The following is a 57,671-nucleotide window of genomic DNA, read 5'->3' as shown; positions in this document are numbered from 1 at the left end:
GGGAGGCTTTGATCCAGACGGCCCGGCTCCTCGTGTACGTGGCGCTTGGGGTTCTGCTCGTCTTCCAGGGCGGCTGGAGAGGCGTGGTTGCCGCCCTCTTCATGGCCGTCTTCGCCACCGCGGCGGAGTGGGCCCTCCTCTCCACCGCGCTCGGGTTCGCCAGCATCCCCGATCCTTCGGGCTACGAGCGGCGCTTCGCCGGATTCACCCGTCCTCCTTACGAGCGGTGGGCGCTCTGGGACATCCTCTCCGTCGGAGGAGCCGCCGCTTTCTCCTGGCTGCTCATCAGGATAGCCCACTTCGATCCCACGGGGCCTCGGGACGGATGACCTCTATCTCCTCGTCCTCGTCGAAGTCGAGCAGGAAGACCTCCCCGAGGGCGTTGAAGTCGTAGCGCGAGCGGGGCAGGACGCCCTCCTCCGAATCCTCCACCTCGACGTCGGTGACCAGAACCCCGTGTCCTCTGCAGCGCCGGCACGGGATCGGACGCCAGGAAGCCCCGTCGTCCCCCAGGCCGCCGCAGTTGGGGCACTCACGGAACCCGGTGTAGCGGATCGTGATCTTCCTCACAGGAAAACACCCTCCGAAGAGCCTTCTGGCAGACGTGAGTCTAACGCAGGAGGCGCTGAAGTTGCATAATCTCCCGCGTGAAGCTCACGCGAAAGAAGTTCATCGGGGCGCTGGTCGGTGCGGGGGTGCTAGCCGGCGGCGGGGTCTGGACCCTGCAGCAGACCGCGAAGGGCACGCGAATAGAGAACGTCTCCCGGACCATACCCGAAGGGAACGTGCTGAGCTTCCGTTCGCGCCCGGACCTGAAGCCCCCCGCCGTCGAGATCGAGAAGAGACCGAGGGGCATCTTCGCCCGAAAGGGCGACTGCGTCTTCCTCGCCCCGCAACCCAAGACCCCCGGCAGCTCCGGGGCCATGATCCTCGACAGCGAGGGCCATCTCGTGTGGTTCCACCAGCCGGAGGAACGAAGGTTGGACAACTTCCGGGTACAGCATTACCGCGATGAGCCGGTCCTGACGTGGTGGGAAGGCCGGGTCACGAACGGACACGGTTCCGGCGAATACGTCCTCCTCGACCGCTCCTACCGGGAGATAAAGCGGGTTCGTGCCGGTAACGGGTACAAAGGCGACCTGCACGAGTTCCTCCTCACCCCGCAGGGGACAGCCCTCTTCACCGCCTACCACCCCGTGCGCCACGATCTCACCCCGGCCGGGGGGAGCAAAGACGCCCTGGTCTACGACGGCATCGCCCAGGAAGTCGACGTCGAGAGCGGGAAGGTGCTCTTCGAGTGGCACAGCCTGGATCACGTCCCCGTCGAGCTGTCCTACGGCAGGCCACCGAAGAACCCCGACGATCCCTTCGACTACTTCCACATAAACTCCATAGACGTAGACCACGACGGGAACCTGCTCATCTCCTCCCGCAACACCTGGGCTGTCTACAAAGTGGACCGGGCGAGTGGTCGGGTGCTCTGGCGCCTGGGCGGCAAGGAGAGTGACTTCGAGATGGGCCCCGGGACCAGGACAGCCTACCAGCACGACGCCAGACGCCACCCGGACGGCACGATCACGATCTTCGACAACGGCGGCAACCCGCCGGTGCACCGCCAGTCGCGGGGCGTGGTCCTCCGCCTGGACATGCAGAAGATGCGGGCGACGCTGGTACGCGAGTACGTCCACCCCGGCAGGAGGATCCTGGCCGGGGCCGAAGGCAACGTGCAGATGCTCCCTACCGGAGAAGCCTTTATCGGGTGGGGCTACGAGCCGTTCTTCTCGGGCTTCACCGGCAGTGGTGACCTCGTCTTCGATGCCCGTCTACCCGGTCAGGGACGCTCGTACCGCACCTACTGGCATCCCTGGGAGGGTCACCCGGAAGGGAGGCCCGCCGTGGTGGCGAAGAAGCACGCCGACGGCGGGATCACCATCTACGCAAGCTGGAACGGGTCTACGGCCGTCAAAAGATGGAGGGTGCTCTCTGGACGCGTCCCTTCCGATCTGAGAGAGGCCGGGGATGCACCGAAGCGGGGTTTCGAAACGGCCGTCACATTGCGCGGCGGAGGTCCGTACTTTGCGATTCAGGCCGTAGACGAATCAGGCAACGTGCTCGCCACCTCCGGGACGACCAGAGCCCGCTGAGGTCTACAGGAAGGCCCCGTTAGGGAGATAGGGGGCCAGCGGACCGAGTTCACCTCGGATGCAGATGGGCCCGGCGGGCTCCAGCACGAGCCCGGCTGCGAGCGCCACCCTCACGGCCCACTGCTGCTCCGCCGTGATCCAGGAGATCTCGACCTCCCTCTGAGGGTCGGAGTTCGCCAGCACCTCCCACAACAGGGCTGTCGACGCCTTCTCACCCCTGGCGGCCAAAACCAGCGGCCGTCCCTTGTACGTGAGGGCGTAGCCCCTCTCCCCCTCCGCCTCGTAGACGAACATGCGGGCCCCAGAGTCGAGCAGGAATTCGAGATCCGGGCCGTGCGGCGCGCCCCGGACGAACCTGTCCACCTCCGCCGCCAGCCGGAGGTCGTTCTCCCCTCCTCCCTCGCGCACCCCCAGCCTCCCGGGCAGGCTCCTGCGATCCACGTATCCCCGGGCAGTGAGGGTAGGACACAACGTGAAGCCGGCCAGCGCATAACTCCTCATCGCCGCCGGATGTGTGGAAGAGGCGATCATGCCACCCCTGCACCCCTCGGCGTAGCCCATCGCCCTCTGCAAAAGCTTCTTCCCCACGCCCTGGCCCCTGTAGCTCTCGTCCACGGCGAGGAGGGAGAGTATCCAGATCTCTCCCCTCCTGAGGGCGATGGAGACACCGGCGAGACGCCCTTCTCCGTCTTCGGCGAGCCAGGCGCCGGCAGGGTCCGTGCTCAGGAAGTGCCGGTAGCGGTCTTTGCGGTGGGCCACTTCTCCCGGGGTACGCCTGAGTATCTCCTCCCGGTCTCTCGCGAAGGCATGGGAGACCAGCTCGTATGCGGCGTCCACATCGTCCGTGGTCATCGGGCGAAAGCTCAGGATGTCTTCCAACTCTATGCGCTACCTCCAGCTCCTCTGGTAGGCGATCTGCTCCTCCGTGAGCCTCTCCGGCTCGACGCCGAGCGTCGAGAGTTTGGTACGGGCGACGTACTCGTCTATCTCCGGGGGTATGGGACGCAGCCCCGGTTCGAGCCTGGAAGCAGCCCCGGCCAGATAGTGGGCACACATCGCCTGCACCGAGAAGGTGAGGTCCATGATCTCGACGGGATGCCCATCCCCGGCGGCGATGTTGACCAGCCTGCCGCGGGCGAGGACGTGCAACCTCCTGCCGTCGGGAAGCTCGTACTCGGTCACGTTCCTGCGGACCTCGCGCTCGGACACGGACATCTCCTTGAGCGCGGCCAGGTCGAACTCGTGGTCGTAGTGTCCGGCGTTGGCGAGTATCGCACCGTCCTTCATCCGCTCGAAGTGCTCGGCGCGCAGCACCTTCAGGTTGCCGGTGCCGGTGAGGAAGACGTCCCCTTCCTCCGCAGCCCGGAGGGAGTTCATCACCTCGTGGCCCTCGGCGTGGGCCTCGAGCAGCTTCACCGGGTCGGCCTCGCAGACGACGACCCGGGCCCCGAGGCCGTGCGCGTAGCGGGCGAGCCCGCGTCCCACCCACCCGAAGCCCATCACCACCACCGTCTTGCCCGAGATGAAGAGGTTCGTGGCGGCGAGCAGGCTCACGAGCGCCGAGTGCCCGGTCCCGTAGCGGTTGTCGAAGAGATGCTTGCACCGGGCATCGTTCGCCGCGAGGACCGGGAAGGGGAGCGCCCCCTCCGCGGTCATCGCGCGCAGCTTGATGATCCCGGTCGTCGTCTCCTCCGAGGCGCCCGCGACGCCGTCGACGAGGTCCGGGCGCATCCGCACCAGGCGGCTCACGAGCTCGGCCCCGTCGTCGACGATTATCTCGGGGGCCGTCTCTATCGTGCGCAGCAGGTACCCCTCGAACTCCTCCTCGGTCGGGTCGTGGGTGGCGTAGACCCGAACCCCGCGGGCGGCGAGCGCGGCACACACGTCGTCCTGCGTGGAGAGCGGGTTGCTCCCGGCCACCGTCACGTCTGCCCCGGCCCGGGCGAAGAGCAGCGCGAGGTAGGCGGTCTTCGCCTCGAGGTGGATCGCCATCGCGATCCTGCGTCCCTGCAGAGTACCGTCGGAAAGGTAATGTTCGTAGACGGCGTTCATCACCGGCGCGTGCTGCGCCACCCAACCTATCTTGCGCTCCCCCTCGGGAGCGAGAGCAGGATCAGCGATGATCGAATCCTGGCTCAATCCTCACCCGTCCTTTCGTGAGATCTCTGCCGCAACACCCCGGCGAGCACGCCGGGATGGTCGGTCATGATCACGTCGACCCCCATGTCGAGCAGGGACCGCATCTCCTCCGCCCCGTTTATCGTCCAGACGTCCACCCTGAGCCCCATCCCATGAGCCGCCCGTACGAAGCGCGGGGTCACGACCCGCACTCCCCTGTAGACCGAGGGCACCTGCAACGCCCCGTACCCCGGCCTGAGAACCCGCTGCAGCCCGGCCCCGGCGAGCAGGTAGAACGCCCGGATCTCCGGCCCCGAGGCGGCAGTTGGGATCCGACCCCCGACCAGCCGCCGGAACCGCCGCATCACCCTCAGGTGGCGAGAGGCGACGATGACACGCCCACCGGCGCTCGCCGCCTCTATCACCGAGAGGACGGTCCTCTCCACCCCGGGGATGGGATCCTTTATGTCCGCGTTGACCGGTACGTCGGGGAAGGCGTTCAGCACCTCCTCGAAGGTCGGCACCGTTATCCCTTTACCCCGGAAAGGGTACGTGCATCCGCCGTCGGTCGTGAAGCGGTAGCCGGCATCCAGCCGACGGAGCCGCTCGAGCGTCATGCCGCGTACCGGACCGGAACCATCCGTCGTACGGTCGACGGTCGCGTCGTGCATGACCACCACGCACCCATCCGAGGTAAGACGCAGGTCGAGCTCAAGACCGCCCGCGCCATCTTCGAGGCCGGCCTGGAAGGCCTCCAGCGTATTCTCGGGCGCCCTGGCCGATGCCCCGCGGTGGGCAAGGTTCACCGGCCACTCCTCCCCGAAGAGCCTCCGGGACGGTTGCTTCTCCACCGGCATAGAAGACAACATTAGCACACCTCACGCGGGGACTGCTGCGGAAACACACCGGATATTTGAATACCGCGGGTATCTCTCGTATACTCTCCGCACACGGCCATGTCGGAGTGGCGGAATAGGTAGACGCGCTAGCTTGAGGGGCTAGTGTCCGATACAAGGACGTGGGGGTTCGAGTCCCCCCTCCGACACAGTGGGGCGCATGCAATCCGATCCCGCGTGCGTCCCTCCCTCAGGTCAGCAGGGGTCAGTGCGGCCGGTCGCCGGTTCTGTAATCGTCCACAGGCTGGAAAACGCCTTTCGTTGTATAATGGGTCTCAGGAGTCGCCTGTTCTCCCCATCCTCCCCGGGCGGCTCCTCTTTCTTCTTGCGTCAGCCGAAGTAGATCAGGAGCGCCGTCGTTATCAGGAACAGCACGATGACGACCCCGGTGAGCTTGTTGAGGTTCTTCTCCATTATCGTGGTTCCCGAGAAAGTGCTCCCGATGCCGCCGCCGAAGGTGGTGGAGAGCCCACCGCCCTTTCCGGAGTGCAGCAGGATGAGGACGACCAGCGCGATGCAGAACATTATGTGGAAGAACGCGAGCACGTAGATCATGCAGCGTACTCTACCACAAACTCTCCCGTCCCGGACGTCTTTTCTCCAGCGCCTCCGGGCGAACGGTCCACCCTACCCGGCGGCCTCGATCAACCTCGCGAAAGACTCGACCTCGAGGCTCGCCCCGCCGACGAGCCCGCCGTCGACGTCCTTCTGGGCTACGATCTGTGCCACGTTCTCCGGTTTTATCGAACCGCCGTAGAGGATGCGCACCTCCGAGGCGAAATCCTCCCCCCTGAGCTCCCCGAGGAGCTCCCGGATCCTGCCGATGGCATCCTGTGCATCCTCCGGGGTGGCCGTATCCCCGGTGCCGATGGCCCAGATCGGCTCGTAGGCGAAGACTATGGAGCCGCCTCCCGCCTCACCGCCCAGCACCTCGACGACGCTCTTGACCTGCCCGGAGACCTTCTCCCACATCCCACCGGCGTCGCGTTCCTCCTTGGTCTCCCCCACGCAGACGACCGGGAGCAGGCCCGACGAGACGGCCTTCGCCGCCTTGCGCGCGACCATCTCGTCGGTCTCGCCGAAGATCTCGCGCCGCTCGGAGTGCCCGATTATGACCGCCTCCACGCCGAGGTCAAGGAGCATGGGAGCGGAGATCTCGCCGGTGTATGCCCCGGAATCCTCGTAGAAGAAGTTCTGGGCGCCGGGGATGATCGGGGTACCCTCGGCCATCCGGGCGACTTCGGAGAGGCAGGTGAACGGGGCGAAGACGGCCACGTCCACCCCTTCGGCGTCGCTGGCGTAGGGGATCAGGGCGGCCATGTAGTCCTGCGCCTCGCGCACGGTCTTGTTCATCTTCCAGTTCGCCGCCATCATCGGTCTTCTCGCCATACGTTGCTACCCCTCCTTCTCCGGGAGCACCGCGACGCCGGGCAGCTCCCTGCCCTCCACGTACTCGAGCGAGGCCCCGCCGCCGGTAGAGATGTGGCTCATCTCATCCTCGAGCCCGAGCTTGCGCACCGCGGCGACAGAGTCCCCGCCGCCGACGACGCTCGTCGCCCCGCTCTCGGCGACCGCCTTCGCCACACCCTCGGTGCCCTTCGCGAACGCTTCGATCTCGAAGACGCCCATAGGGCCGTTCCAGAAGATCGTGCGCGCGGAGGAGATGTGCCGCCCGAAGAGCTCGACCGTCTTGGGGCCTATGTCGAGGCCCATCCAGCCCTCCGGGATACCGTCCGCCGGCACCGTCCTGCTCTCGGCGCCCTCCTCCATCTCGCGTGCGACGACCACGTCGACGGGCAGGACGAGGCGCTCCCCGGCGCTCTCCATCAGCTCTTTCGCCTGCTCGACGTAATCGTCCTCGACGAGGGAGCTCCCCACCTCGTAGCCCCTGGCCTTGAAGAACGTGAAGCACATCGCCCCGCCGACGAGCAGGGTGTCCGCCCGCTCCAGGAGGCTCTTTATCACCCCGAGCTTGTCCGAGACTTTCGCCCCGCCGAGGATCGCGACGAACGGGCGCTCCGGGGACTCGAGCACGGCGTCGAGGTAGTCGAGCTCCTCTTCCAGCAGAAAACCCGCAGCGGACGGCAAGAGCTCGGCGACCCCGACGGTCGTGGCGTGCGCCCGGTGCGCCGCACCGAAGGCGTCGTTCACGTAGAGGTCGGCGAGCGCGGCGAGCTGTCTCGCGAACTCGGGGTCGTTCTTCGTCTCGCCGGGGTAGAAGCGGGAGTTCTCCAGCAACACCACCCCCTGCCCGTCCCACTCCGCGAGCGCCCGCTCGACCTCGGGACCTACGGCCTCATCCAGCTTGAGTACCTGCCGGTCGAGGAGTTCGCCGAGGCGCCGGGCGACCGGGTCCATCCTGTACTTCGGGTCGGGCTCGCCCTTGGGGCGCCCGAGGTGCGAGATCAGGATCGGCCGCGCCCCCTCGGAGAGCAGGTAGCGGATCGTCGGCAGCGCCCGCCTTATCCGGGTGTCGTCGGTGACCCGCCCGTCTTTTATCGGTACGTTGAAATCGACCCGCACGAGCACCCGCTTGCCCCGCACATCGAGGTCCCTCACGCTCCTCTTGTTCATATCACCTCCTCACCGCGGGCGGCCCGGAGGGTAGCGCTCCGGGCCGCCCGGCGGAAGATAGCCGCAGAGAACGCCAGCTAGAGCTTGCTGCCGATGTAGGCCGTGATGTCGCAGGTGCGGTTGGAGTAGCCCCACTCGTTGTCGTACCAGCCCAAGACCTTGACGGTCCTGCCGGTGGACATGGTGAGCGGGGAGTCGAAGACGCACGAGGCCGGGTTGCCGATGATGTCGGTCGAGACTATCGGGGCTTCGGAGTATTCGAGGATGCCGGCGAGCTCCCCCTCGGCGGCCTGCCTGAAGGCAGCGTTCACCTCTTCGGTGGTGACCTCGCGGCTGACCTGCGCGACGAAGTCGGTTATCGAACCATCCTTTACGGGCACGCGCATCGCCATCCCGTCGATCTTGCCCTGCAACTCCGGGTAGATCACGCCGGCCGTACGCGCGGCCCCCGTGGAGGTGGGGACGATGTTGTTCGGGGCGCTGCGGGCCCTGCGGGGGTCCTTGTGCGCCGCGTCCAAGAGGCTCTGGTCGTTGGTGTAGGCGTGGACCGTGGTCATGTAGCCGGACTCTATCCCGAAGCTGTCCTGCAGGACCTTGACCATCGGGATGATGCAGTTGGTCGTGCAGCTGGCGTTGGAGACGACGTGGTGGTTCTCCGGGTCGTAGGTCTCGTGGTTGACCTTGTAGACGAAGGTGGCGTCCGCACCCTTGGCCGGCGCGCTTATCACGACCTTCTTCGCCCCGCCCTCGAGGTGACCGGCCGCCGCGTCACGGTTGGTGAAGACCCCGCTCGACTCGATGACGATGTCCACCCCGAGATCCCCCCAGGGGATGTTCTTCGGCTCGCGCTCGGAGAAGGTCTTTATCTCGCGCCCCCCGACGCGCAGGATGCTCCCGTCGAACTCTACGTCCTCCTCCCAGATGCCGTGGGTCGAATCACGCTTGAACAGGAGCGCCAGGCTCTCGAACGGCATCAGGTCGTTCGCCGCCACGACCTCCAGATCTCCCCGCTTCATCGCGGCCTTGGCGACCATCATCCCGATCCGGCCGAAGCCGTTTATCCCTATTCGTACGGCCATCCTTCCTCCGTTTCTCGCGTTCGCTTCCAGTCGTATTTTGCCCGAATCGCCTCCCGATTAACAGCGCCCTCACCCTTCGTCGGCCATGGCGAGCAGCCTCCTCAAGCGGTGGTTGGCGGCGCTCTTGGAGATCCCGCCGAGACGTGCCAGCTCGGAGAGCGAAGCGTCAGGGTGCGCGAGCCGGAGCTCGCGCATCTCACGCAGAGCCGGGGGCAACCTCTCCGGGTCGAGCCCGGAGATGGCCTTCTGCTGTCGCGCCGCAGCGAGGGCGACCCGGGTGGCGTTGGCCGCGTCGAAGTTGGTCACCCGGTTGGCATTCGCCTTGGCCTCGCCCAGCACGGCCCGCGTCTCGTAGTCTAACACCGCCCCGTGCAACCCTATCTGCGAGAGCACCGTCGTCACCCCCTCGGCGCTCTTGGTGTACGCGACCCATCTTCCCCGCCGCCGGGTGACCTTGAGAGGGGCCCTGGAGATCCCGGCGACCCGCCGGACGAAGGACTCCTCGCGGTGGACGAACTCCAGGTGGTGTCCCCTCGCATACCCGGGACGCACCACGTATCCGGCCCCCTGGAAGGCCCCGCGCAGATAAGCGTTGTGCTCCGCCGCCGAGCGCCCCAGCCGGGAGACGCGCAGCTCCTCGGCCGCCTGCAGCACCCGGTTGCCCGCGGCACGCACGGGATAGCTGGACCGGCCGAAGCTCCCCCGGGCCTTCCCCCCGGCCTCGAGGTGCGCCGCAACCCCGAACTCCGAGCGCCAGAGGCGCATCACCCTGCGGGCGACCGCCGCGCTCGGGGTACGGACGGTGACCCCTTCTTCGTCCCAGTTTCCGGCCGCGTCGACCAGCCCGGCCAGCTCGGCCCGTCGCTCGCGGGGGGAGTCCCCCGTGTGGGCAGCCAGCTCCCGGCGCAGCTCAGAGGCGTACGAGGGCAGCGGCGAGCACCTCCCGCGCGAGCTTCTGCGGGTCGTGGCGCACGCCGGCTCCGAAATCGTCCGCCAGAAGCTCTCCTTCGTGTACGCGCACCTCCATCGCCTCGACCTCTTCCCGGTCGAGCTCGACCGGATGCGCCCCCTCGGCCTCGTAGCGGGCGAGGACGTCCGGCGGCAGCTTCCCGGAGTGGACCAGTACGTCGGTCACGACAGGCCCGGTATGTTCGGCTATGGCCCGCAGGTGGTCGGAGACGGTGAACCCGGACGTCTCTCCGGGCTGGGTCATGACGTTCGCCACGTAGATCACGGGGCCGCCGAAGCCCGCGAGCGCCTCCCGCACCCCCGTGCCGAGCAGCGCGGGGATCGTGCTGGTGAAGAGGCTGCCGGCGCTGAGGACCACCACGTCGGCCTGAGAGACGGCCTCGATGGCGCCCTCCGGGGCCGGGGCCTCCGGCTCGACCCACACGCGCGAGATGCGCTTGCCGACCTCGCGCACCACGGATTCGCCGCGCACCACGGAGCCATCCTCGTAACGGACGAAGAGGGTGAGCGGCAGGGCCGCCGCCGGGTAGACCCGTCCCTTCGCCCGCAGGAAGTGGGCCGCCTGCTCGACCCCTTCGCAGAAGCCCCCGGCCATGTCTGTGAGGGCGGCGATGATGATGTTGCCCACGCTGTGGTCCCGGAGATCCCGGCCGCCCTCGAAGCGGTAGTTGAAGACCTCCGCGAGCCACCTGCGCTCGGCGAGCGCGACCAGGCAGTTGCGCACGTCCCCCGGAGGAGCCACGCCGAGCTCATCCCGGATCCTGCCGCTTGAGCCCCCGTCGTCGGCGACCGTGACGACGGCCGTGAGATCGCCTACCAGATCCTTGAGACCGCGCAGCAGCACGGGAAGCCCTGTCCCGCCGCCGAAGGCGACCACCCTGAGATCAGCCGTTCTCTCCACACCACCAGTATACCCGCCAGCGCTAGCCTCTCCCGTGCGGCTCGTCGTAGTCGATGATCGGGCCCTTCGGGACGATGCGGGTGGGGTTTACGTGCGGGTGGCTCGTGTAGTAGTGCTCTTTTATGTGGTCGAGGTGGCAGGTCTCCCTGACGCCGGGGTGCTGGTAGATGTCCCGGGTGTAGCCCCAGAGGTTCGGGTAGTCCCGCAAGCGCCTGAGGTTGCACTTGAAGTGGTAGTGGTAGACCGGGTCGAAGCGGTAGAGGGTCGTGAACATGCAGATGTCCGCCTCGGTGAGGCGATCTCCACACAGGTAGCGCCGCCCGGAGAGGACCTCCTCCCAGTGATCCAGAGCCTCGAAGAGCTCCGTGACCGCCTCCTCGTAGGCCTCTTGGGTCGCGGCGAAACCGGCCCGGTAGACGCCGTTGCTTATCGGTTCGTAGATGGCGTCTATGGTCGCGTCTATCTCCTCGCGCAGCTCCTTGGGGCAGAAGTCGACGTCGTTCTTCGCGAACTCCCCGAACTCGGTGTCGAGCATGCGCAGGATCTCGCGCGACTCGTTGTTGACTATCGTGCGCCGCTCCTTGTCCCACAGGACGGGCGTGGAGCATCGCCCGGTGTAGTACGGGTCGGCGAGGGCGTAGATCTCGTGCAGGTAGCGGACGCCGTTGACGGTGTCGGGGATGCGGCCCGGTCCCTCGGTGAACTCCCAGCCCATCTCGCCCATGTACGGGTCGACGACGGAGATGGAGATCGCATCCTCGAGCCCCTTGAGGGAGCGGATGATCGCCGTGCGGTGCGCCCAGGGGCAGGCCCAGGAGATGTAGAGGTGGTAACGTCCGCTCTCGGCGGGGAAGCCGCTCGAACCGTCAGCGGTGATCCTGCCGCGAAAGCTCGTCTCGGGCCGGATGAAGCGGCCCCCCTCGTCCTGCTCCTGTCTCTCGGTCTTCCAGACCCCCTCTACCATCATGCCCGGTGCCAACGGTGCCTCCTTCCAGCGTATCTCCCGGCCAGCCGATTCTAACCGTCAGACCGCGGGAGGTCCCGATGCCGGACGAAGAGGTCGACGCGGGGACACGAGGAGAGCCGGCGGGCGAGCTCCTCGACGATCGCCACGGAGCGGTGCCGCCCCCCGGTGCAACCCACCCCGAGCGTGAAGTAGGCCTTGCCCTCCGCCAGGTAGCGCGGTACGAGGAAGGAGAGCAACCCTTCGGTCCGCTCCAGAAACTCCCGGGCATCCCCGGATGAGAGCACCGCATCCCTCACCGGCTCGTCGTGACCGGTGAGGGGCCTCAGGGCGGGGTCGTAGTAGGGATTGGGCAGGAACCTCACGTCGAGCAGCATGTCCACGTCCAGGGGTGCTCCGTTCTTGAAGCCGAACGAGACGAGGCTCACCGCCAGCCGACCGGCATGGGATCGGGCCAGCGCGTCGAAACGCCCGCGCAACTCGGCCGGAGAGAGCGAAGAGGTGTCCACCACGACGTCGGCGAGCTCCCGCAAGGGGGCGAGGTCGCGGCGTTCGGCCCGGATCGCCGACGGGACGTCCCCGTCCCGCGCGACGGGGTGAGGCCGGCGGCTCTCCTTGTAGCGCCGGACGATGGTCGGCTCGTCGGCCTCGACGAAGATGAGCCGGCTCTCCCACCTCTTCCGGACGCGAAGCTCGTTCAACACCCCTTCAAGCCCGCCGCCGAAATACCGGCGGCCGCGGATGTCCGCGACCACCGCGAGCTTCTCCGGTCCCTCCTCACGCCCCTCGACGGCATCGACGAACGCAGAGATCAAGGCGGGAGGCAGGTTGTCCACGCAGAAGTATCCCGCGTCCTCGAAGGCCTTCAGGGCCCCGGTCTTCCCCGCCCCGGAGAGGCCGGTGATGACGACGACCCGGCGCTCTCGATCGGGCGAGGTCTCCTCTGCTTCTCCTCCTGCGGCGTACACTCCGCGCACCTTACCTTCCGGGCGACCGGCCACCTCGCAGAGGTTAGCACCGCCACCACGGTCCCTCAACGGTGGAGCCGGGCGTGTATCTCCCGGGCCACCCGGCCGGGGATGCCGGGGACCGACTCCAGTTCCTCCAGGGAGGCGTCCATGAAGGCCTCGGGGGTTCCGAAGTACTCGAGCAGCCTCTTCTTGCGCGCCGGGCCTACGCCGGGGAGCTCGTCGAGGATAGAGGCGGTCATCCGCCTCCCGCGCAGGCGGCGGTGGTAGGCGTTGGCGAAGCGGTGGGCCTCGTCGCGTACCCGCTGCAGAAGGTGGAGCTCGGGGGAATCACGCCCCAGCAGAACCGGAGCCGGCCTTCCGGGCTCGAAGACCTCCTCCTCCCGCTTGGCGAGCGAGCGCAACGGGATGTCCGGCAGCTCGTCCCCAACGCCCATCTCCTCCAGGACCGGAACCACCGCCGAGAGCTGCCCCTTGCCACCGTCGAGGAGCATCAGATCCGGCGCCGGGGAGAACTTCTCGTCCCCCTCCCTCAGGCGGGCGAGCCGTCGCCTTATCACCTCGGCCATGCTCGCGAAGTCGTCTGATCCCTCGACGGTCTTTATCCTGAACCGGCGGTACTGGTCCTTCGCCGGGCGACCGCCCTGGAAGACGACCATCGAGGCGACCGAGTCGGTGCCCATCGTATTGGAGATGTCGTAGCACTCGATGCGCACGGGGAGCTTCGGGAGGGCGAGCTCCTCCTGCAACCGCTCGAGGGTGGAGGCGATGCGGCTGCGGCGCGCCTCCTCGAGCGCGCGCTCGTGCTCGAGTCCGGCCTCGGCGTTCTTCATCGCGAGCTCGAGCACCCGCCGTTTGTCTCCGCGCCGGGGACGGTGCACGTCGACCCGGCCGCCCCGCAGGGAGGAGAGGTGCTCCGCGAGCGGCTCCAGCCCGGCGTCCGCCGGGACGAGCACCTCGCGGGGGACGGCGGCGTTCTCGTAGTACTGGGGGACGAACTGCAGGACGATCGATTCTTCTCCCACCTCGCCGTAGTTGTCCAGCAGGAAGGAATCCCGGTTCACGATCTGCCCGCCGCGCACGGCGAAGACCTGCACGCAGGCCGACTCTCCCCCGGCATGGACTCCGAAGGCGTCGAAGGAGTCCTCCGAGGCGAGCGTCGCCTGCTGCCGGTCGCGCACGTGACGGAGCGCGGAGAGCTCGTCGCGCAGCTTCGCCGCCCGCTCGAAGTCCATCCGGGAAGCAGCCTCGCACATCGCCTCCTCCCGATCGCGGATCAGACCATCCACCCGCCCTTCGAGGAAGGCGATCACCTCGTCTATGATGCGGGCGTACTCCTCCTTCGAGATCGCCCCTATACAGGGGGCGGACGAGCGACCGATGTGGTAGTTCAGGCAGGGCACGCCGCTTTTGCGCCCGGGCTTAGCGCCGCGGCACTTGCGGAACGGGAAGGTCTTGTTCAGGACGTCGAGGGTGGCGTGGACGCTCCCCGCGCTCGGGAACGGGCCGAAGTAGCGGTGGCGCGGGTCGTGGGCCGAGCGGGTGGCGAAGACGCGCGGGTACTCGTCGCCGGTGGTGACGACGATGTACGGGTAGCTCTTGTCGTCGCGCAAGGAGGCGTTGAAGCGCGGCCGGTGGCGCTTTATCAGGTTCGACTCCAGCACGAGCGCCTCGGTCTCACCGCGGGTCGTGATGAAGTCTATCCGCCGCACGCGGGAGCGCAGCTCGGCCACCTTGGGCCTGCCGTCTCCCGAGCGGGTGAAGTAGTTCGCCACCCGGCTGCGGATGTTCCTGGCTTTCCCGACGTAGAGGATCCTCCCTTCGGCATCCCTGAAGATGTAGACACCGGGTGTGGTGGGAAGATGCGAGCGGTCGGGGAATACCTCGTCCTCTGGCATACGAAAGAGATTATACCGCCGGGCCGGGCGTCACCCTGGCGAGGGCGCCTCCCTGCCCCCGGCCCGGGCGTAGCCGTAGCCCATCACCCACCCGGCCAGGGCGCAGGAGATGGTGGAGACCGCGAGCCCGGCGACGGCGAGGGTCCCAGGGGCGAGGGCGAGGCTCGCGAGGCCCGGCAGGACGGTCAAGAGAGCCGCGGCCCGGAGCACCCGGCCACGCCCACAGGCCCCGGCGCGGGAAAAAACGGCGGCGAGGAGCAGCGCGATGGAGATCAGGGATAGGCCCATAAAAACGTAGAGCAGGGCTCCCGCGTGCAACCCGACGAAGACGACGCTGGAGGAGAGCTCCCGCCGCTCCTGCAGGCCCATCGCGTTCATGACCCAGGCTATGAGAAGAAAGGAAGCCCACCCGAGCACGGCTCCGCCCGCCGCCCCGGCCCTCCCGGCGGCCCGGGCGTCGGTCTTCTGCGTGCGCGCGCCCACCGCCGCGGCCAGGAAGGTGCCCGGCACGATGAGCACGAAGCCGTAGAGGTCCACGATCGAGAGGACGACCCGGTATACCTCCCGCTCACCGGCGTAGCGGAAGGGCACGGAGAGCAGGAAGGCGGCCGCGAGCAGCACGAGTGTGGCGGTGTAGAACCAGCTCACGCAACCGAAGGCCCGCCGGTGGGGGGAGCGCAGGCCCGCCTCCTCGCCGCGTTTTCCGGAGGCCAGCCGCTCCTCAGACGGCATACCTCTCCCTGTGGCCCTCGAAGTGCGAGATCACCGCCGGGACGACCCCGGTGATCCGCCGGGGGGCGGAGATCCCGCTCGCCAGCACGAAGACGCTCGAATCGGAGGCGTGCAGCGAGCCGTGATCGCTCGCGTCGTGGAAGCTGCGGGCCACCTCGCCGAAGGTGTACCCCGGGGCCGCAGAGAGGACCACGTCCCCGCAACGGGGCGAGCGGAGCGCTCCCCAGAGCCTCTCCAGGGCGTCGGGGTAGTCGCCGTAAGAGATCGTCACCTCGCCGGCCTCGATGTCGAGCACGCCGGGCTCCCCCTCCAGCCTCCAGCAGCCTCCGTAGGGGTCGAGCAGGCCCCCGCCGGGCCTGAACTTCAGGTCTCCTCCCGGCTTGCGCACCCGCACCCACCCGTCTTCCATCCATGCGGCGAGGTCCACGCCGCAGCGCCCCATGAGCGCATCGGCAACCCGCTCCGCCGGGATGCCCTCCCGCAGGTACAGCATCGCCGAGCGCCCTCCCGGCACCGCGACTACATCGCGTCTAGGCGTCAGCCTGGCCCGCGTCCCTATCGAGACCCTGTATCCCGGTATCCAGCGCAGGTCTACGTAGCGGCTCTCGGGCAGGAGGGGGTCGTGTCCGTGGTCGGAGAGGGCGAGGATGGCGTACTCATCGAGCAACCGCTCCAGCCCGCCCCCGGCCTCGAAGACGCGCCCGACGTATCCGTCGAGCTGCGCGACGTAGCGTCGCTGCGCGGCGAGCCCCTTGTGGTGAGCGATCTTGTCCCCCCGGAAGAAGTAGAGCAGCGTGAAAGGCGTGGCCCGCTCCCGGATCAGCATCGCCCCCACCTCGGAGGCGTACTCGTCGTTTATCCCGACCGAGCGCAGGAGGCCGCCGCTCCCCCTGCGGCCGTTGGCCTTCGTCTGGCGGGTGTAGAAGAGATCGCCGAGGTAGTACTCCTTGGGCCCGCGCACGGCCTGCCCCAGGTAACGCCCACCCCGGCTCGCGTACCCGTCGATGACCTTCGAGCGCACCGGGTGCTCGTGCGGGCCGCGTCGGATCGGGAAGTTCACGCACGAGCCGTCTATACCGCGCTCGTGCAGCCGCTCGAAGATCGTCGGCACGAGCAGATCGTCCCGGTTCAGGCGGTAGACGTTGTTGTGGAAGACCTTTATCGGGCCGCTGCGGATGACCGTCTCGGTCATCGCCCCGTAGACGATGAGCCTCCCCTCACGACGGTCGTACCAGGCGTGGCCGAGGATGCCGCTCTGCGCCGGCGGACACCCGGTCGCTATGGCCGCGGTCGCCGCCGGGGTGATGCTGGGGAACACAGAGACCCCGTCCCAGACGGCCTCCCCGGCCTGCGCGAGCGCACCGAGGGCGGGAGCCTCCCCCTCCCCGACGGCATCCCGCAGCACGTCCGGCCGGATACCATCGAGGACCAGCAGCAACACGGGCTTGGGCCTGAATCTGTCGTTCGGATAACCCAATTCTCATCTATTTTAGCCGCTTCTGAGAAGCGCGGGCGCCCCCGCCCCACCCGCAGGGGATGTTGCGAACACGGATATCGGATCCTAAAATGGATACATTATTTAATTCGCGCAGGCAGGGAGAAAGGGGATACACAGGTGGCATCCTCGCAGAGCAGGGAGTGGGAGGCCTCAGACAGGAAACTCCGGAGAGAACTGGGAGTACAACAGCTATTCTTCATCTCTTTCGGCAGCATCATAGGCAGCGGATGGCTGTTCGCTACCCTGAACGGGGCGGCGATAGCCGGCCCGGCGGCGACAATCTCCTGGATCATCGGTGGCATACTGGTCTGTTTTATTGCGCTCAACTACGCGGAGGTCTCGTGCATGCTACCGCGCAGTGGTGCGGTGGTGCGCTACCCGCACCTGTCACACGGGGGTTTTCTAGGCTTCATCATGGCCTGGGCGTTCCTTCTGGCCACGGTATCGGTGACCGGGGTAGAGGCCGAGGCGGCCGTACAGTACGCGGCCTCCTACGCGACGAACCTGAACCTGACGACGACCTCCAACGGTGTGACCGTGCTCACCGGCCTCGGCCTGCTCTTCGCCGTCCTGCTGATGGGAGTCTTCTTCCTGATCAACTTCCTCGGGGTCAAGTTCTTCGGGGAATTCAACCGCTGGGTGACGTGGTGGAAGTTTGCCATACCCGTCATCACCTTCGTCCTGCTGTTCTTCGCGTTCAAAAGTTCCAACTTCTCCTCGGCCGGCGGCTTCGCCCCACTTGGCGGGGGTGAGGTCTTCAACGCGGTCGCCACGGCGGGCATCGTATTCTCGTACTTCGGGTTCCGGCAGGGCCTGGACTTCGGCGGGGAGGCGAGAAACCCCCAGCGTGACATCCCGCTGGCCACCATCGGCTCGGTGGTGGTCGCGGCAGCGATCTACATCCTCCTGCAGGTCGCTTTCCTCGGCGCGCTGAACTGGAACGCTGCCGGGGTGCATCCCGGGGACTGGGCGGGGCTCGCGACCAGCAAGTGGGCCGACGGCCCGCTCTACCACGCCCTGAACGCCGCCGGGATAGCGCTCCTGGCGTACTTCGCGTACGTGCTTCTGGCCGACGCGATCATCTCGCCCTCTGGGACCGGGCTCATCTACATGGGGGCCTCCACCCGGGTGTTCTACGGGATGGGCATGCACCGCGACCTGCCGGGAGGCCTGACGAGGGTGAGCGAGCGCTACCGGATACCATGGGTCGCCCTCATCGCCTCGCTGATAGTCGGCTGCTTCTTTCTCATCCCCTACTCCGGCTGGGCGCTGCTCGTCGGGTTCATCACAGACGCGACAGTGCTGACGTTCGTCATGGGTAGCCTGCACCTGCAGGTGATGCGCCGGACCGCGCCCAACCTCGAGCGACCCTTCTATCTCAAGGGAGCCTCAATCCTCTCGCCGCTAGGCTTCCTTGCCGGCAGCATGATCTTCTACTGGGCCGGTTTCGACAACCTCAGGGGTGTTATCGCATCCGTGCTCGTCGGACTGTGTCTGTACACCTTCATCCAGGGACCCGTGCGCGGGCGCTTTAGCCGCAACGTCGGGCTCGCGATAGGCGTACCGTACCTGATAATCTTCGCGGCGACCCAGTACTTCGGGCCGCTCTTCAGCAACAGCCTGCCGTTCTTGCTCTACTGGGCGCTGACCGCGGCAGAGGTTCTCGCGTTCGCCGGTCTCGTCTGGCGCTTCACCAACCAAAAGCGCGAGGTACACGCGGCCTGGTGGGTGTTGTTCATGATGTTCGCCACCTACCTGCTCTCCTACTATGGATCATACGGGCCCCTGAAGACCCCGCTGGTCCCGTTCCCGTGGGACAACCTGATAGCCGTCGTGATCGGTCTGATCTCGTACTACTGGGGCGTCGCCGCTGGATATCAGACGGAGGAGATGAAGGAGATAGCCGAGTCCGGAACCGGTCTGGTCACCCCAGAGGAAGAGGAGATGGAGCGCAGGCTCGGCTAGGCCGTCTGAGCACTCCGGCGTAAGACGGAGAGGCTCCGGAACCTTCTGGTTCCGGAGCCTCTTTAAGAAAAGAGCTTTATCCCCGCTCTGCTACTGGTTACCGCCGGCGACCGCCCCCGCAGGAACAGCCCGCTGCACGGCCCCCTGACCGCCCGGAGCAGCCTGCTGCTGGGAGGGAACCTGTCCCCCGGAGGGGGCGGACTGCTGGTTGCCGCCCGAGGGTTGCTGCGCTCCACCAGCAGGGGCGGACTGCTGGTTGCCACCCGAGGGTTGCTGCACCCCGCCAGCGGGTGCGGACTGCTGATTGCCCCCTGAGGGCTGCGCGGCGTTGTTCTGCGAGCCGTTGGCCGGGGCACTCTGCACGTTGGAGGGTGTCCCTCCAGAAGGCGCAGCAGAGCTCGGGTTCCGCTGGACGGCGGGAGCGCTGCTCGTTCCGCTGCTCGTCACGGGTCCACTGTTCGTGGCCTTCGCGCCGCCGCCGAAGATCGAAAGTCCCGTGCTCGTCGCCTTCTCGGTGGCACCGTTCGCCGTGGTCACCACCGGGCAGTTGCCCCAGATCTTGCAGGAGAGGCTCTTACCGAACGAAGCTTCGGTCGCGGTTATGATCGCGAGGCCCACGACGAAAGTGAGCGCGGCGGCGAGCAGGACACGGACCAGGATCGCCTTCCTGCGGTAGCCGGGCATCAAAGAGAACCACCTGAGGGCCTCTCCGAGGCTGGCCAGATTCCGCAGTGGATTGAAGCCTCCCTTCTTCAGGTTCCGCGTCTGAAGTCCGCTACCGAGCTGCCGCACCTTCGATTGCGCGGTCTCAAGGTGGGCCTTGACTATCGAAGAGACGGCGATGACTATCATGGAGGTGATAGCCGCCCCACCGATGGTTCCTCCCACCCCGAACTTCGAGGTGATGGCCGCCGCGGTTGCCGAGGCTATCCCTCCCGCGAGAACGGCGCTCCCGCTTACGAGCTGTGAGTTACGTCTGCTCTCGCTCATCTCACCTACAAAATAGCAGCCACCCGGAGACCTTTCAAAGCCGGGGAGCCAGTTTTCGGTAACGGTTTCGTAACAGCTTGTGCCGAAGCTCAGCTGGCCGCCGCGACGTCCGGCAACAGCTCACGCAGGAAACGCCCGGTGTGCGAGGCCTCCACGCGGGCCACCTCCTCGGGGGTACCCACGGCGACCACCTCTCCTCCCTCGTCGCCGCCCTCGGGACCGAGGTCTATGAGGTAGTCAGCGCAGCGGATCACGTCGAGGTTGTGCTCGATGACGATGACGGTGTTTCCGGCGTCCACGAGCCGGTGCAGGACGTCGAGCAGACGCTCGACGTCGGCGAAGTGAAGCCCCGTCGTCGGCTCGTCGAGGATGTAAAGTGTCCTTCCGGTGGCTTTCTTCCCGAGCTCGCTCGCGAGCTTGACCCGCTGGGCCTCGCCGCCGGAGAGCGTGGTGGCGGGCTGGCCGAGCCGGATGTACCCGAGCCCGACGTCGCGCAGGGTCTGCAGCCGGCGCGAGATCGCGGGCACCGCGTCGAAGAACTCGCACGCCTCGTCCACGGTCATCTCGAGCACGTCGGCGATGGAGCGTCCCTTGTAGGTGACGCGCAGGGTCTCGGCATTGTAGCGGCGGCCCTTGCACACCTCGCACGGGACGTAGACGTCGGGGAGGAAGTGCATCTCGATGCGGATCTGACCGTCCCCCCGGCACGCCTCGCACCGCCCTCCCTTGACGTTGAAGCTGAACCGCCCGGGCTTGTAGCCACGGATCTTCGCCTCCGGCGTGGCGGCGAAGAGCTGTCGGATGTGGTCGAAGACCTTGGTGTAGGTCGCGGGGTTAGAGCGCGGTGTGCGGCCGATGGGGCTCTGATCTATGTCTATTACCTTGTCTATGTGTTCGACTCCCTCGAGGCCCGCGTGTCGCCCGGGGCGTTGCTTGCCACGGTTGACCTGGTTGGCGAGGGTCTTGTAGAGGATCTCGTTCACCAGCGTGCTCTTGCCGGAGCCCGAGACGCCCGTCACGCACGTGAGGACGCCGAGCGGGAAATCCACGTCTATCCCTTTGAGGTTGAACTCCCTCGCCCCGAGCAGCGTGATGTAACCCTTCGGCTTTCTCCTCTCCCCGGGCGGCTCTATCCGGCGCCTTCCGGCGAGGTAGTCGCCGGTGATCGAACGCGGCTCGGCGACGATGTCCTCGACCTTCCCCTGCGCGACGATCTCCCCACCGTGCACCCCGGCCCCAGGCCCGACGTCGACGATGTGGTCCGCGGTCCTTATGGTCTCCTCGTCGTGCTCGACCACGATCAGGGTGTTGCCGAGGTCGCGCAGGCGCTCGAGGGTGGCGAGCAGCCTGCGGTTGTCGCGCTGGTGCAGCCCGATGGAGGGCTCGTCGAGCACGTAGAGCACCCCGACGAGACCGCTCCCGACCTGCGAGGCGAGCCGTATCCTCTGCGCCTCACCACCCGAGAGCGTCCCGGCCGAGCGGGAGAGCGTCAGGTACCCGAGCCCGACGTCGACCATGAACCCGAGCCGCTCCTTTATCTCCCTGACGACCCGCTCGGCGATCATCCACTCCCGCGGGGTGAACTCGACCCCGTCGAGGAATTCGAGCGCCTCGGTCACGCTCATCCGGGTCAGCTCGTAGATGTTCTTGCCCCCGACGGTCACGGCGAGCGCCTCGGGCCTGAGGCGCGCCCCCTTGCACTTCGGGCAGGGGACGTGGCTCATGTACTCCTCTATCCTCTCCCTGCGGTACTCGGACTCGGTCTCCGCGTAGCGGCGCTCCAGGTTGCCTATGACCCCTTCGAACCGGGTCGTATACTGGCGTCTTCTGCCGTAGCGGTTGGTGTAGGAGACGTGGATGCGCCCGTCCCCGGTCCCGTAGAGGACGAGCCTCCTGTGCTCCTCGGGCAGCTCGCGCCAGGGCCTTCCGAGATCCACCCCGTATTCCTCGGAGAGGCCGGAGAGGACGCTCGCGTAGTACTCGCTCGAGGAGTTGGCCCAGGGGGCTATCGCACCCTCTTCGATGCTCAGGTCCTCGTTCGGGACCACCAGTTCCGGGTCTATCTCGAGCCGGCTCCCGAGCCCGTCGCAGCGGTCGCAGGCCCCGTGCGGGCTGTTGAACGAGAAGGTGCGCGGCTGTATCTCGGCGATCGAAGCCCCGCAGTTGGTGCAGGTGAAGCTCTCCGAGAAGAGCATCCTCTCCCCCACCGAACCGTCACGCTCGACGGTCTCTATCTGCACCAGCCCATCCGCGAGCCCGAGCGCGGTCTCTATCGAGTCGGTCAGGCGCCGTTCGATCCCCTCGCGCACCACCAGCCGGTCCACGACAACCTCGATGTCGTGCCGGCGGTTCCTGTCCAGCTCCAGCTCGACCGGAAGCTCGTGGAGCTCGCCGTCCACCCGCACCCGGGCGTATCCGTCCTCCGCGAGCTCCCTGAAGAGCCTGCCGTACTCCCCCTTGCGCCCCCGCACCACCGGCGCCAAGACCATGAAGCGCGTCCTCTCCGGGAGGGCCAGGACCTGCTCGACCATCTGCTGCGGGGTCGAGCGGGCCACGGGGAAACCGCAGACGTGGCAGTGCGGCCGCCCGGCTCTCGCGTAGAGGAGCCGGAGGTAGTCGTAGATCTCGGTGACCGTCGCCACCGTCGAGCGGGGGTTGTTCGAGGTCGTCTTCTGGTCTATGGAGACGGCCGGAGAGAGCCCGTCTATGTGGTCCACGTCGGGTTTGTCCATCTGGCCGAGGAACTGCCGGGCGTAGGCGGAGAGGCTCTCGACGTAGCGCCGTTGCCCCTCGGCGTAGATGGTGTCGAAGGCAAGCGAGGATTTCCCGCTGCCCGAGAGTCCGGTGATCACTATGAACCTGTCCCGCGGCAGCGAGACCGTCACGTCTTTGAGGTTGTGCTCGCGCGCCCCGCGGACGACTATGTGGCTCTCCGCTATCTTCGACTCCTCGTCTCTCCGGTAAGCCCCGGCAAGTATACGGCCTCCTTTATGGAGGCCAAAGTATCTGATATCTCTTTTATCTGGATTTTAGCACCCGCACGCCACACCAAGACGCGCGCATCCGGGCAGAATCCCGCGGGCGATGGAGTCTTCCGGCACATCTCGGATATATTTACGTAGTCATGGAGACCATCCACAACGCGGCGGGATAGGCGTTGGATCTCGGCGAGTTCACGCGGCTACTGGCGGAGCGACTCGGGGCCCGATGCCTGGCCGAAGGTGTCTCGGGCGAGATGCTCGCGGGCGTGGCCCTGGAAGACGGCACCGACGGCTGGCTCTCTCCGGGAGAGGTAGCCGTCGTCTGGCGCGCGGGGCTCGACAGGGAATCGCTCGCGGCTCTGAGGAAGGCCGGCTGCCCGGCGGTGGTCTGGCGCGTGGACGGTGCCCCGCCGGAGGAACACGTCTCTGCCGCGAGCGAACTCGGCATGGCGTTCATCACCATCCCTCCTTCGGTGCCGCTGCGCAGACTGCAGGAGATACTGCCCGGGCCGGAAGATATGCTGCTCCTCTCCCATCGGGTGGGTAGGGAGCTGGCGGGTCACATCGGTGGCGACTCCTCGGTCCGGAGCCTCACTGAGAAAGCCTCCGGGCTGCTCGGTAGAGATCTCGTAGTCGAAGACTCGGTTGGTCGCCTGATCTGCGGAGAGGAGACCGGTCTGTACACCTCGATTGAGAAGCTGGGTCTGAGGGCCTCGAGGGGAACCGGAATACCGGAGACCTACCGCGAGCGCCGGGACCGCTACGCCCGCCTGCCAGACGGTTTCCTCTCGGTTCCCGTGGAAAGATGGCGGGCGGGAGATGAAGAGTTCCACTGGCTCCCCGTAGGCAGGGACAGGCCCATGGGCTACCTGTGGGTCGACCTCTCGCAGGGTCCCCTGCGTCCGGAGGACGTCGTCGTACTCTACTGGACGCGGCTCGTCCTGGAGGGAGAGCTGAGCAAGGAGAGGGTACGGCTAGAGACCGAGCTCGGGGTCCGGGGAGATTTCATGGACGATCTCGTCGACGGGCACTACGGTTCGGTAGACATCCTCCTCCAGCGGGCCCGCTATCTGGGCGCCGACCTCTCCGAGGGGGCGCTAGCCGTCATCTTCGACATCGACGACTTCGCCCGCTACCTCGAGCGTCGCGCTCTCGGGGAATCTTCCATCCAGGAGCTAAAACGGAGGCTTGCAGAGGCCGTGCGCCTGCAGAGCCGGCAACTCTTCTCCAACTTCCTCCTCGGTCCGCGCTCGGACAACGTGATACTCCTGATCGGTCCTAATTCCAGAGGAGGTCGGGAAGAGGTGGTAGAGCGGGCGCCGGAGCTCGCGACCCGCGTGCAGCGCTACGTCAAGGGGCTCCTGCCGGACCTCACGGTCTCGGTCGGCATCGGGCGCTACGCGAAAGACCCCAAAGACCTGCCGGAGGCTTACTCGGAGGCCGAGGTCGCACTCGAGATAGGGCACCGCATCCAGGGACCCTCCGCCATCTCGACCTTCGAGGGGACAGGTACGTACAAGCTGCTCTTCCGGGTGCTGCAGGAGGACCCTGAGGAGATAGAGTCTTTCTACAGAGAAACTCTGGGACCGGTGGTCGCCTATGATTCGCGCTACGGTACCGAGCTTGTCAACACCCTCATCACCTACCTCAAGAACGACGCCTCAACGGCGAAGACAGCATCCGAGATCTTCGCCCACCGCCACACCGTCCGCTACCGGCTGGAGAGGATAAGGGAGTTGACCGGCCTGGACGTGGACAGGAGTGAGGACCGGGAACAGCTCACGCTCGGCATAAAGGCGATGCAGCTCCTCGGTCGCCATCCAGAGCAGGGCTCCAGTTTCGCCGACCGCTAACCTCTGCGGCCGTAGAGGTACATGGTGGCAGGGGCGAAGACTGTGACGAGCACCGCGCACCCCACGAGCAACCAGGCGCTGTCTCCAGCGGGCAGAGTCCCGGACATCAGGCCGCGGACGGCGGTTACCAGGTGCGTGACCGGGTTGAAGGCTACGAACGACTGTAGCCAGCCGGGCATCGTCTTCGGCTCGACGAAGATGTTGCTGGCGAACGTGAGGGGGAACGTTATCAGGGTGCTCACCCACAGCACGGTGTTCGGCGTCCGCGCCACGAGCCCCAGGGTCGTCCAGATCCAGGAGACGCTGAACGCGAACACGAGGATGAGGACCAGCGAGAGCAAAACTCCGGGCACGCTCTCTGGCCGGAAACCGAGGATCAGACCGAGTAAGAGGACGATCAACGAAGCCAGCGTGTAACGCACCATGTCGCCGAGCAGCGCCCCCACGATGACGGCCGGCCGCCATATCGGCATCGACCGGAAGCGGTCCGCGACGCCCTTGGAGATGTCGGTGTTGAGGTTGAATCCGGTATAGGAGGTGATGAGGAGCACGGTCTGCACCAGGATGCCGGGTATCAGGAACTGGAGATATGCCCCGGGAGATCCTGCCATGGCACCACCGAGGAGGTACGTGAACAACAGGGTGAAGATTATCGGGTTTCCTACCGCATCGAACAGCTGTTCGGGGACGTGTTTTATCTTCAACAGCGCCCGCCACGCGAACGTGAGTGAAGCGGAGAGCACGTTTGGACGTTGGGGCCTCTCGCGGGACGAGAGCGCCGAACGGAGTGCACCCTCGGCTATAGCGGCGCGGGACGTGCCTGCCGGATCGGTCATACTGCCTCCTCTCCTTCGTCTTTTTCTTCTTCGGCGGTGTGCCCGGTGAGGGCAAGGAACACCTCGTCGAGGCTAGGCTGTCCGAGCGAGAAGTCTGCAAGACCGATGCCGGCGCGGGTCAGCACTGCGAGAGCCTCGGGCACCCGCCAGGGCTCGGAGACCCTCGCCAGAAGAGCTGCTGGGTCCGGAGGGGTCTCCACCTCGACGCCGAGCTCCCGCGAGAGGATGCGCCCGGCCTCAGCGCGATCACCCGGCTCGCGCAGCCTGACGCGCAGCACGCCCGAGCCGACCGAGGCCTTGAGCTCCCCAGGGGTCCCTCTGGCGATGATCCTACCGCCCTCCATCACGGCGATCCTGTCCGCGAGCCGGTCGGCCTCATCGAGGTACTGCGTCGTCAGCAATACCGTCGTCCCCCCGGAGGCGAGCGCCCGAACGATGTCCCAGACCTGGTTACGGCTGCGGGGGTCGAGGCCCGTGGTCGGTTCGTCGAGAAAGAGCAGCTCCGGGGTGACGACCAGGCTCGCAGCAATATCCAGCCTGCGACGCATTCCGCCCGAGTAGGCCTTGACCGGCCGGCCCGCCGCCCCTGAGAGCCCGAAGGCATCGAGCAGCTCCCCGGCACGCACTTTCGCCTCTTTGCGCGGGTAGCCCAAGAGCAGTGCAACCAGAACGAGGTTCTCGAACCCGGTCAGGTCCTCGTCAACCGAGGCGAACTGCCCGGTGAGGCTCACCTTCTCTCGCACCTTGTCGGCTTCGCGCACGACGTCATGTCCGAATACGCGCGCCGTGCCGGAGTGCGGGCGCAGCAGGGTGGTGAGCATGCGGATGGTGGTTGTCTTGCCCGCCCCATTCGGTCCGAGAAACCCGAAGATCTCACCCTGCCGAACCTCCAGATCAACCCCCGCCACCGCCACGTTGCCCCCGAAGCGGTAGACGATCCCTTCCGCCTCTACCGCCAGCACCCCGTCCCGCCCGACACTCATGCCCCTATGACCTCCATAACACTCTCACGACACTCCGTGCTATACTTTTTTTACTTAGCTTCCAATTCTAGCTTTTATTTAACAATTTAGTTTGGCAGCCAAGTTAATTCAGGATAAGCGAGTGTGTGAATATTGTCAAGGGTTGGAGGCTCTCTGGGATGTCAGAAAAACGCGAGGAGTTGCTGCGCAGGCTTGCGGAGGAGAACCGCAAGAGCACGGCGGAGGGTCTGTTCCTGTTGCAGGCGGTTGCAGAGCGGAGCGGGATGAACCTGACAGATCTGCAGTGCATCAGCATCCTGTCTTCGACCGGTCCGATCACGGCCGGGCGACTGGCAGAGGAGATGGGGCTCACTACGGGCTCTGTGACGGGTGTGATCGACCGGATGGAGCGCGCCGGGTACGTGCGGCGGGAGAGGGACCCGAACGACAAACGGCGGGTGATCGTATGTCCCGTCCCCGAGAAGCTGGAGCACGCGGGGGTGGGTTTCCTGGGTGCGCAAGACAGGGAATTTGAGCAGCTGATGTCGGAGTACGACGACCGGGACCTCGCGCTCTTCCTGGATTTCATGCGTAAGGCCAACGCGATAAACCGGCGGGAGACGGAAAGGATCCGGGCCGAGTTGAGAGGGGGTGAAGGGGGCGAGTTCTCGGCCCCTCTGGGATCCGCACGGAGCGGGCGGTTGGTGTTTGCGGGAGGGGCCGCCCGGCTCATCCTCCGGGCCGACTCCGGGATGGACGACCTCTACCGGGCACGCTTCGAGGGGCCCGTACCGAAGGTCGAGGTTGCAGATGGCATCGTGACCTTCCGCTATCCCAGGCGCCTCGGTGTGCTCTTCGAATGGCGCAACCGATCCGGAGGGGAGGTGACGCTCAGCACCGCGGTGCCCTGGGAGGTCGAGGTACGCGGCGGGGCGTACAAGGTCGAGGCGGATCTCAGCGGGCTACGGCTGACCTCATTCGTCCTCACACGCGGTTTCAGCAACGTGGCCTTGACGCTCCCGGAGCCGTCGGGGGTGGTCCCGATACGTCTGTCGGGAGGGGCGAGCAAGGTAACCATACGCCGTCCGGCGGGCGTCGAGGCGCACCTGAACATGAGAGGCGGGGCCAGCAAGCTGGTCTTCGACGGGCAGAGCTTCGAGGCCGTGGGCGGCACGCTCCGGCTCCAGAGCCCGGATAGCCATAACGCCGCCGACCGCTACGAGATCGAGATCTCAGGAGGCGCGAGCGAAATCACGGTCACGACCTCCGGCTGACGGCAACGGACCGTACGCCGCGCACAAAACAACCTGCCTGAGGGAGCCGTCCGTTTGGACATCGGGCCAAAGACTTCCCCCACACAGCGGAGATAACCTGTACCCGATCAGCCAAGACCCCTCATAGGAGGAACGGACGTGCGCAGAGTCGGTATAGTAGTTGCGACGGCACTGGTGCTGGTAATGCTGCTGCCGCAGGCGGCCTTCGCCAAGACGACGATCGCAGATGTCAGGCTCGCGGTGGACACGGTGTGGGTGATCGTGACCGCGTGTCTGGTCTTGTTCATGCAGGCCGGGTTCGCGATGCTCGAGGTCGGCTTCTCCCGGATGAAGAACGTCGGGAGCGTGGTCGCCAAGATCCTGGCGAACATGGGCATCGGGCTCGTGGTCTTCTGGGCGTTCGGTTTCGCGATAGCGTTCGGGACCGGAAACGCCGTCTTCGGTACCGAGGGATGGTTCACGAGCGCGGCACCTGGGGAGGTGGACAAAGTCTTCGCCGGGCTCTCCTGGACCGAGGTGCCGCTCGGTGCCAAGTTCCTCTTCGAGGTGGCCTTCGCGCTCGTCTCGCTGGCCATCGTGTGGGGCACGATGCTCGAGCGGACCAAGTTCGCCGTCTACTGCGTCTTCGCGGTGGTCTTCGCCGGTTTCATCTACCCGACGGTGGGGCACTGGATCTGGGGAGGCGGCTGGCTCTCGGGGCTCGGGATGCAGGACTTCGCCGGCTCGACGGTCGTCCACCTGCAGGGCGCGGTCGCCGCGCTCGCCGGGACGCTGTTGCTCGGCCCCCGTCTCGGCAAGTACGACGACGAGGGACGTCCACGCACCATCCCCGGCCACAACATGCCGCTCGCGGTCCTCGGCGTGATCATACTCTGGATCGGCTGGTGGGGTTTCAACCCCGGCTCGACGATGGCGGCCGTCGGCGCGCCCTTCGCCTACATCGCGCTCACGACCAACCTGGCCGCCGGGGCCGGTGTCCTCGGGGCTATGGTGGCGAGCTACCTGCACCGCCGGATAATCGACGTCGGGATGCTCGGCAACGGCGCGCTCGCCGCGCTGGTCGCGATAACCGCCTCGTGCGCCTTCGTCGCGCCCTGGGCCTCGATCGTCATCGGCTTCGTCGCCGCGGTGGTCATGTACGCCACCTACATCTTCGTGGAGCGCCTCCGGGTGGACGACCCGCTCGGCGCGATCGCTTCCCACGGCATGGGCGGCGTCTGGGGGACGCTCTCCACGGGCCTCTTCGCGACCCCGCAGCTCGTCAGGGAGATCGGGGTGGGGGATCCGGGGCTGTTCTACGGCGGCGGGCTGCACCAGCTGGGAGTACAGGCGCTCGGTATACTCGCGGCCGGCGGTTTCACGTTCGTAACCTCCTACATCGTCTTCGCGATCCTCAAGGCGACGATCGGCCTCAGGGTCAAGCCACACCAGGAGCTCGACGGTCTGGACGTGAGCGAGCACGGGGTCTACGGTTACGCGGAATCCCTGGTCGCGACGGACGAGTACCGGGAAGCAGTCACCCTCGATTCCGGTGGACGGGAGGGCTAGAGCGGGGTGGCGGAGAAGCCCACGGCTCAGGCGGCGGCGCGAGGCAACACCATAGTCAGCGTCTACGCCGACCGGGTCGAGATCGTGAGCGGCTGGCAGGGGCAGAACACGGAGCGTATCCCCCACCGCAGCATCGCCGACGTCCGGGTGCGCGGTCTCGTCAACTGCACCCTCACGATATCCACCAACGAAGGCCGCATCTACCGGCTGGAACACATGGCTCTCCCGGACGCCAGCGAGATAAAGGAGGCCATCGGCCACCAGAAGCGTAAGGCCGGGCTGTACGGCTAGAGCAGCTCCTCCACCGGAACGCCGGAGGCGAGCTCCAGCTCCTCCCGCTCGGAGAGCGGGAGGAGCGGCGGTCTGAGCCGGGTCCAACCTTCCTCCCCGGTGGCCAGGTGCAGAAGAGCCTTGAGCGCCGGGATCGTCGGGTAGCCTTCCATCGCTTTTCGCAGCGCGTCGAGCTCCCTCTGCGCTCCCTCCGCGTCTTCACCGGCCTCGTGCAGGTCGTAGACCCTGCGCGCGAGCCGGCAGTTCAGGTTGGCAGAGGCGGAGATGCATCCCACCCCACCGGCGCGCAGCGTGCGCAGCAGGAACTCCTCGGAGCCGGCGAAGACCTCGAACCCGTCGAGCTCGCGACAGGTCCTCTCGATGCGCTCCCAGCGGCCCTCGCTGTCCTTGGTCCCGACGATCGTCTGCGGGTACGCTTCGTGCAGCCGGCGCATCAGATCCAGGCTCAGCCCGACGCCGGAGACCTGCGGGATGTGGTACAGGTAGACCCTGAGCCTCTCGTCCCCCACCCGCTCGACCAGTTCGGCGAAGAAGCGGAAGAGCCCCTCGTCGCCGGCGTCCTTGTAGTAGAAGGGCGGCAGGACCAGCACGCCGCCCGCACCGACCCCGAGCGCTTTCTCGCACAGATGAACCGCGTCGGTGAGCGAGCACGAACCCGTGCCCGGCAGGAGCCTCTCGCCCGGCACGCCACCCTCGACCAGCGCCTCGAGCGCCTCCTCCCTCTCGGCCACCGAGAACGAGTTCCCCTCCCCCGTCGTCCCAAAGACGCTCACCCCGTGGCATCCGGCGTCGAGAAGCCTCAGGCAGTGGCGGACGAACGCCTCGTGGTCCGGGTCGAGGTGCTCGTCGAGCGGCGTCAGCACGGCGGCGAAGACCCCTCTGAGACCGCCCTCCCTCTCTCGCTGCAATCCACACCTCCTGGCGCGAAAGACATCCCTTCACGCTGATGGTAGCACCACTCGGAGAAGAAGGCCCGCTCCTAGGAAGCGGCTTCCTGCAGCTGGCGTTCGAGCTCCCGGATCTCGTCGCGCAGCTCCGCCGCCTGCTCGAACCTCAGCTCCTCGGCCGCCTCCATCATCTCGGCCTGCAGACGCGCGATGAGGTCGCGAAGTTCGTCCGGGTCGCGCGGGGCAGCGCGGCGCTCCTTACGCTGCGTCTTGTAGAGCCCCTTCGCTTCGGCGGCGATCAGGATGTCCGAGACGCCCTTCTTGATCGTCTGGGGCGTGATCCCGTGGCGTTCGTTGTAGGCGGTCTGTATCTCCCGGCGGCGGTTGGTCTCGCCGATCGCCGCGCGCATCGCCTCGGTCTCTCTGTCCGCGTACATGATGACCCGCCCGTTCACGTTGCGCGCCGCCCGGCCTATGGTCTGGATGAGTGCCCGCTCGCCGCGCAGGAAGCCCTCTTTGTCCGCATCCAGTATGGCCACGAGCGAGACCTCCGGCAGGTCGAGCCCCTCGCGCAGCAGGTTTATCCCGACGAGCACGTCGAACTCGCCGCTGCGCAGGCCACGGATGATCTGGATGCGCTCCAGCGTCTCGATGTTCGCGTGCATGTAGCGGGCCCTCACCCCGTGCTCGAGGAGGTAGTCGGTGAGGTCCTCGGCCATCTTGATCGTGAGCGCGGTGACCAGGACCCGCTCGTCCCGCTCGACCCTCTTGTGGATCTCGTTCATCAGGTCGTCGATCTGACCCCGCGTCGGGCGGACCTCGACCTCGGGGTCGACGAGCCCGGTCGGGCGGATGATCTGCTCGACTATCTGGTCGCTGTTCTCGAGCTCGTAGGGGCCCGGGGTGGCCGAGACGAAGACGAGCTGGTTGGTCTTCAGGAGGAACTCCTCCCACCTCAGGGGCCGGTTGTCCAGCGCCGAGGGGAGCCGGAAGCCGTGCTCCACCAGCGTCTCCTTGCGGCTGCGGTCGCCGTTGTACATCCCCCGGATCTGGGGCAGCGTGATGTGCGACTCGTCGACGAAGGTGACGTAGTCGTCGGGGAAGTAGTCGAGCAGGGTGTACGGCGTCGAGCCCGCGGGGCGCCCGTCGAGGTGCCGGGAGTAGTTCTCTATCCCGGAGCAGTAGCCGAGCTCGCGCAGCATCTCCAGGTCGTACTGGGTCCGCTGCCGGAGCCGGTAGGCCTCGAGCATCTTCCCCTCACGCTCGAGCTCGGCGTAGCGCTCCTCGAGCTCCTCCTCGATGCTCTTTATCGCGCGATCGAGCTTCTCCTCGCCGGTGACGAAGTGTGTCGCCGGGTAGATCGTGAGCGTCTCCGGCTCGCGCAGCACCTCCCCGGTCAGCGGATCGACCTCGGCGATGCTCTCCACCTCGTCGCCGAAGAAGGAGATGCGGTAGACGGTGTCCTGGTAGGCCGGGTGTATCTCCAGCACGTCCCCCCGGACCCGGAAGTTGCCGCGGGAGAGCTGGTAGTCGTTGCGGGCGTACTGGATGCGCACGAGATCCCGCAGCACGTCGTCCAGGTCGTAGAAGCCGCCCCTCTCCAGCAGGACCATCTTCTGCCGGTACTCCTCCGGGCTCCCCAGGCCGTAGATCGCCGAGACGCTCGCAACCACGATCACGTCGCGACGGGTGAAGAGCGCGCTGGTGGCCGAGTGCCGCAGGCGATCTATGTCCTCGTTGATCTGGGCGTCCTTCTCGATGAAGGTGTCCGTCTGCGGGACGTAGGCCTCGGGCTGGTAGTAGTCGTAGTAGCTGACGAAGTACTCGACGGCGTTGTTGGGGAAGAACTCGGAGAACTCGCTCGCGAGCTGGGCCGCGAGCGTCTTGTTGTGCGCGATGACGAGCGAGGGCCGCCCGACCTTCTCGATGATGCGGGCCATCGTGTGCGTCTTGCCCGAGCCGGTCACCCCGAGCAACGTCTGCGCCCGCAGCCCGGATTCGAGCCCGGAGGCGAGCTTCTCTATGGCCTGCGGCTGGTCTCCGGTCGGCCGGTAGGCGCTGTTCACCCGGAAGCTGTTCTCTAGCTGGTTCTCCATGCGATCACACCCGAACCCGTCTCGTAGGACGCTGCGTCAAGAGATTATACGTCCGGCTCGGATCGTGACAGCGGCGAAAACTCTCCCACGTCCCTTGACCCTCACACCGCGTGAGGCTTTATCCTCCTGGGGCATGGAGAAGACCTGGAGGATAGGAGAGCTTGCCCGGAACACCGGCCTCTCGGTGCGCACGCTGCGCCACTACGACGAGATCAGGCTGCTCCGCCCCGCCCGCAGGACAGAGTCCGGCTACCGGCTCTACGGGCCCGGAGGACGTTCTCAGACTGCAGCGGATCCTCTCGCTCCGCTCGCTGGGGCTGCCCCTGCGCGAGGTCGCCCGCTGCCTGGACGATCCGGAGTTCACGCCGTCGCGGGTCGTCGAGCTGCACGCGGAACGGGTGAGGGAGGAGCTGCGCATCAAGGGGGCTCTGCTCGAGCGGCTGGAGCTGGTGGCAGAGAGGCTGCGCTCGTCCGGAGGGTCTTCCCCAGCAGAACTCGTGCAAACAGCGATGGAGGTGATCGAGATGTCGGAGAGGCTCGAGAGATACTACACCCCCGAGCAGCGGGAGTACCTCGAGAAGAGGGCCCGGGAGCTCGGCCGGGAGAGGATCCGCCGGGTCGAGGAGGAATGGCCGCGCCTCATCGCGGAGGTCCGGGCCGAGATGGAGGCGGGGACCGCCCCCCGGAGCGAGCGGGTGAGGGAGCTCGCCCGGCGCTGGAAGAAGCTGGTCGAGGAGTTCACCGGCGGCGACGAGGGGATCTCCCGCTCGCTCGGCAGGATGTGGGGCGAGGAGGAAGAGATACACGGCCACGACACCGCGCGGATGCGTGAGATGATCTCCTACATCTCGCGAGCGGAGGCCAGCGAGGATAAGCCCTAGCCGCCGCGCAGCTCGGGACCGTAGAGCCTGCGGTAGGTCTTCTGCGCGGCGAGCACGTTCCTCACGTAGTCGCGGGTCTCGGCATACGGGATCTGCCGGAGTCTGAAACCCGGACGCAGCCCCCACTGCGCGACCTTCCCCTCCCCGGAGTTGTAGGCGGCGAGCGCCAGACGCTCGTCCTGCGGATAGCGTCGTTCCAGGTAGCTCAGATACCAGGTGCCCATCTCGATGTTGACCCCGGGATCCCGGTAGTCTCCCCGTATGCCGCTGTGTCCGGCGACGAAGCGCGCCGTGGAGGGCATGAGCTGCATCAGGCCGTAGGCCCCCTTCGAGGACTCCGAATCGTGCCCGAAACGACTCTCAGTGTAGATCACACCGGCCACGAGCGTGGGGTCGACGCCGAACTTCTGGCTCGCGGCGCGTATCTGCGGCGCGTACTCCAGGGGATGCGTAGCGCGCTCGAAGGCCCCGTAGAGCCGTGACCACGAGGCGAGGATGATGAGCACGAGCAGTACGGCGAAAAACAGGCCACTCATCTTGCGGCGAGCCCTGCGCCGGGCCGGCCTGCGGCCGCCCCTCTTGCTCGTGTAGACTACCGTCCCCGCCCTCCTCCGGACACGAGTCGTTCCCACACCTCCACGGCCTGCCTCCGGAGGTGCTCCAACCCGCCGTCGTTGTGCACGACGATGTCGGCCCGGCGTGCCTTCTCTTCAGCGCTGAGCTGCCTGGCCTCTATGGACTCGAACTGCCCCCCGGGCATCCCCCTCTCCCGCGCCCACCCCAGCCGGCGCTCCCGGGGAGCGAGCACCGTCAGGGTGAAATCGAAGTCGGAGGCGTGTTTACCCTCGAAGAGCAGCGGCACCTCGGCCACGAAGAGCGGGGCGCGGCTGATGGAGATCCTGCGCCCGACCTCACGCCAGACGAGCGGGTGGACCATCTCTTCCAGATCCTCGAGGGCCCGCCGGTCGCCGAAGACCTCCCGTCCGAGCACCCGGCGGTCTATCCCCCGCTCCCCCCGCACGTGTTCCCCGAAGCGGCGTACGATCTTCTCGATCAGCTCCGCATCCGTGGCCATGAGATCGTGCACCACCCCGTCGGCCGAGATGGTCTCTGCCCCCAGCTCACCGAGCATCGCCACGAAGGTGCTCTTCCCGCAGGCCAGAGGGCCGGTGACGGCGAGCGTCACCGGCCCTCCCTCTTCCGACACACCCGGCCTCCCGGCGCTTACTCCCTCTCCAGATCCAGGTTGGAGAGCTGGTCGAAGGCCCCGGCCGTACGCACGCCGGTATCCCTGGGCCGGTCGCGGCGCGGACGGTCCTCGCGTTCCTCGCGGCGCCGCTCCTCCTTCTCGGAGCGCTCGGGACGCAGCGAGAGCGAGAGCCGCCGGCGCTTCGGGTCGACGTCGATCACCCGCGCGTCCACCTCGTCGCCGCTGCGCACGATCTCGCCCGGCGTCTCCACGTGGTGGTCGGCGAGCTCGGAGATGTGGATGAGACCCTCCACCCCCTCGGCGACCTCGACGAACGCCCCGAAGGAGACGAGCTTGGTCACCCGGCCATGGATCGTCTGACCGACCTTGACCTGCTCGACGACCTCCTGCCAGGGATCCTTGCGGGTCTGCTTGAGGCCGAGCGAGATCCTCTCGCGTTCCTGATCCACCTCAAGCACCTTGACCCTGACCTTCTCGCCGACCTGGACGACCTCGCTCGGATGGTCGACGTGGTTCCAGGAGAGCTCGGAGATGTGGATCAGACCGTCTATCCCGTCGAGGTCCACGAACGCGCCGAAGTCGACGAGGTTCGAGACCGTACCCTCGACGATATCGCCCTCCTTGAGGGAGGTAAGGATCCTCTCGCGCTCCTCCTTGCGCTCCTCTTCGAGGACCGCGCGGCGGGAGAGCACCACGTTGTTGCGGCTGCGGTTGAGCTCTATGACCTTACACTCGAGCCTCTGACCCAGGAAGGCGTCGAGGTTCCTGACCCTCCGGATGTCCACCAGGCTCGCCGGCAAAAAGCCGCGCAGCCCGATGTCCAGGATCAGACCGCCCTTGACGACCTCTATGACCGGCCCTTCGACGTTCTCCTGCGCGGCGTAGGCCTCTTCGATCCGGTTCCAGGCCTTCTCGAAGGCCGCCCGCTTGGCGGAAAGGATCAGACGCCCGTCGGCGTCCTCCTTCTGGAGCACCAGCGCCTCGATGCGCTGGCCGAGCTCGACGATCTCGTGCGGGTCGACGCCCTTGCGGATCGAGAGCTCGTTGGCCGGGATCAAGCCCTCAGACTTGTACCCGATGTCCACGAGGACCTCGTCCTTGTCTATCCGGACGACCTCGCCCTCGACTATGTCCCCGTCGCTGAAGTCTATGAGGATGCTCTCGTCTACCGGGACTATCTCCCCGTTCTCCTCGCGGAAGAAGTCCCGCATCGTCAGCTCTCGGGACGTTTTTTCAGTGGCTTCCGTCATCTAACAGTAACTTTCCTCTTCCACATGGCTTACGAACAGACGACTATCTCAAGGATCACGCTCCTGGAGCGATATCCTAGCTCATTCTATCACTCTTTTGCAGGAACAGGGGCGCGACGCTGCCCCATCTCTCCCCGGATTTTATCTCGACCTCGAGCGGGGGGTCGAGCTCGCAGGCCGCGACCATGCGCGCGGCGGCGAGCGCGGCGACCTCCCCGACCAGATCCCTCTCGACGTCGAAGACGAGCTCGTCGTGGACCTGCATGATCATATCCACCCCCTCCGGCAGCCGCCCGTCTATGTCCACCATCGCGATCTTGATGATGTCCGCGGCCGTTCCCTGCACCCGGGCGTTGAACGCGAGCCTTTCGCCGAGCCTCTGGACGCTCTTGTTCTTGCTCCTGAGCTCGGGGACGTAGCGTCTCCTGCCGAAGAGGGTGGTGGTGTACCCGAGCTCCCTCGCCTCCTCGTTGGTCTTGCGGATGAACTCGCTGACCCTGGGGTAGCGCTCGAGGTAGCGCTTTATGTAACGCTCGGCCTCGGAGGGATGGACGTTGCCGAGGCGCGTGGCGAGCCCGTATCCGGAGATGCCGTAGAGGATGCCGAAGTTGACCATCTTGGCCCTCCGCCTGAGCTCGGGGGTCACGCTCTCGGGCCTGACGTCGAAGACCTCTGAAGCGGTGCGGGTGTGGATGTCCTCCCCGCTCCGGAAGGCCTCGACGAGCGCGGGCTCCCGGGTCATGTGCGCAAGGATCCTGAGCTCTATCTGCGAGTAGTCGCAGACGAGCAGAACGCGGCCCTCGGAGGCGGTGAACGCGTCCCTGATGCGCGCCCCGAGCTCGGTGCGCACGGGGATGTTCTGCAGGTTGGGCGAGTCGCTCGAGATGCGCCCGGTGGCCGTGGTGGTCTGGTTCAGCGTGGTGTGGATGCGCCCGTCCTCGCCGACGAGCCTGCTCAGGGCCTCCACGTAGGTGCCGCGGAGCTTGGTGAGCTCGCGGTACTCGATGACCCGCCCGGCCACGGTGTAACCCTGCAGCGCGAGCTGCTGGAGCACCTTGGCGTCGGTGGAGTATCCGGTCTTGGTCTTCCTGACGGGGGGTATGGAGAGCTCCTCGAAGAGAACCTCCCCGAGCTGCTTGGGCGAGCTGATGTTGAACGGGTGCCCCACCTCCTCGAAGATCCTGGCCTCGAGCTCGGAGATCCTGCCCTCTATCTCCCGCCCGACCTCCTCGAGCGTCCCCACGTCCACCGGCATCCCCACCCGTTCCATCTTCGCGAGCACGTCGGCGAGCGGGAGCTCGACCTCGTAATAGAGGCGGGAGAGCTCCATCTCCTCGAGCTCGTCGCGCAGACCGGGGACGAGCGCGTAGACCAGCGCCGCCCGCCGCGCGGCGCCGGCCACCTCGGGGTCCTCGTGCTCGACTTCGACCTCCTCGAGACCCCGCTCCCGGGCCAGCGTCTCGGGCTCGTAGCTGCGGGTGCCGGGCTGTATGAGGTAGGCGGCGAGGTAGGTGTCGAAGCTGGCCCGCCTCACGCCGCAGCCCTTGGCGTCGTGTACCCAGAGCTGTCCGGCCGGGAGCTCCCCGGAGACGTACGCCTCGTCCCCGGCGGTGGCGACGGCCCAGCGCCCGTCGCCGACCGGCGCCACGGCCACCGGGTCGAGGCTCGGCTCCGATGGTTCTCCCGCGATCCGGACGCGTCTCCGGCGCGGCGCCTCGACCCTGCCGCCACCGGCCACCGGCAGCTCCGGCAGCCGCCTCTCAAGGAAGCTGTTGAACTCGTAGCGCTCGAAGACCTCCCGGCACTCCGGCGCGACCCCTTCGAACCTGAGCCCTTCGAGATCGAAATCCACCGGTACGTCGAAGTGCATCCGCGCCAGCTCGAGCGACATGAAAGCGCTCTCTCTTCCCTCCTCGAGCTTGCGGCGCGTCCCCTCGGGAGAAACCTCGTCCAGGTGCTCGTAGATGCCTTCCAGGCTCCCGAACCTCTGCAGGAGCTTCGAGGCGCTCTTGGGGCCGATCCCCCGCACGCCGGGGATGTTGTCCGAAGGATCCCCGGTGAGCGCCTTGTAGTCCGGGATCTGCTCCGGGGTGACCCCGTACTCCTCGACGACCTCCTCCCTCCCGTAGACCTTCGTCTCGGAGAATCCGCTCCTGGAGCTGGTGCGCATCACCCTGACGTTGCCGTCTACGAGCTGCATGGCGTCCTGATCCCCGGTGACGATCATGAGCTCGCTCCCCTCCGGCACCCGCCGTGAGAGGGTGGCTATGACGTCGTCGGCCTCGTGCCCCTCGACCCTGACGACCGGCACGTTCATCGCCCGGAGGATGTCGTCGAGGTGCTCGAGCTGGTCCTTGAGCTCCTCCGGCATGGGTTTCCTCTGCGCCTTGTACCCCTCGTAGAGCCCGGTCCGGGAGCTGGGCAGCCCACCGTCCCAGACGACCGCGACCCCCTTCTCGCCCTCCTCGCCGAGGATCTTGAGCAGGACGCTCGTGAACCCGTAGAGGGCGTTGGTCATGAGCCCCTCACGGGTGGATATGCTCTGCGGAAGAGCATAGAAAGCCCGGTAGAGAAGCGAGTATCCGTCGATCAAATACAGGCGCATAATGTATCGTGATTATACTGGGTCGTGCGGCCAGGACCAGAAGGCTACATGCTATACTTGCTCCGCCCGAGAGCCGGAGTGGCGGAACCGGTAGACGCGCCGGACTCAAAATCCGGTGGCCCTAGAGGCCGTGTGGGTTCGAGTCCCACCTCCGGCACAAGAGAAAATACCTGCAAATAGGGGGAAAATTCGGCGCGAGGGAGAAAGCTGCCGGCGCGTGCGCCGACAGCTTTGGCAGCAGTAGGGCAGCAGTAGAATCACGAGAGGGCCTCTTCCAGCGCTTTCGCGGCCGTGTCTCGCATGTTCGGCAGCACGTGGGAGTATGTATCGAGGGTGATAGCAATGGTGGCGTGTCCGAGCATCTCCGAGACTATTTTGGGGTTGACGTTTCTGCTCAGCAGTAGCGTGGCGCAGGTGTGGCGGAGGTCGTGGAACCGTATCTGTGGAAGCCCGGCACGCCTCAAGAGCGGTTTGAACCGGCGTGTGGTGAGGTCCCTCCTGTCGAGGGGCATGCCGGTCTCTGAGGCGAAGATGAGGCCGTCGTACTCTCCGGCTCTCCACAGTGAGCCGGCTTTATCCATCTCGGCGAGCTGGCGTTTGAGGTGGCCCCGTAGAGCCTCGGCAGCCGCGTTAGTGAGCTTCACGCTCCGGCGGGATCCGGCGGTCTTCGGAGCCGTGAAGGCCGGGCCATCCTTCGTCATCGAAAGCGTCCGGCGGACCTGGAGCGTGCCGCTTTCGAGATCCACGTCATCCCACCGGAGTGCGAGGAGCTCGCCTTGCCTCAGTCCCGTGTGAACGGCGAGGACGTAGAGGGCCTCCAGGCGGTCTCCGCTCGCGGCGTCGAGCAGCGCCCTGACCTGGTCGGGAGTTAGGGGCCGTATCTCCTCCCGGCGCACCTGCGGGGGCTTGACGGCCTCCGTGGCGTTGCGCGGGATAAGCCCGTCCATGACGGCTTGCGAGAGCGCCTTGTGGAGCGTAACGTGGATGTACTGCACGGTGCGGGGGCTCAGGGTCTTTAGCTTCTCCTTGTAGAGACCGCGCACGTGCGCCGGCGTAAGGGCCTTGAGTTTTACCTGCCCGAGCGTGGGTTTGAGATGGACGCGCGTGATCTGCTCGTAGCGCTCGAAGGTCGTCGCCCTCACGGTGCCGTTCACGGAGTCGGCAAGCCAGCGGTTCAGGTACTCACCCACCTTGAGGCCCTCTGCGTCGAAGATAAGGCCCCGATCCGCGTCCGCCATAGCCTGCCTCAAAGCACGCCGCGCCTCAGTCTTGGTCTTGGCGGACACGTAGCGGCGTCTGCCATCCGCAGTGAAGTAACTACCCCGATACCCGATGACCTTCCCGGCCTTGTTCTTTCGAGGGTAGACCGTGCCAGTCCCGTTGCCCTGCTCCTTCTTCCTCGCCACCTTCGCTACTCCCCCTTCATCAACTCTTTCGGCTCCACTTCGAGCGCCTGTGCCAGCCTGCGCACCGTGCGGGGCCACGCCCACTCCCTGCGTCCGTGTTCGAGGCTGTAGATCGTCTCCGTAGATACCCCGGCCTTCTCGCCCAGCTCCCGGATGGAGAGAGCCCTCTCCTGCCGTAGCCGCCTCAACTTCGTGTGGTCTACCTCCATACTTGGATATTTTATTGCTTTCGTATTGTCTAGTCAATACACTAGAGGGAGTAGATCGGGGATGTTTTCTCTTTTTCTTTTCTCTATGCTGCGTGGGCTATGGGTGAGAGAGGAGAGCCACATCCGGATGCTTTGCGCAACTTCGAGCGGGCGTGCGTGCCCGAGGGTAAGATCCGCTACGCTCTGAGGGATCGGGACAAGAGGAGGCCGTTTGGCGTTTTGGGTTACAGTGAGGGGGCGGGCAACTGGGAGGAGCTGCGCGAGGCGATCAGGGAGGGGCTGGCGGTCTGGCCGGCGGTCTTCAGCCATCGGGACGAGTGGGGTGTGACGTACGATGTTGATATGGTCGTATCCGGTCCTTCGGGCAGGGAGGCTCCGGTGAGGACGAAGTGGATCTACAGGGTGGGGGAGGACTTTCCACGTCTGGTCACCCTCTACGTGAGGACCACGCAGTGGCGGAGAGAGGAGCGGAGGGAGGAGCTGTAGGTTAAAATCCTGGTATGTCGAACGTTACGGCGTACAGAGAGCTTGATGAGATACGGGCCCCGCAGGGCATCCCCGAGATAGGCGTCTCTGCCGGCGATAGGGGGGTGGTGGTGGAGATCTTCGAGCATCCCCGCCCCGCCGTGCTGGTGGAGTACGCGGACGATGAGGGGCAGAGCAAGGCTCTCGTGACCTACTCGCCGGACCTGAGAAGGATCCTCTCCGTCGTACCCGAACGCTCCTAGAGCGTCTTCCCGGAAGTTCGTTCGGCAGTTTAGCCCTCTGGCAATCCGTCTATGTCCAGCCGCGCAAGCGGCGCAGCCTGGCCCGATCTTCTGGCCTGAAGCGCTTCGAGTTCGTGCAGGGTCTTGTAGAGAAGCCGGCAGAGATGCGCTTCGTAGCGGGTTATCTTCTGCAGTGTAGTATCGTCCGGCAGGAGCCGCTCCCGGCTCATCCGTTCGAGGTCCCGCTCCACCTGCTCCGCCTGGTACTTCGCGCTGAGCGCCTCCCTTCGGGCCTCTTCCGTGGCTACCTCAAGGAGCGCTTCGGGATCTTCGCCTGTGGCCCTTGCGATGGCCTCAAGACCGGCCCGGACCATGCCGGCCGTCCAGCCCTCGAACTCTTCCCACTCGACACCTTCAGGGACACCGGGGATGGAAAGACGCGAGAGGATCTCCTCTTCGGTCGCCTCTCCCCGATCTACTACATCCGTCCGGCTGAGAGCATCCCACAGGATCGCTTCCGCATCTTCGGCTGGTAGCACACGCTCGTCTTCGAGCTTCGGCAACCGCTTGAAGAGCCTGTGCCTGGCGGCGGCGTACTTCGCCATGGTGCGTACATCTTCAGGGTGTATGCCTTCGGTGAGATTCACCCTCAAAAAGCGGCGCCTGTCCGCCAGATCATCCTCTATTCTCTCCTGGGAGAGGGCGATGGTCTCTGTCTCGTAGCGGGTTACGCGATGAAGCCTCCAGGAGAGCAGTGCCACCCTCTCGGCCAGCACCGTCTCCAGATGTCCGGTTGGGGCGAGGTCTTCGAGTATGCCCTCAAGGTGCTCTTCCCAGTCTTCCATCTTCTCCATACCGGGCACCACCGGGGCAGGAGAACGGATGCCGTGTCGGGTGGCGTTCCAGCGAGCCACCTCCTTCCCAGCTTGGGTCACGGGCCCTCCTCCGTTTCGTTGCACCTGATTTCGCCTGGCGCTCAAAATAGCTCATCTCCCGTCTTCATCACCTCCGCGATCGCCCAATCCTTGGCCATGCCTTCGTGTTTGAGCTTGTGCACCCGCCGCCAACACTCCTCGCATTGCGTCCGGGCATGCGCTTTGCAGGCAAGCTCCTCGTCCCAGAAAATTTTTTCTTCGGTTACCGGGTTGCCCGATTGCCCGATAGTACGTTTTTCCTGCAAATCGGGATCTTTTATCGGGCAATGGCCGTTTTGCCCGCTTTTGCCCGATTGCCCGTTAACGCCTGCTGTCTGCTCTTTATCGGGTATCGGGCAATATTGGGCAAATGCCTCTTGCCCGGTAGTATTCGGCTTAGATAAGCTGGATTCTCTGCTATCGGGCAACGGGCAGAGAGATATACCCAAAGAAATTTTTTCGGCGTCTCTTGCGAGGGTGTAGGTGTAGCCCTGCGGCCCTGCCCGGCCGTCGCAGTCGAGGTAGCCGGTGTCGGTAAGTGATTTCAACGCCAGCTTCACGCTCCTGTCCGACAGTCCTTTGACGTCTAGATCGCGGCGTCTGAAGCCCTTCGTGCGCAGTTGCTCGGGCAGCTCGCGGATGGTCCTGAGGACGGCTTCTTCTGCCGGCGTGAGGGTCTGCCAGGCTCTCCTGAGCGATTCGCTGACGAGCCGGAGGGCTTCGTGGAAGTCTTCTTCGGTTGCGATGATGTGGCCTTCGGGGTTGCGGTCTCTCTGGTGCTGGTGGAGCCAGGCTATGACTCTGACGACGTCTATGAGCCGACGGGCGTCGCGTCGGATGCGCAGCGGGGAGCTGGGTATCTCTATCCTGTCGGCGTAGGGGATCACCACCGAAGCGGGTTCGAGGAGCCTTATGGCGTCGTGCCAGCGGCTTACGATGCTCTCTCGCGTCTCACCTCCTACACCGCCGCCGGCGGCTTCCTGGAGGATGCTCTCTACGATGCGCGCGGTCTGGTGCTCGGATTCGTCCAGGTAGATCGGGAACACCCTGGTTTCGTTCTCCGGGTGGAGGTGGCTTCTGGTCGTGGTCTGCACCACCACCGTGGGCCCCTCGGTCTGGTGCACGACGTTTTTCATCGAGCCGTCGGGCATCTTCTCGGTGGCTTCGTACTCGAGCCTGCCGTCTGACTGCATGACGCGGATCGTGTACTCGGCGTCCTCTGAGCCGGATACTTCCTGGATGTAGAGAACCGCGCCCTCGAGCGAAGCCTGGGTGCGGAAGAGTGCTTTGGCCGAGAGCCCGCTGCGTCTTATTACCATCTCGGGCGGCAGGAGCGAGAGGACGGTATCCCAGAGGAAGTTCTTACCGGCCGAGCTCTGAGCGTGTGTGGAGGGCTGGATGGGGTTGCCGCTTCTGGCAGAGACTGCGCAGACGAACGCGAGTCGTTTTGCTACCGGCTCTCCGACGTGGCCGAGCTGCTCCATGTCCTGCGCGGCGCGATCAAGCAGGTGAGGATCATGCAGGAGTTCCATGGCGCGTTCGTAGCGCTTGCTTCCCGGCGTCGGCACTCCGGCGTCATCGCCGCCCGGTTCGGCTTCGGCCTTGAGGCTTGCGGAACGCTCCGCACGCAGCCCGTCAAGAGCGTGCCGCAGAGGCTTTATGGAGAGCTTGAGCCTGGCCGCAACGTCATGCAGCGCGGCATCCCGCTCACCGGGATCTCCGAGCTCTACAAGGAGCGGCAGGATCTTCTCTTTGCACCTTCTGTAGGCATCGAGGCTGTTCCTGCCTGCGCGGGCTTCGGAGAGCTCCAGAGCGAGAGCATCTACCGCATTGGCCTTGAGGCCCTCCAGGACCTCCCGCGCTTCCTCTCGTCTCGCCTGGTAGAGATCCGCGGCGTCCTTACATCCCTCGCCGTAGGACGCGGGGCAGAGGAGCGCTTTGGGGTAGAGCGCACGCAGCCACACGCGGGCTGCTCTTTCTCCCTCGGCGTCGGCATCGGGCAGGATGTAGAGAGATCCTGGAAGGTGCAGCAGGTCCTCGCGCTGCTCCCGGCTCATTCCGGTACCTCCGACTGCCACGGCGCTCTGTCCGAGTGCGGTCAGAGCCAGAGCATCCACGTATCCTTCGACGAGGAACACGTCGCCGTGGGCAGGGCCGGGGATGAACAGCGGCCGGTGGCCACAGGCGAGGTCCTCCGTCCGCGGGAGGATGTACTTCGGCTCTCCTTCGAGCTTGCGGCGGATGATCCCCTGCGCCCTTCCCTGGTTCCAGAACGGGATCACCGCCTCGGTGCCATCTCTGTTGGTGCCAAGCAGGAAGTGCTTCTGCAGCGCTTCACCAAAGCCGCGGCCTTCCCACCACTCCTTCACGTGCCGGTGCCTCTTGAGAGCCCTGTGGCATGTCTCCGCCTGCTCCAGGTAGCGCTCCTCCGCGCTGCGGCGCTTCTGGGCTTTCCTCGCCGCTTCAGGGTCCTGATTCTCTGGCAGCTCGATGCCGTACTCCCGTGTCAGAGCCCGCGCAGCCTCGATGCCAAGCTCCAGGCCCTGCATGCCGGCCCAAAAATCGACGACATCGCCGTGCCGTCTGCAGCCGAAGCAATGGAACCTGTTGTCCGGGTAGACGTAGAAGCTTGGCTCTTCGTCCCTGTGATCCGCAAACGGACAACGCCCCTTGAGCTTGCCTCCCGAAGGTTTGAGCTCAGTAAAGCGTCCCGCGAGCTCCTGAAGCGATATCTGCTCGCGCAGCTGCTCGAAGATGCTCATGCGAGCAGCTCCCCATCGAGCACGAGCGCTTCGAGCGCAGCTTCAACGGCGAACACGTCCGCGCCGAGCGCCTCCGCGAGCTCCTCCGGCCCGGGCTCGAGTTCGAGATTCCAGGCCAGAAAATCGCGAAGCTCAACCAGTACTTCGGATTCGCGAAAGTTGCTGTACACTTGCATCAGCTTCAGCCCCTCCGGCCCCGGCGGGGCTTTATCTGTTGATGTAGCGCCGCTCGGAGAGCAAGAACTCTTCGAGCTCGCGCCGGTTGACCCGGATGGAGCGCTCGCCGATCCGGACCGCTGGAAGCTCGCCGCGTGAGATTAGCTCGTAAGCGCGAGTGCGCGGGATGTGGAGCTCCTCCGCGACTTCTTTGACCGTGAGCCAGTCGCGCTGCTTTTCTCTCGTGTTCATGCCGGCCTCCATGAGCTCTTTTACATCTACATGCACTCGACTCTAGAGCGCTCTATGAACACATTCGAGAGCAGAAACAGCGCAAAAAAGTGATACACAAGCGTCACACAAGGGTATGAAGCGCAAGAAAGAGCGGACTAGAACGTTTTAATGTCTCGCCAATTAATGCCGCAGCGTTTGAGCCATCGCTTCAGCGTTGCAACGTCACAATGCAGCAGGCCGGCAACTTTCTCTTGGGTTATCATTTCCTGTTTCGTATTCAGGCTTTTCACAGCTGTTCGTAAGTCGCTCTCAAACGCTTGGGCGGACGCCCACGTTCCCGTACCTCTGGGACGCCCCCGGACGAAATGGAGATCTTGCACAAAGCCCCGAGACCACCAGCGTTCGGCCGCGTAGACCAGATCAAGCAGGGATGTGTCTTCTCCCCACAGGGCGTACGCTGTACTTCCGGGGGAGATGGGTTCATCCTCACTCGAACGGTACGCCGCCAGGCCGAAGATATCTACTACACTGCCGAGGTATGTTGAGCCCTTCTTGTGGATTCGCAGTGCCCAGAGTGCCTCCTGATGGCCTTCAAGGTGTAACATGCCCGAAGGCTCTGGCGCTTGCGGATGCCTCAAGCCTACAGGCAGGGGCCAACTCCCGAGCCACCGCTTTATGCTTATCTCGTCGGCGGCGGTTAGTTCTCTGCCTGTCACTCTTACCCACCGATCGTATGCCTGGTGTGCCCACCGCACCGTACTCTCCCGCAGGAACGCCTCATAGCAAAGATGGTTGGGCCACCGCTTAGGATCACTCAACACGCCGACGGGATCTTGCAGTAGATCAGTGCAAGCCGGGGCTCCTCCTGTACACCCTCCAGTCCAGGCCGGCTCTGCTAAACTCTCCATGCTGACTGTGGCGCGGGCTCTTCGGCGGAGTGGCCCGCGCCGCGCCTCCTCTCTATTGTGTTCTGTGGTACATCGTTACTATTCTATCCTGTCCCCTTTACGCCCAATACGCCCCTTTGAGGTGGCAGCAGTAGTGGCAGCAGTAGAGCCAGAACAGGGCCGTACACGGTAGGACAGTGACGCCGGCTTGACGGCCGAATTCCCTTTGTATAAGCCGGATTTCCCAACACGGCAGGATGCATCAGAACAAGAAGGTGAGGACTCAAAATCCGGTGGCCGCAAGGTCGTGTGGGTTCGAGTCCCACCTCCGGCACCAGACGAAATCTCTGCAAAAACGGCGAAAATCTGAGCCACAAAGAGGATACCCCGGCTTTCTCGCCGGGGCCGTTTACTGCACCCCTCAACCGAGGGCTTCTTCGAGGGCACGGGCGGTATCGAGCGGGTTATGCCGATCAGCTTCCGGTAAGCCTCTTTGAGTTCCTTTTCGGCGTCCTCACCTTTGCGCCGGGCGATCCTGTGCAGCCTTTGAGCCGTGCGCCTCACGCTCCGGTTGCGGGTACGAAAGGCCTCCTTGCCCAACCGGCCGGCAACCTCGGTCGGCAAAACCTTCTTCGCTCGTCTCAAGAGTCGGCTGATGACCCGAACCCCGTTGCTAAGAAGGGCGCTGTCGGTAGGATGATGGATATTCGTCTCTACCACCATGGAATCCACCCTCAGCTTGCGGCTGGGCTTCCCCCGGTAAGACGGACACTCTAAAGTGGGGACTATTGAGTTCCCAGAAAGGGGGTCCACACAGTGCCGGGACCAACACCACACTACCCACCAGAGTTCAAGCGGGAGGCTGTCCGCCTCTATCGCTCCTCGGGCAAGTCAATCTCAGGGCTTGCTAAAGATCTCGGAGTGGCTACCGAGTCGCTAAGAAGATGGATCAAGCAGCACGAGATCGACGCAGGTGAGCGCGAAGGGCTGAGCACTGAAGAGCGCGAGGAACTGAGCAGGCTTCGTCGGGAGAACCGCATCCTCAAGCAGGAAAAGGAAGTTTTGCGAAAAGCAGCAGCCTTCTTCGCCAGGGAGGACGGGATTCGGTGAACCTCTTCAGGTTCATCGACGCGGAGAGGGCTCATCTACCCGTCGCGCTGTTGTGCCGGATGCTCGAAGTCTCTCGCAGTGGCTACTACGCCTGGAGGGGCAGGCCACCATCCAGGAGGAGCCGCCAGGACGCCATCCTCATCGAGAAGATCAGCGAGATCCACCGCAGAAGCAGAGAGACCTACGGTTCTCCGAGGGTCCATGCCGAGTTGAAGTCGCTCGGGAGGCGCTGTTCGAGAAAGAGAGTGGCGCGGCTCATGAGAGAGGCCGGACTACAGGGCTGTATGCGTGGCAGACAAAGAGGAACAACTCGCCGGAGCAAGAGTGCCGCTCCTGCCGAGGATCTTGTGAAGAGAAACTTCGCGGCTACCCAGATGGACAGGGTCTGGGTGGCGGACATCACATACGTCGCTAGCGGAGAAGGTTTCCTCTACCTCGCCTTCATCCTCGACGTCTATTCGAGAAGGATCGTGGGCTGGGCGATGGAGAGCCACTTGAGGACCAAGCTCGTGGTGGATGCCCTCCAAATGGCGGTGTGGAGGCGCAAGCCTGCTCCCGGGCTGGTTCATCATTCGGACCAGGGAGTGCAGTACACCGCGCTCTCCTTCTCGGAGAGGCTCAGGGAGGTGGGCATCACCCCGTCTATGGGAAGGACCGGGAGCGCCCTGGACAACGCCATGGCCGAGAGCTTCGTTTCGACGTTGAAGGCGGAGCTGGTGAGCAACCTGGAGTTTCCAACCAGGCAGTCGGCGAAGACGGCGATCTTCGACTACCTGGAGACGTTCTACAACACCCGCCGTCTGCACTCGTCGTTAGGCTACATGAGCCCTGCGGACTTCGAGGAGGATAGAATAGAAGAAGCTAGGGTCGCGTAAGGTCAACGTGTCCGCTCTAGCGGGGGAATCCCACGGCCTTTTGTGACCTTCAGAGAACGGGCCAACTCGACGGCGCGGTCGTTGAGCCTCTCAAGCGTTTTCGGCCCGATCGTGTTCGCCCAACGGATGAGCGTCGTATCGTCCGGGGTGGGCTCGAGGTACAACCGACAGAACTGCCTCAAGACGATTGAATCGGAGACGAAATGCTCGGTTTGCTCGTAGCTCCATCCGTAGAGCCTTTTGACCACCAACATCCTCAGGATCACCTCCGCGGGAGTGGAGTGCCGCCCCAGCTTTGCCGAGTTGGGGTAACGTTTGAGAAGATCCGCCTTGACGAGCGCGAAGAGTTCGTCGTCATCGAGCAGCCGATCGAGCCGGGCCAGCTCCGGTTCGAATTCCAACTCCAGTTTGGGCACCAACTCCTCGAAGAGGTTTATGGGATCGTATCGGTCGACTATCATGGTGATTGCCCCGGTCCTGTGGGCTTTTTGCGCATAGGAATCCTACAGGACCGGCTCTTTTCGCACCGCAAACTAGTACTAAGAGCTTGCACGGATAGGTCATATCATGGGCATCGGGTGGGTCGTCCTTCCCAACGGTAGCGTCTCCATCCCTTCCTGATGAGCCTCCTACGATGATGATTACCTCGGAGAAGGCCACCCAGAAGTCCACCACCCTCCCTCTCCTTTCCGTGCACCACACAAGCTTTTTATGGGCGTTATGCCATGAGCCCGTCCTCTCCACCACCCAGCGTCTACTCGCTCCAAGCGGTGAAGATTTGCCCTTTTGGGAGATCTCTTGCGCAAGAGATCTCCCAAAAGGCGCTCTCGGGTGAGGGTGGAGTCGTAGCCACGATCGAGGTGCACGCGCGCTTCCTGGGGCCAAGTTCCTACCGACTCGAAAGCGCGTTGGAGGGTGGGGATCAACAGTGGCGAGTCGTGGTTGTTGGCAGGAGCGGTGATGCTTCCCAGGGGGATACCCTCCGCCTCGACCGCCATTGAGCGCTTGATGCCTCCTTCGCCCCGGTCCACCGGACTTCTACCCGCCTTTTCCCCTCCGCAAGGGGCTTTGGTTATGCAACCGTCTACGGCCACCTCAGAAAGCTCAAGGCCTATGTATCGGTCGTAGGCTTCGAGGACTATTTCGCGCAGCTCTTCGATGATTCCAAGGTCGATCCACTCGTCGCGGCGGTCTCTTAGGGTGGTGGCCGAGCAGGACTCGTCGGCGATCCTGCGGTAGGCGCATCCATACACTAAAACCTGCACCAGCTTCTCGAAAACTACTCTGTCTGGTATGCGTCGACGATGGCATCCCAGTGGGTGATGAACCTCCCTTTCGGGCAGCAGGGCAGAGAACTGTTGCCAGATAGGCTCGATGAGGTATGGTGGGATGGCGGGCACGGGCAGACTCCTTCGTTGGGAAGCTTCGAGACCTCCCCGGATGATCGAGCGTCTTGTGCCCGCTTTTCAAGTGCAGCTGCTGCCTTCCTATCCGCGCAAGCTCTAAGTAGTATTTCACAATACCTATCCGTCTGAAGTGCCGGTTCGCTCCTCGATCTTACGGAGCGCCTGCTGGAGATATTCCTTGAAACGCGGGTAGTTCTCGCTCATCGGGAAGTGGCCGATGTCCTTCATCTCGATGAACTCGGCGCCTTTTATCTGTCCAGCGGTGCGCTTACCGTCCTCAGGAGTAGTGAGATAATCGTAGTTGCCAGTCAACATGATAACTGGACACCTCTCACCGTCTATCTGGTCCAGCTTCCCCCGGAGGTCGTGGTCCACCGAGTAGAAGTAGAGGTCGCCCCGGAAAGCCTCCGAACCCTGCGTGTAATAGAACCAAGTGGCCCAGCGATCCTCCTCAGGAGACTGCGGGGCCATCAGGTCCCACACACCGCTGGCGCAGACCTGGGCGGCGTTGGCGTGTGGGTGCTGCCACCAGTCGAGAAAGAACCCTGGAGAGTAGTCCGCGGCCTCTACTGGGATCACCGCCTTGAACCGGTCGGGGTGTCGGTAGGCGAGCTGCAGCGCGACGTTTCCCCCGAAGGAGGAGCCTATGAAGATAGGCGACTCAAGCTCCAACGCATTACAGAAGGCAACTATGAAGGCCGTGTAATAGTCAGCGGTAAGCCGGTACTCCTCCTTCCACCATTCCCTGTTCTTCGGTGGATCGGACTTGCCGTGCCTGGCGAGATCGTAGGCGATCACCCGGTAGTCTTTCGTGATCTCCTCGTCCTCGAGAAGATAACGCCACTGGTGGTTGTGGCAACCGGCAGTGTGCTGGCAGACGAGCGGCTGTCCCTCCCCATTCTCCAGGAAGAAGACCTTGCACTCATCACCCATGACGTCAATGGTCACGTAACGTCCGGTAACGGGTGAGAACCGAGCCATTTTCTCTCCTCCTTTCCCGAGAGAGTACCCTACACCGGTACGCCAGTCTTCCTGAGCAATTCAAACTGCCGAGTAAAGCAGCGAAGGTTCTGCATCAACACCAGGATGTCCCCCTCGAGCTTGAGATCCCTCTGGAAAGATGCCGACCAGATACCATGGTACATTGGCTCGGGTATCTCTTCTCCGAACTTGCGCCAGGTGTCTGCGCTGGCCCTGAGCGCGAACTGGTATCGCTCATCAAGCGGCCCCGGATTGACCAGGATCTCCTCTACCTTACCAGCATGCATCTTCACCAGATACCTGCTCTCTTTCATATCGAGAAGGAATGAGCATGTATAGTGCCTGCCATGCGCTTGGATCTCTGGATCCTCGTCCGTGACCTGTCGAAACTGCTCTACCCAACGCTCAACCGACGCCGTATCTGTAGCCATCACCCCTCCTTTCTTATAAATTGTCTTCAATGGGCGGGTGGCTTTGCACCGGCGGGCAACCCTCAACCTGCACTGTGTACAGCACCCGCGTGTGAGTCTTCGTGCAGCGGTATGGGTTTACCCGCTACACAGCTCACAATCTTTGTCTGTAATTTATCGTAACATGCACCTCAACCGTCTGTAAGAGGGGTCGAGGCGTTTGAGCCGGGTTCCGGCGCATGCTTTTCCCTCTTCCCACTGTGCCCCGGTGAGGAACGGGCGGAGAACATCGTACACCGTGCATCTACACCGGGTGGCGATCCCCGGGGCTTTGGTAAAGATCGGCTCTGGCTCAAGCTCCGGCGGCCCTGAGCCGATAATATCGCTGCAGGCTTCACGGAACGAGCCAGCAAGAGGGGTAAGGCTCCACGTGGGGTGGGGAAAAGCGGCCCAGAGAAAGACGTAGAGAGGAGAACCGGTGAACGGTACCAGAAATGAGTGGGGCGAAACTCCGCCAGATGCGAGGGAGATAATCTTCTGCGTAGACGGGACAGATTACCGCGGGTATGGCTTCTACTTTCTGTTCCTGCATGAGGCAGACGTGATGATGCTCGCCGCCGCTGGAGAGGTCGAAGGAGGCAGGCTCAAACCCGCCGAGGCCCGCAAGGTGCTGGAGCCGTACAGGGAGGTGCTCGCCCCATTCTATACGGATGAGCAACGCGCAGTCTCCGATCCGGACGGGCGCGGTTGGGACGAGCCGGATACTTTCCCCACGCAGGAAGAGTTATGGCAGTCCCCACAGGCCAGTCGAACCTTCTGGCGTGAGGCAGTCGAACTCGGGATAGAAGGGGTGATGCTGAGAAAGGAGGGTGGTGCACCCACTCCAAGGCTCGCTCCGATGTCCCAGAGGGCCCTTCGGAAGCTCATAAGAGCTCTCTCGGATCGTTACAAGATCGTCATCATGAAAAACCTGGAAGAGATCGGGGCTTCGGTGGAGAGCGTCGAGCGGGCGAGCAGGGCGATCCAGGAAGCCAGGGAAACTCCCGAGGAGGAGCCCCGAACCCAACTGGTCTACGGGAGCATAAACGACGGTCTGGTGTTTCTCGAGAAGAACTACGCCAGAGACATCGCGACCTTCCGCAGGGCTCTCGGTGAGGCCCGCACCTGGGGCGAACTCAGGAGCATGGTGAGCGCTGAACGCTACGAAGAAACCGTGGATGAGCGGATAGAATCGAAGATAGACAATATCATGTCCGAGAACGATCTTGAAGACGCCGAAGGGATCGAGGTCGATCCTCCAAAGCCGGACGACGCGTTCGACCCCGATGAGATCTCCGCATACGCGGACTCTTACTGGCCGGAATGGGCTCCGGACATGATGAGCAGGTGGTTGGGCCACGAAATCATCGAGAGATACGGCTTCTTAGTAGAAACTATCCTGGATACTTCGTATCCGGTGATCGCACACGAGAACGAAAAACAGGTCGTCTCGCTGCTCGAGAAGCAGGGGTATTCCTGCATCCGCGACGACGATCTGGTCTGGGACGCAGTATGGTAGCGATGCAACCCAAGTATCAAAAAACCACGCCGGGACTTTCGCTATCATAAACGACACATGAGACTGGGTGGGGAGGAACCGAGGCCGGTCAGAAGGGGCGTACGGAAGGATAAAAAGGTCTCCATCGATGGCAGACGCTGAGCCCGAACGGCGCAACGGGCGGATCTTACACGGCCCGTCGATGCTGGACGCGGGGACGCTGCCGGTGGAGGATCTGGCGCAGATCGCCGCGCGCGAGGGCCGGCGTCCCCGGCCGGTCTACGGGGCCCATCGCTGGTTCGCCCGCCGGTTCGGATCGGCCTTCCGCGCCCTGCTCGTGGCTGCGGCGCTGCCTGAGGACGGGGATTTCTGGGGTGCGTACTACGAGGGTGCGGACCTCTGGCGGGGCGGGGTCGTGCTCGACCCATTCGTTGGCGGCGGCACCTCCGTCCTGGAAGCCCGGCGGTTGGGTGCAGAGGTGGTCGGGGTCGACGTCGACGCGGTGGCCTGCGCGATCACGCGCTTCGAGACGCGGGCCGCAGAGGCCCCCGACCTGGGGGAGGCGCTGGAAAGCCTGAAGCGAGAGGTCGGAGGCAGGCTCGCCCCCTACTACCGCACCCGCACGCCGGAGGGCGAGAAGACCGTACTCCACTACTTCTGGGTGCAGGTCGTCGCCTGCGCCTCTTGCGGGGAGGAGATAGAGGCCCACCCTCACCACCGGCTCGCGTACGAGGCCGAAGGCTGCACGCAGTGGGTTTTCTGTCCAGGCTGCCACGGTGTACACGAGCTGTCCCGCGGGGAGAGAGTGCTGCGCTGTGGCGGATGCGGCATCGCCACCTCCGTAGAGACCGGCCCGGTACGGCGCGGGTGCCTTACGTGCCCGTCCTGCGGGCACCGCGAACGCCTCATCGACGTCGCCTCACGCACCGGCGGCCCCCCGCGGTGGCGGCTGTTCGCTCTGGAGTTCCTGGATATCGAACCCGAACCTGGAAAGCCCGTGCCGCTCTCCGGGCGGCGTTTCCGGAGCGCCACGCAGGAGGACGTCCGCATCTTCGAGGCGGCGGAGAGCGCCCTGATGGAGCGCACGGGGGACAACGGCTCCCTCCGGTGGGTGCCCGGGCGGCGCATCCCGCGCGAGGGGCGGGCGGACGGCCGCCTGCCTGCCTACGGCTACGAGAGGTACGCGGAGCTCTTCAACGCCCGCCAGCTCCTGCACCTCTCGCTTTTGGCCGAGGCCATCGACGGGCTGCGGGGGCCTAAGCGTGAGGCTCTCGCCCTGGCCCTGAGCGACCACCTGACGGCCAACTGCATGATGGCCCACTACGCGTTCGGGTGGCGGCGCCTGGCACCGCTGTTCTCCGTTCGCGCCTTCCGGCACATAACGCGGCCCGTGGAGATCAACCCGTGGCTCGACGGTACAGGCCGTGGGACCTTCCCGAACGCCGTACGACAGGTGCAGCGGGCCATCGAGTCTGCCCGCCACCCCAGGGAGCCCCTGCTCGAGGGCGGGTTCCGCCCGGTCCGCGACGGCACCGCCTCCTCTCCGGCGAGGATCGTGCACACCGACTCCCGCAACCTCGGCTTCATCGAGGACAGAAGCGTCGACCTCGTGCTCACCGACCCACCCTACCTGGACAACGTGGCCTACTCGGAGCTCTCGGACTTTTTCCTGCCCTGGATGCAGCTTCTCTCGCTCGCCCCGGCGGATGGCGAAGGCGTCTCGGGTTTCGAGCGGAACCTGGCCGCCAGGGGGCGGAACCGCGCGGCGGTCGAGGGATACCGGCGCGCGCTCGCGCGGTGCTTCTGCGAGGTCTCCCGCGTGCTGAAGCCCGCAGGGAGGTTCGTCTTCACCTACCAGCACCGCACCGCCGGAGCCTGGTGCGCCCTCGCCCGTGCCATGGCCTGCGCGCGGCTGCGTCCCGTGCAGGTCTTCCCGCTGCTCGGGAACGGGGACCGCGGCCCCCACAATCACGAGGGGACGATCAGGTGGGATGCGGTCTTCGTGGCCGTCGAGGGAGAAGGCGACCCTCCGACAGAGTCCCTGCGTCTCTCCGGGGCACAGCTGGGGCGCGCCCGCGCGCACTGCCTCTACTGGACGAAGAGGCTCTCCGAGGTGGAGGGGTTCCGCGAGGCCGACCGGTGCAACCTCTTGCGGGCCTGCCTGGTGGCCGCCGCGCTCGGGTGCTTCCCGGCCCCGGCGGACGGGCGCGGTATGCCGCTCGAAGCGGCGCTGGAGCGGGTGCCCGCGCTGATCGACGTCGCGAAGGAGGCTCCGGGTGCCCCTGTTCTCTAAGAGGGCGCTCTCCCTGTACTTCCGGACCAGGTGCAGGCGCCAGCTGCGCCTGAACCTCTCGCCGGATACCCAGAGGTTCCGCACCGAGAGGGAAGAGCAGGGCATGCCGCCCCGCCAGCGGCCCCGGCCCGGGCTCGAGCAGATCGCCCGGCTCGGCGAAGAGTGGCAGGCCGAGAAGCTGCACGACCTGGTCGAGACCTTCGGTGAGGAGTCCGTGGTGGGCGAGGACTATACGACCTCCCCGGGGCGGTTGCGTTACCGGAACGTGCCGCTGGAAGAGGCCCTCTCCGGCGCCCGCCCGGGACAGTTTCTGGTCGAGGCCGGGTACGGGGTGGGGCCGGCCTTCGAGGAGGCGCTGGGCATCGCGCATCTGCGCGAGGAGTACGGCCTGGAGTACGCCGGGGTGCGGCCGGACATCATCGAGGTGCTCCCGCCGGGGCACTTCTCCCGGTGCGTGGACCCCTCCGGCGAGACGCGCCCCCTCGAAGCGGAGGACCCGCGTCTTCAGCTGCGCGTCGTAGACATCAAGCTCACCGCGGAGCCCTCGCCCGGCTACTTCGCCGAGGTGGCCTACTACACGATGATGCTCGCCGGATGGCTCGTGGACGGGGGCCTGGATCACCGCTTCGTGGCCGTCCCCGACGGCGCCGTGTGGCCCGGTTCCCACGAGGCATCCGAGCTCATCACGACCCACCGGCACCTGACCAGAGCGGGCGAGGATCCGGCCGAAGATCGGTTGCGCGAGGCGCTGGAGCAGGACCTGGAGCCGGTTCCCTTCGAAATCTTCGCCTGCCGCCTCCGGCACTTCTTCCGGGAGGAGCTGCCGGAGGTTCTCTCGGTGTCGTCGTGGAGGGAGCTGCCCTGGCACGTGGACAACCGCTGCAAGGGCTGCGATTACCTCGGGTACCCGTGGAAGAGCGGAGGAGAGAGGACCGACCACCCCGACCACTGCATGCCCGAGGCCGGGAGGAGGGGGCATCTCAGCCGGGTCGCCTTCATCTCCCGGGGGGCGAGCGCCGCGCTGCAGGAGAGGGGCGTGGAAGACGTGGAGGTTCTCGCCGGGCGCCGGCCGGAAGATCCCATCTTCGACGCGCACCACGTGCTCAAGGCGACCCGCACGGTGGTCCCGGGACGGGCTGCGGCGCTCAAGACCGGCCGGGCGGTGATCCCGAAGGACAGCGGCACCTCGGCGGTGATGCCGAGGTGGGCCGATCTGCGGGTCTTTCTCTCGGCGGACTTCGACGTGGGAAGCGCCATCACCCTCGCCTTCGGCATCAAGGCCTTCTGGATGGAGCCTCGCCCGTTCGGCTCGGGCAACAGCACCCCCCGCAGGCACAAGAGGTGGGAGGCCGAGTCGTTCGTCGTGGACCTGAGGGATCTCGACGCCGAGCGGCGGGAGCTTCTGGCGTTCCTGGACAGGATCTCGGTCATCCTCGAGGAGGCCCACGAGCTGGATGGCCGCTCCACGGTGCAGTTCTACCTCTGGGATACGCTCCAGTTCGAGCACCTCTGCCGGGTGGTGGGGCGGCATCTGGGTGAGATCCTCGACCAGGAGAGCCTCTGGCGGCTGGCCTGGCTCTTCCCGCCGGAAGAGCTCTTGCAGAACCCCCGGCTCTCGACCCGTCAGTCGCCGATCACCACGGTGCGGGACGTCGTCCGCTCCGTTCTCGCCGTCCCCGTCCCGCACTACTACAGCCTGCTCGAGACGGCCCGCTGCTACCACCCGGAGAACCTCCCGGAGGGCCTCAGGAGCTTCAACGTCCACCCGCTCTTCGAGGACGCCCTGAGCGATCAGATCCCCTCCGAGCGGGCACACGAGATCTGGTCGCGCTCCACGAGCCCGCGCCACTGGACGGAGCAGCTCGAAACCCTGCGCCGCACGGTCGCGCAGCGGCTCACCGCGCTCGAGGCCGTCGTCCGCCGTCTGGAGAGCGACCTGCGCCCCCGCCTCCCCAACCAGGCCGCACCGCGCATACAGGCGGTAAGGCCGCCGGAGCGCAAGCCCCGCCTCAGCCTCGACGGCCAGCTCTGGTACGCCTTCGCCCGGCTCGACGCCGGCATGCAGCAGCTGGAGGTGCAGCAGCTGCACGCCCTGCCCCCGCACGCCCGGGAGGCGAAGTTCGAGTGCGCCCGCCTTCCCGAACGCCTCTCCGGGGATGCAGCGGCACGGGCGCTCGAGACCCTCGGGCTCAAACCCCGCCCCGGACGCAGGGTCTACCGGCTCGCGCCGGGCAGCCGGGAGGTGAAGTTCAAGGAGGGGGACTTCGAGCTGGCTCTGGCCCCCGAGGGCTGGCCGGACTTCCTGGATCGCAGCCTGAAGAGCGTGACCGCAGGGACCTCCCTCGAAGACAACTACGCCTCGGAATACCAGCGGCGCATGGGAGAGATCACGCGGGTCACCGTCGCGGCCATCGACCGGGACCGTTGTCTCGTCGCGCTGGACCCCCGCACCCTCTCCGGCTACCCGAGCCTTGAAGACCTCGAGGCGGCCGGGATAGCCAGCTTCGACTCGAAGGTGGTCCTCGACAGGGTCTACACCGACTACTTCACCGGCAAGCTGCTCGCCGCCCTGCAGGCAATCGGCAACCCGCCCGCCGCGCGCGACGACCCCATCGTCCGGCGGGCCCTCGGTCAGATCACCGCTCGCGGCTCCCGCCCCACCGCCCCCACCCCTCCGGCGGACTTTCTCTGGGGGGCGAAGGGGATGCACGAGAGCCGCCTCGGGAGGGAGCTGAAACCCGTTCGCCGGGCGCTCGAAGAGAACGGCCTCGGCCTCAACCCGACCCAGTGGAGGGCGTGGAAGGAGGCTCTCACCCGCCGCCTCTCCCTCATCTGGGGTCCGCCGGGGACCGGCAAGAGCCGCACGGCGCGCGCCGTGATCCTGGGCGCCGCCCTGGAGGCTCACCAGCAGAGAAAGCCCATCAGGATCCTCGTCTGCGCGCAGAACTACAACGCCATGGACGTCGTGCTCCTCGGCGTCCACGAGGGACTCGGGAAACTCCTCCCCGAGAACGCCTTCCGGCTCTACCGGGTGCGGAGCCACACCCGGCTTCCGGACGCCGACGTCCCCGCCGGGATAGACGCGGCGCTGGACCGCTCTCGGCCCTCGGAGCGCGTCGAGGAGCTGCTGGAGAGGCTGGGGAACCGCGTGGGGGTCACGGTGGTGGGTACGACCCCGGGGCAGGTCTACCACCTGCTCCGGGCTCACTCCGGCGAGGCCCGCGAGGAGCTCTTCGACCTCATCCTCATCGACGAGGCCTCGCAGATGGACGTGGCCCTCTCCATCCTCGCCCTCTGCTCGCTGGCGAAGGGCGGAAGCGTCGTCCTGGCCGGCGACCCCAGGCAACTGCCCCCCATCCGGCAGGCCGCCCCCCCCGCTCGGCCTCGAGTCGATGGTCGGATCGGTCTTCGCCT

Annotated in this window: 47 protein-coding genes, 2 tRNA genes and 3 pseudogenes (1 of these 52 running past the window's edge); 17 read left to right on the top strand and 35 right to left on the bottom strand. The window is 65.5% G+C overall.

Going from position 1 to position 57,671, the window contains the following annotated elements:
- Nucleotides 1-329 carry the 3' portion of a hypothetical protein gene (locus PJB24_RS12910; protein ID WP_273846465.1) on the top strand. It extends 109 nt beyond the left edge of the window, so the window shows 329 of its 438 coding nt (coding positions 110-438); the start codon falls outside the window, past its left edge; its stop codon occupies nt 327-329.
- Here the strand turns inward: PJB24_RS12910 and PJB24_RS12905 are convergent.
- Nucleotides 286-570, bottom strand: coding sequence for a hypothetical protein (locus tag PJB24_RS12905; RefSeq protein WP_273846462.1), 285 nt, complete (start codon nt 568-570; stop codon nt 286-288). The genes PJB24_RS12910 and PJB24_RS12905 overlap by 44 nt on opposite strands.
- A gap of 77 nt (nt 571-647) precedes the next feature.
- Between PJB24_RS12905 and PJB24_RS12900 the strand changes: the two genes are divergently transcribed.
- Entirely contained in the window at nt 648-2,144 is a 1,497-nt protein-coding gene (locus tag PJB24_RS12900; RefSeq protein ID WP_273846461.1) for an arylsulfotransferase family protein, read from the top strand.
- Between the two features lie 3 nt (nt 2,145-2,147).
- Here PJB24_RS12900 and PJB24_RS12895 read toward each other — a convergent pair whose 3' ends face one another.
- From PJB24_RS12895 to PJB24_RS12885, 3 genes are read right to left on the bottom strand one after another with little or no spacing between them, the layout of a single operon-like run.
- Nucleotides 2,148-3,023, bottom strand: a complete 876-nt coding sequence (locus PJB24_RS12895) for a GNAT family N-acetyltransferase (protein WP_273846459.1) — start codon at nt 3,021-3,023, stop codon at nt 2,148-2,150.
- 9 nt (nt 3,024-3,032) lie between these two features.
- The gene (locus PJB24_RS12890; RefSeq protein ID WP_273846457.1) at nt 3,033-4,283 is read right to left on the bottom strand and encodes an adenosylhomocysteinase; all 1,251 of its coding nucleotides are present in this window, start codon (nt 4,281-4,283) and stop codon (nt 3,033-3,035) included.
- The gene (locus tag PJB24_RS12885) at nt 4,280-5,068 is read right to left on the bottom strand and encodes a glycerophosphodiester phosphodiesterase family protein (RefSeq protein ID WP_273846456.1); all 789 of its coding nucleotides are present in this window, start codon (nt 5,066-5,068) and stop codon (nt 4,280-4,282) included. The genes PJB24_RS12890 and PJB24_RS12885 overlap by 4 nt, the downstream gene beginning before the upstream one ends.
- A 152-nt stretch (nt 5,069-5,220) precedes the next feature.
- Between PJB24_RS12885 and PJB24_RS12880 the strand changes: the two genes are divergently transcribed.
- Nucleotides 5,221-5,307: transfer RNA gene (locus tag PJB24_RS12880), tRNA-Leu, on the top strand.
- Nucleotides 5,308-5,488: 181 nt separating this feature from the next.
- On the opposite strand, the gene secG is transcribed toward PJB24_RS12880, so the two are convergent.
- The 11 genes from secG to PJB24_RS12825 all read right to left on the bottom strand — a co-directional run bounded on the left by secG (nt 5,489) and on the right by PJB24_RS12825 (nt 16,720).
- Nucleotides 5,489-5,713 (bottom strand): preprotein translocase subunit SecG, encoded by a 225-nt coding sequence (gene secG / locus PJB24_RS12875; RefSeq protein ID WP_273846455.1) that lies wholly within the window; start codon nt 5,711-5,713, stop codon nt 5,489-5,491.
- Nucleotides 5,714-5,785: 72 nt separating this feature from the next.
- Nucleotides 5,786-6,547 (bottom strand): triose-phosphate isomerase, encoded by a 762-nt coding sequence (gene tpiA / locus PJB24_RS12870; RefSeq protein ID WP_273846454.1) that lies wholly within the window; start codon nt 6,545-6,547, stop codon nt 5,786-5,788.
- Between the two features lie 6 nt (nt 6,548-6,553).
- A complete protein-coding gene (locus tag PJB24_RS12865; protein WP_273846453.1) occupies nt 6,554-7,732 on the bottom strand; it encodes a phosphoglycerate kinase in 1,179 nt (392 codons plus the stop codon).
- Between the two features lie 77 nt (nt 7,733-7,809).
- Nucleotides 7,810-8,811, bottom strand: a complete 1,002-nt coding sequence (gene gap, locus PJB24_RS12860) for a type I glyceraldehyde-3-phosphate dehydrogenase (RefSeq protein ID WP_273846452.1) — start codon at nt 8,809-8,811, stop codon at nt 7,810-7,812.
- A gap of 69 nt (nt 8,812-8,880) precedes the next feature.
- On the bottom strand, nt 8,881-9,708 hold the full coding sequence (gene whiA, locus PJB24_RS12855; RefSeq protein WP_273846512.1) for a DNA-binding protein WhiA: 828 nt from the start codon (nt 9,706-9,708) through the stop codon (nt 8,881-8,883).
- A gap of 13 nt (nt 9,709-9,721) precedes the next feature.
- Entirely contained in the window at nt 9,722-10,681 is a 960-nt protein-coding gene (locus tag PJB24_RS12850) for a gluconeogenesis factor YvcK family protein (protein ID WP_273846451.1), read from the bottom strand.
- A gap of 22 nt (nt 10,682-10,703) precedes the next feature.
- Nucleotides 10,704-11,660, bottom strand: a complete 957-nt coding sequence (locus tag PJB24_RS12845; protein WP_273846450.1) for a glutathione S-transferase family protein — start codon at nt 11,658-11,660, stop codon at nt 10,704-10,706.
- Nucleotides 11,661-11,698: 38 nt separating this feature from the next.
- Nucleotides 11,699-12,622, bottom strand: coding sequence for an RNase adapter RapZ (gene rapZ / locus PJB24_RS12840; RefSeq protein WP_273846447.1), 924 nt, complete (start codon nt 12,620-12,622; stop codon nt 11,699-11,701).
- Between the two features lie 56 nt (nt 12,623-12,678).
- Nucleotides 12,679-14,511, bottom strand: a complete 1,833-nt coding sequence (gene uvrC / locus PJB24_RS12835; RefSeq protein WP_273846444.1) for an excinuclease ABC subunit UvrC — start codon at nt 14,509-14,511, stop codon at nt 12,679-12,681.
- A 30-nt stretch (nt 14,512-14,541) separates the two neighbouring features.
- Nucleotides 14,542-15,243: a hypothetical protein gene (locus tag PJB24_RS12830; RefSeq protein WP_273846443.1), complete on the bottom strand. Its 702-nt coding sequence runs from the start codon at nt 15,241-15,243 to the stop codon at nt 14,542-14,544.
- Nucleotides 15,233-16,720 carry an alkaline phosphatase family protein gene (locus tag PJB24_RS12825; protein ID WP_273846442.1) on the bottom strand — a complete coding sequence of 496 codons (1,488 nt, stop codon included), beginning with the start codon at nt 16,718-16,720 and terminating at the stop codon, nt 15,233-15,235. Before PJB24_RS12825 ends, PJB24_RS12830 begins: the two co-directional genes overlap by 11 nt.
- 138 nt (nt 16,721-16,858) lie before the next feature.
- On the opposite strand from PJB24_RS12825, the gene PJB24_RS12820 reads away from it, so the two are divergent.
- Complete coding sequence (locus tag PJB24_RS12820) at nt 16,859-18,706, top strand: APC family permease (protein ID WP_273846440.1); 1,848 nt, start codon at nt 16,859-16,861, stop codon at nt 18,704-18,706.
- A gap of 90 nt (nt 18,707-18,796) precedes the next feature.
- Here PJB24_RS12820 and PJB24_RS12815 read toward each other — a convergent pair whose 3' ends face one another.
- A complete protein-coding gene (locus PJB24_RS12815; protein ID WP_273846439.1) occupies nt 18,797-19,696 on the bottom strand; it encodes a hypothetical protein in 900 nt (299 codons plus the stop codon).
- Between the two features lie 89 nt (nt 19,697-19,785).
- Nucleotides 19,786-22,635, bottom strand: coding sequence for an excinuclease ABC subunit UvrA (uvrA, locus tag PJB24_RS12810; protein ID WP_420541946.1), 2,850 nt, complete (start codon nt 22,633-22,635; stop codon nt 19,786-19,788).
- 218 nt (nt 22,636-22,853) lie between these two features.
- Between uvrA and PJB24_RS12805 the strand changes: the two genes are divergently transcribed.
- Nucleotides 22,854-24,530, top strand: coding sequence for a PucR family transcriptional regulator (locus PJB24_RS12805; protein ID WP_273846437.1), 1,677 nt, complete (start codon nt 22,854-22,856; stop codon nt 24,528-24,530).
- Here PJB24_RS12805 and PJB24_RS12800 read toward each other — a convergent pair.
- Nucleotides 24,527-25,366, bottom strand: a complete 840-nt coding sequence (locus tag PJB24_RS12800) for an ABC transporter permease (protein ID WP_273846436.1) — start codon at nt 25,364-25,366, stop codon at nt 24,527-24,529. The genes PJB24_RS12805 and PJB24_RS12800 overlap by 4 nt on opposite strands.
- Nucleotides 25,363-26,349 (bottom strand): ATP-binding cassette domain-containing protein, encoded by a 987-nt coding sequence (locus PJB24_RS12795; RefSeq protein WP_273846435.1) that lies wholly within the window; start codon nt 26,347-26,349, stop codon nt 25,363-25,365. Before PJB24_RS12795 ends, PJB24_RS12800 begins: the two co-directional genes overlap by 4 nt.
- A gap of 158 nt (nt 26,350-26,507) precedes the next feature.
- Here PJB24_RS12795 and PJB24_RS12790 point away from each other — a divergent pair, with 158 nt between their 5' ends.
- The 3 genes from PJB24_RS12790 to PJB24_RS12780 all read left to right on the top strand — a co-directional run bounded on the left by PJB24_RS12790 (nt 26,508) and on the right by PJB24_RS12780 (nt 29,441).
- Entirely contained in the window at nt 26,508-27,602 is a 1,095-nt protein-coding gene (locus PJB24_RS12790) for a MarR family winged helix-turn-helix transcriptional regulator (RefSeq protein WP_273846434.1), read from the top strand.
- Nucleotides 27,603-27,785: 183 nt separating this feature from the next.
- Nucleotides 27,786-29,150: an ammonium transporter gene (locus PJB24_RS12785; protein WP_420541945.1), complete on the top strand. Its 1,365-nt coding sequence runs from the start codon at nt 27,786-27,788 to the stop codon at nt 29,148-29,150.
- 6 nt (nt 29,151-29,156) lie between these two features.
- Complete coding sequence (locus tag PJB24_RS12780; RefSeq protein ID WP_273846431.1) at nt 29,157-29,441, top strand: PH domain-containing protein; 285 nt, start codon at nt 29,157-29,159, stop codon at nt 29,439-29,441.
- On the opposite strand, the gene PJB24_RS12775 is transcribed toward PJB24_RS12780, so the two are convergent.
- Nucleotides 29,438-30,349, bottom strand: a complete 912-nt coding sequence (locus PJB24_RS12775) for a dihydrodipicolinate synthase family protein (RefSeq protein WP_273846429.1) — start codon at nt 30,347-30,349, stop codon at nt 29,438-29,440. The genes PJB24_RS12780 and PJB24_RS12775 overlap by 4 nt on opposite strands.
- Nucleotides 30,350-30,420: 71 nt before the next feature.
- Nucleotides 30,421-32,424, bottom strand: a complete 2,004-nt coding sequence (gene uvrB, locus PJB24_RS12770) for an excinuclease ABC subunit UvrB (protein WP_273846427.1) — start codon at nt 32,422-32,424, stop codon at nt 30,421-30,423.
- Here uvrB and PJB24_RS15955 point away from each other — a divergent pair.
- Together PJB24_RS15955 and PJB24_RS15950 are read left to right on the top strand one after the other, a co-directional pair.
- Nucleotides 32,423-32,638 (top strand): annotated as a pseudogene (locus PJB24_RS15955) (MerR family DNA-binding transcriptional regulator); the annotation flags it as partial. The gene uvrB and the pseudogene PJB24_RS15955 sit on opposite strands and share 2 nt — an antisense overlap.
- Nucleotides 32,639-32,933: 295 nt before the next feature.
- Nucleotides 32,934-33,305: a TipAS antibiotic-recognition domain-containing protein gene (locus PJB24_RS15950; protein WP_420541944.1), complete on the top strand. Its 372-nt coding sequence runs from the start codon at nt 32,934-32,936 to the stop codon at nt 33,303-33,305.
- Here the strand turns inward: PJB24_RS15950 and PJB24_RS12760 are convergent.
- The 4 genes from PJB24_RS12760 to PJB24_RS12745 all read right to left on the bottom strand — a co-directional run bounded on the left by PJB24_RS12760 (nt 33,302) and on the right by PJB24_RS12745 (nt 38,370).
- Nucleotides 33,302-33,937, bottom strand: a complete 636-nt coding sequence (locus PJB24_RS12760) for a lytic transglycosylase domain-containing protein (RefSeq protein WP_273846423.1) — start codon at nt 33,935-33,937, stop codon at nt 33,302-33,304. The genes PJB24_RS15950 and PJB24_RS12760 overlap by 4 nt on opposite strands.
- Nucleotides 33,898-34,512, bottom strand: a complete 615-nt coding sequence (gene coaE / locus PJB24_RS12755; protein ID WP_273846422.1) for a dephospho-CoA kinase — start codon at nt 34,510-34,512, stop codon at nt 33,898-33,900. Before coaE ends, PJB24_RS12760 begins: the two co-directional genes overlap by 40 nt.
- A gap of 17 nt (nt 34,513-34,529) precedes the next feature.
- Nucleotides 34,530-35,726, bottom strand: coding sequence for a 30S ribosomal protein S1 (gene rpsA / locus PJB24_RS12750; protein ID WP_420541943.1), 1,197 nt, complete (start codon nt 35,724-35,726; stop codon nt 34,530-34,532).
- Between the two features lie 115 nt (nt 35,727-35,841).
- The gene (locus PJB24_RS12745) at nt 35,842-38,370 is read right to left on the bottom strand and encodes a DNA polymerase I (protein WP_273846418.1); all 2,529 of its coding nucleotides are present in this window, start codon (nt 38,368-38,370) and stop codon (nt 35,842-35,844) included.
- Between the two features lie 72 nt (nt 38,371-38,442).
- Here PJB24_RS12745 and PJB24_RS12740 point away from each other — a divergent pair.
- Nucleotides 38,443-38,527, top strand: a tRNA-Leu gene (locus PJB24_RS12740).
- A gap of 100 nt (nt 38,528-38,627) precedes the next feature.
- On the opposite strand, the gene PJB24_RS12735 is transcribed toward PJB24_RS12740, so the two are convergent.
- Complete coding sequence (locus PJB24_RS12735) at nt 38,628-39,776, bottom strand: site-specific integrase (RefSeq protein ID WP_273846416.1); 1,149 nt, start codon at nt 39,774-39,776, stop codon at nt 38,628-38,630.
- A 5-nt stretch (nt 39,777-39,781) separates the two neighbouring features.
- Nucleotides 39,782-39,985 (bottom strand): helix-turn-helix domain-containing protein, encoded by a 204-nt coding sequence (locus PJB24_RS12730; protein WP_273846413.1) that lies wholly within the window; start codon nt 39,983-39,985, stop codon nt 39,782-39,784.
- 99 nt (nt 39,986-40,084) lie between these two features.
- On the opposite strand from PJB24_RS12730, the gene PJB24_RS12725 reads away from it, so the two are divergent.
- Together PJB24_RS12725 and PJB24_RS12720 are read left to right on the top strand one after the other, a co-directional pair.
- Nucleotides 40,085-40,471 (top strand): DUF6883 domain-containing protein, encoded by a 387-nt coding sequence (locus PJB24_RS12725; RefSeq protein WP_273846411.1) that lies wholly within the window; start codon nt 40,085-40,087, stop codon nt 40,469-40,471.
- Between the two features lie 14 nt (nt 40,472-40,485).
- On the top strand, nt 40,486-40,713 hold the full coding sequence (locus PJB24_RS12720; protein ID WP_273846409.1) for a DUF4926 domain-containing protein: 228 nt from the start codon (nt 40,486-40,488) through the stop codon (nt 40,711-40,713).
- A gap of 29 nt (nt 40,714-40,742) precedes the next feature.
- On the opposite strand, the gene PJB24_RS12715 is transcribed toward PJB24_RS12720, so the two are convergent.
- From PJB24_RS12715 to PJB24_RS12700, 4 genes are read right to left on the bottom strand one after another with little or no spacing between them, the layout of a single operon-like run.
- Nucleotides 40,743-41,627: a hypothetical protein gene (locus PJB24_RS12715; RefSeq protein WP_273846408.1), complete on the bottom strand. Its 885-nt coding sequence runs from the start codon at nt 41,625-41,627 to the stop codon at nt 40,743-40,745.
- Nucleotides 41,628-41,668: 41 nt separating this feature from the next.
- Nucleotides 41,669-44,368: a CHC2 zinc finger domain-containing protein gene (locus tag PJB24_RS12710; protein WP_273846407.1), complete on the bottom strand. Its 2,700-nt coding sequence runs from the start codon at nt 44,366-44,368 to the stop codon at nt 41,669-41,671.
- Nucleotides 44,365-44,544, bottom strand: coding sequence for a hypothetical protein (locus tag PJB24_RS12705; RefSeq protein ID WP_273846406.1), 180 nt, complete (start codon nt 44,542-44,544; stop codon nt 44,365-44,367). Before PJB24_RS12705 ends, PJB24_RS12710 begins: the two co-directional genes overlap by 4 nt.
- A gap of 31 nt (nt 44,545-44,575) precedes the next feature.
- Nucleotides 44,576-44,776, bottom strand: a complete 201-nt coding sequence (locus PJB24_RS12700; protein WP_273846405.1) for a helix-turn-helix domain-containing protein — start codon at nt 44,774-44,776, stop codon at nt 44,576-44,578.
- 1,685 nt (nt 44,777-46,461) lie between these two features.
- On the opposite strand from PJB24_RS12700, the gene PJB24_RS12690 reads away from it, so the two are divergent.
- Nucleotides 46,462-47,630, top strand: a protein-coding gene (locus PJB24_RS12690; RefSeq protein WP_273846403.1) for an IS3 family transposase whose coding sequence is annotated in 2 segments (ribosomal slippage) — nt 46,462-46,711 and nt 46,711-47,630 — 1,170 coding nt in all. Because the reading frame shifts where the segments join, the coding sequence is not laid out codon by codon here.
- Nucleotides 47,631-47,662: 32 nt separating this feature from the next.
- Here PJB24_RS12690 and PJB24_RS12685 read toward each other — a convergent pair.
- The 4 genes and pseudogenes from PJB24_RS12685 to PJB24_RS12670 form a co-directional block, all read right to left on the bottom strand.
- Nucleotides 47,663-48,091 (bottom strand): annotated as a pseudogene (locus PJB24_RS12685) (transposase); the annotation flags it as partial.
- A 104-nt stretch (nt 48,092-48,195) separates the two neighbouring features.
- Nucleotides 48,196-49,030, bottom strand: a pseudogene (locus tag PJB24_RS12680) (IS5 family transposase).
- Between the two features lie 123 nt (nt 49,031-49,153).
- Nucleotides 49,154-50,017, bottom strand: coding sequence for an alpha/beta fold hydrolase (locus PJB24_RS12675; protein ID WP_273846402.1), 864 nt, complete (start codon nt 50,015-50,017; stop codon nt 49,154-49,156).
- Between the two features lie 29 nt (nt 50,018-50,046).
- Nucleotides 50,047-50,448: a hypothetical protein gene (locus PJB24_RS12670; RefSeq protein ID WP_273846401.1), complete on the bottom strand. Its 402-nt coding sequence runs from the start codon at nt 50,446-50,448 to the stop codon at nt 50,047-50,049.
- Between the two features lie 457 nt (nt 50,449-50,905).
- Here PJB24_RS12670 and PJB24_RS12665 point away from each other — a divergent pair, with 457 nt between their 5' ends.
- The 3 genes from PJB24_RS12665 to PJB24_RS12655 all read left to right on the top strand — a co-directional run.
- The gene (locus PJB24_RS12665) at nt 50,906-51,985 is read left to right on the top strand and encodes a hypothetical protein (RefSeq protein ID WP_273846400.1); all 1,080 of its coding nucleotides are present in this window, start codon (nt 50,906-50,908) and stop codon (nt 51,983-51,985) included.
- A 127-nt stretch (nt 51,986-52,112) separates the two neighbouring features.
- Nucleotides 52,113-54,257, top strand: a complete 2,145-nt coding sequence (locus PJB24_RS12660) for a hypothetical protein (protein ID WP_273846399.1) — start codon at nt 52,113-52,115, stop codon at nt 54,255-54,257.
- On the top strand, nt 54,241-57,671 hold a 3,431-nt coding region (locus PJB24_RS12655; RefSeq protein WP_273846398.1), incomplete at its 3' end, for an AAA domain-containing protein. The genes PJB24_RS12660 and PJB24_RS12655, both read left to right, overlap by 17 nt.

Source organism: Rubrobacter calidifluminis (assembly GCF_028617075.1).
Classification (GTDB): domain Bacteria; phylum Actinomycetota; class Rubrobacteria; order Rubrobacterales; family Rubrobacteraceae; genus Rubrobacter_E; species Rubrobacter_E calidifluminis.
This window is presented reverse-complemented; position numbering and strand designations above follow the sequence as displayed.

What these genes read in the sequence shown, in the direction of transcription:
- secG (WP_273846455.1), bottom strand. Translation starts at nt 5,713, where the DNA reads ATGATCTACGTGCTCGCGTTCTTCCACATAATGTTCTGCATCGCGCTG.
- tpiA (WP_273846454.1), bottom strand. Translation starts at nt 6,547, where the DNA reads ATGGCGAGAAGACCGATGATGGCGGCGAACTGGAAGATGAACAAGACC.
- PJB24_RS12865 (WP_273846453.1), bottom strand. Translation starts at nt 7,732, where the DNA reads ATGAACAAGAGGAGCGTGAGGGACCTCGATGTGCGGGGCAAGCGGGTG.
- gap (WP_273846452.1), bottom strand. Translation starts at nt 8,811, where the DNA reads ATGGCCGTACGAATAGGGATAAACGGCTTCGGCCGGATCGGGATGATG.
- uvrC (WP_273846444.1), bottom strand. Translation starts at nt 14,511, where the DNA reads ATGCCAGAGGACGAGGTATTCCCCGACCGCTCGCATCTTCCCACCACA.
- PJB24_RS12830 (WP_273846443.1), bottom strand. Translation starts at nt 15,243, where the DNA reads ATGCCGTCTGAGGAGCGGCTGGCCTCCGGAAAACGCGGCGAGGAGGCG.
- PJB24_RS12815 (WP_273846439.1), bottom strand. Translation starts at nt 19,696, where the DNA reads ATGAGCGAGAGCAGACGTAACTCACAGCTCGTAAGCGGGAGCGCCGTT.
- PJB24_RS12800 (WP_273846436.1), bottom strand. Translation starts at nt 25,366, where the DNA reads ATGACCGATCCGGCAGGCACGTCCCGCGCCGCTATAGCCGAGGGTGCA.
- PJB24_RS12795 (WP_273846435.1), bottom strand. Translation starts at nt 26,349, where the DNA reads ATGAGTGTCGGGCGGGACGGGGTGCTGGCGGTAGAGGCGGAAGGGATC.
- PJB24_RS12790 (WP_273846434.1), top strand. Translation starts at nt 26,508, where the DNA reads ATGTCAGAAAAACGCGAGGAGTTGCTGCGCAGGCTTGCGGAGGAGAAC.
- PJB24_RS12785 (WP_420541945.1), top strand. Translation starts at nt 27,786, where the DNA reads ATGCTGCTGCCGCAGGCGGCCTTCGCCAAGACGACGATCGCAGATGTC.
- uvrB (WP_273846427.1), bottom strand. Translation starts at nt 32,424, where the DNA reads ATGGAGAACCAGCTAGAGAACAGCTTCCGGGTGAACAGCGCCTACCGG.
- PJB24_RS15950 (WP_420541944.1), top strand. Translation starts at nt 32,934, where the DNA reads ATGGAGGTGATCGAGATGTCGGAGAGGCTCGAGAGATACTACACCCCC.
- rpsA (WP_420541943.1), bottom strand. Translation starts at nt 35,726, where the DNA reads ATGCGGGACTTCTTCCGCGAGGAGAACGGGGAGATAGTCCCGGTAGAC.
- PJB24_RS12745 (WP_273846418.1), bottom strand. Translation starts at nt 38,370, where the DNA reads ATGCGCCTGTATTTGATCGACGGATACTCGCTTCTCTACCGGGCTTTC.
- PJB24_RS12730 (WP_273846413.1), bottom strand. Translation starts at nt 39,985, where the DNA reads ATGGAGGTAGACCACACGAAGTTGAGGCGGCTACGGCAGGAGAGGGCT.
- PJB24_RS12725 (WP_273846411.1), top strand. Translation starts at nt 40,085, where the DNA reads ATGGGTGAGAGAGGAGAGCCACATCCGGATGCTTTGCGCAACTTCGAG.
- PJB24_RS12720 (WP_273846409.1), top strand. Translation starts at nt 40,486, where the DNA reads ATGTCGAACGTTACGGCGTACAGAGAGCTTGATGAGATACGGGCCCCG.
- PJB24_RS12710 (WP_273846407.1), bottom strand. Translation starts at nt 44,368, where the DNA reads ATGAGCATCTTCGAGCAGCTGCGCGAGCAGATATCGCTTCAGGAGCTC.
- PJB24_RS12705 (WP_273846406.1), bottom strand. Translation starts at nt 44,544, where the DNA reads ATGCAAGTGTACAGCAACTTTCGCGAATCCGAAGTACTGGTTGAGCTT.
- PJB24_RS12700 (WP_273846405.1), bottom strand. Translation starts at nt 44,776, where the DNA reads ATGAACACGAGAGAAAAGCAGCGCGACTGGCTCACGGTCAAAGAAGTC.
- PJB24_RS12675 (WP_273846402.1), bottom strand. Translation starts at nt 50,017, where the DNA reads ATGGCTCGGTTCTCACCCGTTACCGGACGTTACGTGACCATTGACGTC.
- PJB24_RS12670 (WP_273846401.1), bottom strand. Translation starts at nt 50,448, where the DNA reads ATGGCTACAGATACGGCGTCGGTTGAGCGTTGGGTAGAGCAGTTTCGA.
- PJB24_RS12660 (WP_273846399.1), top strand. Translation starts at nt 52,113, where the DNA reads ATGGCAGACGCTGAGCCCGAACGGCGCAACGGGCGGATCTTACACGGC.